Genomic DNA, 40,399 nt, shown 5'->3' on the forward strand with positions numbered 1-40,399 from the left:
AGGCTTCCTTTGGAAGATTTTATATCGATAAGGTAGCCTTTCTTGAAACCCATTACGGAAAGCTAATATTATGGTAGATTTATACTTCCCTATGGCGTATAAAAAAACCCGGATAATACCGGGTTAAAAGATTCTTATTAATATTGCTTATTCTGCTGTAAATGGCAACAAAGCAATATTTCTTGCCCTCTTTATGGCAACAGTTAACTGTCTTTGATGTTTTGCACAGTTGCCTGAAATTCTTCTTGGTATAATCTTACCTCTTTCGGTAATGTATCTGCGCAATCTATTTACATCTTTATAATCTATGCATTCAACTTTATCTACACAAAAGTTACAAACACGCTTCTTAGGTTTACGCATTTTACCACCACCTGAACTTCCCTGTTTATTCAAAGCTATTCCCTCCTATCCACGTTAAAATGGAAGATCATCTTCTTCATCTATAGGATGGAAGTCTTCTGTCTCAGTGCCAAAACTCATTTGTCCCATTTGGCTCTTAGAATCAGAGGCTCTATCCAAAAATCCAACCTCATCGGCGACTACCTCATATGAATAATGACGCTTGCCTTCCTGGTCATCCCAAGTTCTTGATTGAAGTCTTCCAGATACGGACACCAATCTGCCTTTTCCAATATACTTATGAACATTTTCTGCAACTTTACCAAACACCACTATGGGTAAGAAATCAGCACTTGGTTGTCCTTCTCTCTTATATACTCTATCAACTGCAATTGTAAACCTTGTAATTGCCATTTGACTGTCAGGAGTATATCTTATTTCGGGATCTCTAGTCAATCTACCAACGAGGGCAACTCTATTCATATTTATTACACCGCCTTCATTATTTCTCTAATTTTACAATCAGATGTCTGATTATGTCTTCAGTTATTCCAAAAACTCTATCCAACTCTTTTGGAACATGGCTTTCTGCTTTAAACTTCATATATACATAATAGCCCTCTGCATAATCGTCTATTTCATAAGCAAGCTTTCTCTTGCCCCATTCATCAATGGTATCAATCTCTCCAGCCCCTTCAACAAGAGCCTTGAATTTTTCAACCAAAGATTTTATAGCTTCTTCCTCTACATCAGGCTTTATGATATAAATAGTCTCATATAAGTTCATCTGTGTTCACCTCCTCCCCTCGGACTAACGGCCCTACTATCGCAGAGCGAGGAATTTACGCCATAATATTATAACACTTTAACCTTTTAACATCAACTATCTATTAAATATTTTCTTCTGATTCAACAGATTTTATTACTTTTTTTACAGATTTCTCAAATTTTACCCTGGGAAGCATTACTACTCTTCCACATCCCAGACATTTCATCTTAAAGTCAGCACCTACTCTGGTAACCTCCCATTCTTTACTACCACAGGGATGAACTTTTCTTGTTTCTACTATATCTCCGATATTAAACTTCTTTGGGTAGTACATAGCAGCCTCCTTATTCCTTTTCATTTAAGTTTATATTTACTCTTTTTGGATATGGTATTACCATACCTTCTCTATCAAAAGCTTCTTTTATATCCTTTCTGATTTCTCTTTCTACAGACCAGTGTTTTAAAGGCAATGTTCTTATTGTCATTCTAAGCTTAACATCGTAATCTCCAAAACCGGTTATTCCCAAAACTGACGGAAGATCTACCACTTTATCTTTATTTTTTTCGTAATATTTTTCTCCCACGTCCTTTAATATCTTTATAGCTTTGTTTATATCAGCCTCGTATGCAACAGATATGTCGATTATTGCCAGAGAATTACCTCTGCTATGGTTTATTACGGTTTTTACCTCCCCATTAGGGATTATGTGAAGATCTCCATTAAATGATCTGATTTTTGTGATTCTCAGGCCTATATCTTCCACATCCCCGGTAGCAGAACCAATGGTTACATAATCTCCTACCGCATATTGATCTTCAAATAAAATGAAAAACCCCGAGATAACATCCTTTACCAAATTCTGAGCTCCAAAGCCTATTGCTAATCCACCGAGTCCTGCCGCTGCCAATATGGATTCCGTTGGAATGTTTAAAACATTGAGTATGGATATGGCCATTATTATATAAATAGTATAACGTACTATGCTTTTCATCAATCCCGAAAGGGTATTGGATTTTTTCTCATTCATATGCAGCCTTGGAGACAATCTGAAAAACTTATCTATAAATTTGTTTAAAAGAATATTTACTATTCTCCAAAATACTATAATGAACAGTATTTTTAACCCAGTATATAAATATATATTCATCGAATCGGCCTTATCTACAAGTTCCGCCATTTGTGCTTCGAATCCATTCATTTTTTTCACCACTTATCATCAATATATAGTAATGTTTATATTAAATAATATCACAATCTTACCTATTGTTCCATCATAAAACCTCTATCCTATTAATTACTATAAAAGCCGATAGAATCAATCTATCGGCCATAAACTACCCAATATTTATTACCTTTGCTGCAGCGTGCATCTTTTCTACTATGGAATACATATTTCCTACTATTCCTACCTTAAGGCTTTCTTTTAGCCCATAAAAATCTAGGCATGTACCACAACTAATTATTTCGACACCGGCATCTGCTAACTTATTGAGATTTTCTAAAACCTCAGATCCCTCTGTAGTAAGCTTCACACCACCATTGAGAAACATCATAACCTTTGGCTTAGGAGATACCTCTGTCAAAGCATACAAATAGCTTTTCATGAGAACCTTGCCTAACTCATCATTTCCTGTTCCTAATTTATCATTTGTAATCATTATAACTATGTCGTCATTAGAAGCAAAATCACATTTTTGTCTGTCTTCCTTGAATTTATTTATTGAAATATAAAAACAACCTTCTTTTTCTTCTATATCATATGAAAGATTTAAATTTGAAGCCAAACGGCTTACGTTTTCTTTTGCAGTTATATTGTCAACTATTGACACTACAACACCTTCATCTATTTCTTCCAAAGCTTTCTTTGTTCTTATAACCGGTTCGGGACATTTCAAACCCCTGCAATCTATCTCTAACATCGTTTTCTCCTCCTTAAACCTATGCTTTTATTTTATAATAATACTTTTTCACTAATAGAAAAAACTCTATTGATATAATCAATAGAAACATTATTTACTATAGAATTATTCGATTATTAATTCTCATTTGATGCCCAATTGAAAAGCATATCCCTAAAAGTATTAAAATTTAATGTAATAATTAATTATTTTAAAAAATGATAAATATATAATTAAAAATATTAATTTTCATATTGACATTATTAAAATATGATGTAAAATTAAATGCAATAACATCCATATTTTAGTCAGGAGTTGTTTTCATGAAAAAAGAAGTACTAGGTAAATGCCCTGTCTGCTCCAGCAACCTGGAAGTAACAAAGCTTAAATGTAAAAACTGCGGTATTTCCATTGAAGGTGACTTTCAATTATGCAAGTTTTGCATGCTATCAAAGGAGCAAAAAGAGTTTGCAGAAATATTCATCAAAAATAGAGGCAACATCAAAGAAATAGAAAAAGAAATGGGAATTTCTTACCCCACGGTAAAGAATAAATTGGAAAGCCTCATAGAAGCTCTGGGCTACAAAAGTCAACCAAAAGAGGAAAACTACAAAAAAGAAGTTTTACAGCAGCTATACGATGGCAAAATATCTGCTGATGAAGCAATTAAATTAATCAATGATTAGGGGGGTAATTAAGAGTGGAAGAAAAAATCATGATTCTGAAAATGTTGGAGGAAGGAAAAATCACTTCAGAAGAAGCATTAAAACTTTTGGAATCTATCGAGAAGACTGGTATTAAAACAGATAAGGCAGACCAAATAAATTATGACGAAAATTTAAATGAAAAGTTTAATGAAAAAATAAATAAGTTCACCAAGAAGGCTGAGAAATTTGCAGACAAATTCGGCCCTGATTTTATTTCAAAAATTGAGAGTGTTAGCTCAGACTTTGCAGATGCAGCAGTAAAGTTTGCAGATAAAATGGTAAACTATATTAACTCTGGGTTTAGCAATTCAGATATTTACAAAACAGCAACAAAAAATTTCTGCTTTCCGATAAATGACAATGATATTGGTAAGTTGGTAATTAAAACCCAAAATCTATCCGTAACTACTGATTATACAGATAGCAATGAAATAACCATGGATATGAAAGTCAAATTGCTTTTTGAAGAAGAAAATGTTGATAAATTTATTTTCACAAAAACAGAAAATGGGGTTATATACTTATACACCGATTTTCCCATCAGAACATGGGGTAGCCTGGCGATAAGCCTCCCTAGAAGCATAGAAAACCTTGAAATCGAAACAAGCAATTCTAAATGTATTCTTGAGAACTTTAAAGGAAAAATTCTGCATTGCTCCACTTCAAACGGCAAAATAGAAATAAATGGCTGTCAGATTGAAGATCTTAATGCCATAACAAGCAACAGCAAAATCAATATATTTGATTCTAGTTCTCATAAGGCAAAAATACATACATCCAATAGCAATATTGAGATAAAAAATTCATTTTTTGATGACTTCATATCTTACACAAGCAACGGCAGCATAAACCTAAGCAATTTTGATTGTCTCTCCGGCGGAGAAGCCTCATACATGCTTCAAACTTCCAACGGAAAAATCAAAATACAACTTCCTAAAAATAATAGTTCCGGCTATAAGATAAAAGCCAGAACTTCTCTCGGCAATATTAATACATCCAACTTAGACTCATCTTTTATAATAAATAAAGGTCATGAGAATATCAAAGCTGAAGCTGACATAGTAAGTAACGGTTATGAATCTTTTTCAAAAAAATTATGCATTGAAGCATCTACATCTAACTCTTCAATAAACATTACTAAGGACTAATACCTCTTTCCGCTTATGGTTACCATCAATAATAATAGTCCAGCTACAATCATAATCAAAGGCCATAGAAAATCATAATATTTATATATTCTCCAGCTAATTATACCATAAGTAAATCCCAAAAATAGGATGCCCAGCAGATTCAATATTGTACCCAAAACCAGTGTCCAGCTGCTTTTTTCATAGAAGGCTATAAAATATATTAAGTAAAATGCAAAGCCCATTAATATAAAGTAGCTGGGCCACAATTTTTCTGAATTATATCTGCTTATCAAAAATACATATCCGGCAAGAGAAATCAATATCGCTCCTGGAAAAACAAATCCAAAAATCCCTTTTGAATAGTATAAATAAAGAAAAATTATGCCCAGTATTAAAAGCACCATCTCCAGTGACATCTTCAATCTAATTATGTTGTAGTAATCAAGTAGGGATATCAGTCCTGAAAATACACCAAAGCATCCTAATAAAAGCAATATATTATTTCTCTTTATATACCATAAATACATAAAAAAGATACCCACGAATATTACAAATGAATTGTCCGGCATTATTTTCAAATTCTTCAGCAATGCCGATAATCCTATGAGTATCAATACAACTCCTAGACCATAGCGCCTTCCGTTCATACAAATCACCTCTAACTAATAAATATGTTTAATGCCGTATTCAAAGCCCAGTTAAATATGAAATTATATTTATAAAAATACTTTGATAATAATGAACTTGTCATCGCCTCATGAATAAACAGAAATTTTTCCAAAGAGGCCAAGGGCATCAACATGGCATAAAAAAATATTAATATAAGTATTGCACGAGCAAAACCTAATAGAGCACCCAGACTATGGTTTATGTTGCTGAGTACAGGAAGTTTGAAAACTTCCTTAAGCAAAGCTTCCAACAATGAAATGCATATTCTTGCAGCAATGAATATTAGAAATATGGAAATACAGTTCATTATTACAAGTGTTATGTATTGATATATATTGCTAAGTCCTTTCTCTAAAGGCTCAATAGTGGAAAAAGCTTCGGTAATCTTGTTTTTCTCAATGAAACCCAGCAAAATATCATCAACCTTAGTCTTGTGAATCAAAAACTCTGCTAAGTTAACATAATATTTTCTTGCAATTATAATTGAAGCAGCAAAACCAATCATGCTAAACAACTCATATATAAATCCCCTTGCTGCTCCATATAGCACACTTATTATTATCACCGATAAGATTATATAATCTATCCAATTCACTCCATCACCTTCTTCAATAAGCGAGTCTCTGAAGCTTTCTGTTAGATACTATATATATGCTTGTATTATCACACATATATGCACTGTTTATATCTATATTTGATTCATATAATGCTATTATGCTCCCTTGCCTAGATAACATTGTCAAATTATCCTTATCATATATCAAAATATATTTATCACCTGCAAATATACCATGAGGCTTGGATTTCACAGCCGCTGTTCCAATTTGCTTTAAGTTTGAATCAAATATAAACACATCATAGAAATCTTTATTTTTTTGTACTGCTACTACTAATTCATTTCCCAAAGAAACCATTATCAATGGATTAAAAAATTCATCCTTCTTAATCAACTTTCCGTCTGCCCTAAACCTCATAATTGACTTATCTGTAACGGCTATCAAATCTCCTCTTAAATTATATTTTATACATGGTATAATAACATTTTCAAAATCTTGAGCCCATATTATTTCACCTTTATTGTTGTATGTGGCTAATCTGGTAACAATCTTTTCTGATGAGACATCTAACAGGGATATTGTAAAGTTTTTGTCACCGTTTCCATCAAAGGAAACTGCTTGGGCAGTATTTATACTTCCTTGACTGTACTTGACACCTTTCATATTAAAAATTTCAAAGTAATTATAGCCATTTTCCTTGTATTGTATCAAAATAAGCCCTTTGTCTGAACCATATATGTCAGACGCCGGAACCACCATTTCATATTGCCACAGCAGTTCTCCAGATTTTGATATGGTCGCAATACTCTTATTCTCCAAATTTATAACTATATCTTCACCACAACTTATAATACTGCTTACATTTCCATCAAGCTTCATGCTCCATAATATAGTACCTTCCATATTCTTTGCTCTGATATTAGGACCTTCTGCCTCCACCATAATATCATTACCATTGAAAATTATGCTATTGATTGACACAGGGACAAGCTCCTTGTCTATATGTAATCTCTTCACATCTCCCATTATAAACTTATCTCCTGCAATTATATCCTTATAAATCATCAAACCTGTAAATGCAAGAACCGTTAGGATCAGTATTAAATATGTCAGTTTTCTTTTTCTTACCATCAAATCGACCCCCACTATAATTGCAAAAGAAATCAGATTGCATTCCGTATATACTGATTATACCATTTTATGCTTCTTTTATCATTTTAATATTGTATTCATTTATAGTTTTTTGGAAATACTTTTAGAGAAATAAAGGTAAGGAGTACATGATATGAGTTTCTATGAAAAATCAGTAGATGTGTCTAAACCCTTCTCATTTATATATTTTTCTTCTTATTTTGAAGAAATTTTTAAAATCAAATACAATGACAGTTATTCTGATACTGTCATATTATGTATAGGTACAGACAGATCAACAGGAGACTGCCTCGGACCTCTTGTAGGTCACAAGTTAAAAGATTTAAAGCTGAAAAATGTACATATTTTTGGATCTTTGGACGAACCTGTACATGCAAAAAATCTTCAACTTTATATTGATAAATTAAAACTCTATGCAAATCCTTTTGTAATAGCAGTTGATGCATGTTTAGGAAAAGTAGACAGAATAGGCTTCATAAGTATAAAGGATGGGCCTCTTTCACCTGGTGCAGGTGTCAACAAGAAGCTTCCTTCTGTAGGTCATATAAGCATCACTGGCATAGTTAACGTAAGCGGATTTATGGAAATAGCGGTACTTCAGAATACCAGATTAAGTCTTGTCATGAATCTTGCCAATGTAATATCCGGAGGCTTAAGATATAGCTTATGGAAATATTTTGGTTCCAATACTTCTGTAGCCGCTGATTTGGAAAGAAAGATGGATAATAGGGTCAACATTATTAATTCAGGAGAGCCATAATTAACTAAAGTATTTTTTAGGCCTTTCCTGGTGTTATAACCAGTAAAGGCCTAAAATAAAGGACTATATGTTCTCCTGTTGAGTATATCCATTATTTCTTCTATGTTTTTACCTTGAGAATTTATAAGCAATGCTCCAATGCACTTAGTTCCTGTAGAATTTGATAAATTCAATATTGATGATTTGTTTACCTCAAAATAGGGATGATTATCCTTATCCTTGTATATGATTGCATCAGCAACTCCTTCTTCTCCAATATAGAAGCATTTATAGCCTCTGCTTTCTAACTGCTGCTTTATATTTTCCAGTCCTTTTTCTATTGCAATAATCATAATACCACCTCAAGGTTTATTATCCCTTCATAGAGGTGGTATTATACTATCTTTTACTTTTAAGACACCTGTTTAGAACCATTTCTTCTTCTACTGATAATGGGTACTTGGAACTTCCATTCTCAATGGGTTTTGCATATGTGACAGACTCATTTCTACCATATATTGACGTTATAATGACTCCATTATTATAGTTATCAAGTAATGCAATAGAATAACTTAAGTCAGATCCTGTATCAGAAAAAGCATTATATCTTGTTATACTTAACTTTTGAACACATCTATCTGTTTGCTCCTTTAAATGAATTACTTCCTCATTGAGAAGCTGTACCCTATCTATTGTTGATTCAATGCTAGCCATATAATCCGCTATCATCTGTTCCAAATTCTTGTTGGAACTACCCCTCATCATTTTTTTGTACTTTCCTTTGAGTCTTGTGAAACTGATAGATAATATTATATTCCACAAAACTAATAATATAATAGCTAACATAAAAATCAAATTAATAATTTCATTATTCTTTATCAACTCTAGTACACTCATTTTCCTACCCCATTTTCAAAATTTGTCCTGATGTTTCACATGAAACATCATCGCTTAGTTGTTTATTTTCAATATTTAGAGCTTTTTATGATTCCATCCCCCACTTTGAAGAAAATTTATGTTTCACGTGAAACAATTACATCCACTATTCTATTTATATGTATATTTTCCTTCAGTCTTTATTAATTTCTTTTCTAATATCTTTTCACTTCTATTTCACATTTTTCTTTACCTAACATACTTCTTTCATTTTATCAATTAAATATACATTTGAATTTTATTATTTATTTTCTCATCATATATCTTTTCATAAACCGTATAAATATTTTTTTAAAATCTTAATAAAATCATAATTCCTTTTAAAAATTAATTTTCATAAAATACCCTTTAAAGCTAATTTTTTTTGATTTAAGGCATTTTTTCACTTTATAGTGTTTTAGTATTGGCAACTAAAATAAATTGTCTCTAAAGTCAAATAAACAAGTCATTATTTTTCCAGTATATTTAAAATTTTATCCAAATCATCTATCCCATAATATTCTATTTCTATTTTCCCTTTCTTTTTACTGTGTGATATTGTTACCTTTGTTCCAAAAATATTCCTTAATCGTTCTTCTATCTCGCAAATTTCAGCTGATTTAGTTTTTGCTTTCTTATTTTTCTTTTTTTCTTGTGACAACTTTTCAACTTGTCTCACATTAAGGTTTTCATTTATTATTCTTTTGGCAATTTCTATCTTCTTTGCATCATCCTCAAATGCCAGTAGTGCCCTGGCATGTCCAGCTGTTAATTTTCCAGAAATCAGATGATCTATAATTTCCACCGGAAGATTTAAAAGTCTTAATGAATTGGTTATGGCAGACCTGCTTTTTCCTATTCTCCTTCCAATCTCCTCTTGAGATAAAGAATATTCTTCTATCAAAACCTTATAAGCATTGGCTTCTTCTATAGGATTTAAGTCTTCTCGTTGCAAATTCTCTATAAGTGCTATTTCTAATACTTGAGCATCAGTATAATCCTTTACTATAACAGGAACAACTTTTAAACCGGCAAGCCTTGCTGCTCTCCATCTTCGTTCTCCGGCAACAATCTGATATCCAGTTCCTTCTCTTCTTACTACTATTGGCTGTACAATGCCATGCTCTTTAATAGATTCGGCCAAACTTCTTAATGATTCTTCATCAAAATTTCTTCTTGGTTGGTTTTCATTTGCTTCTATATCAGTTATTTTTATTTCAATTACGCTGCTTTCGCTGCTATCTTTTATTTCCGTACTCTCAGGTATGAGTGCGCTTAATCCCTTGCCTAAAGCCTTTTTGCCCATCATATCACCTCCTCAGATAATTCTAAAAACTCTTGCGCCAACTCAAGATAAGCCTCTGCCCCTTTAGACTTAGGATCATAAGAAATTATTGAAAGACCATGGCTTGGTGCCTCGGCTAATCTAACATTTCTTGGTATCATTGTTCTATATACCTTACCTTTAAAAAATTTTTTCACTTCTTCCACTACTTGAATTGATAGATTAGTCCTGCCATCAAACATACTCAACACAACACCTTCTATTTCGAGCTTTTTATTTAAGCCCTTTTTAACCAATGAGTATGTATTCATTAATTGGCTTACTCCTTCCAAAGCATAGTACTCACATTGTATGGGAATCAAAACACTATCCACTGCAGACAAAGCATTTACAGACAGAAGCCCCAACGAAGGGGGGCAGTCTACAAATATATAATCAAAATCCTTCTTTATCTCTGTAATGCACTCTCTAAGCTTAAGCTCTCTTCCCTGAAATGAGGTGAGTTCTATTTCTGCACCTGCTAACTGCACACTGGCAGGAATTATATACAAACTTTCTTGTTGCGTAGCTTTTATACATTCTTTAGGATTAACATTATTGATCAATATATCGTATAATGTATATTCTAAACTGTTTTTATCAATACCGATTCCGCTTGTAGTATTGCCCTGGGGGTCAATATCTATCATTAAAACTCTTTTACCCAGGCTGGCAAGACATGCAGATAAGTTTATTACTGTAGTTGTTTTTCCTACTCCACCTTTTTGATTAAATACTGCAATTGATTTCGACAAAATCCACACCTCACCTTCTTATATATTATATTAATACAAAGTTATAATATATTAAAGTAAAAATGAATATTATTATACAAAGAATTGTAAAGGTGGTTTATATGTATAAAAAAATTTACTCAAAGTCTATTTGCATGGGATTTATTTGGGGTATCTTTTCTTGGATAAGCTTTTTTAAGCATAATGATATTCCTTCATTGATCAGTTCGGTACCAGTATTTTTATCTATAGGAATAGGAAAAGTCATAATAGACAAAAATTCAATGCTTTTTGATAAAAGCATTTTTATTCTGACTATATTATTGGGTGGCTTCATAGGATTCATCGTGGCTTCACTTATAAATCTCATAATATCTGCCATACAGGAGGACTAAAATGATTAAAGTAATCCTTTCTACTTTTATATTAGTTTTCATAGCTGAATTGGGAGATAAAACTCAACTTCAGACAATGCTTTTGACAGCAAAAAACAATTCTCCAGTTCCTGTATTTATAGGCGCATCCTTAGCTTTAGTATGTTCATCTATCTTAGGAGTATTTGCAGGTACATATATAACAAAACATGTTCCACCTAATTTTATTCAAAATGCAGCGGGAATTTTGTTTATCATAATGGGAATATTAATACTTCTGAATAAAATCTAGTGATTGGTTTTTTATTGATCAGTTTTTACACTCCAGAATTTTAAGAATTAATTAGACAAAAACAATACATCTTTGCTTCTATCAAGCAATCTGTATAAGATTGGCCTTTATTTCATCCTAGCTATTTTATCAATGACAAGAAAGACTTCATTTTTAAAAATTTATATTAATCAAGGAATCATCTATAACAATCTAGAAAACCTTTAACTTTTTTCCCATTGAATTAATTCCCTCAAAGTAATACAGATTATTTAGAAACCCGATTAATATTTCTATAATTCATTACCATTTCCTATATTAAAATTTCTCAATCAATACATTTATGGAAAATATAAATTTAACAAATATTTCTTTGCATTATAAAAACAGAGCTCGAGCTCTGTTTTATACTTTTGGTACTTTTATTTTTATTTCTATATAATCGCCTTTATCCTCTTGATCATACTCCATTTGAAAACCTGTCTTTAATATTTGCTTATATGTATTCTTTATTGTGTTTACATAGATATTGTAATTAATTTTACCTTTTATCCTTTTTTCAGTTGGCTTTTCCTTTGTCACAGCAATTTCATCCAAAAGCTTTTCAACAAGTTCTTCTGTCTTTTTTACATTAAGAGACTTCTTTACTATAGTTTTTATTGCTTTAAGTTGCAGCTTTTCATCAGGAAGCTTCAACAATGCTCTAGCATGTCTCTCTGTTAAATTATTCTTTAGCAGCTCATTCTTGATTTCAGTAGACAACCTCAACAACCTCAATTTATTTGCAATGGTTGACTGGTTCTTTCCTACTTTTTTGGATAATTCTTCCTGAGTTAAACCATGATCATGTATAAGGTTATAATATCCTTCTGCTTCATCAAGATAATTCAGATCTTCTCTTTGCAAATTTTCTATAAGGGCAATTACCGCAGAATCCTGTTCCACCACTTCTACCACTATTGCAGGTATTTCTTTCATGCCTGCAAGCTTTGCTGCCCTTAATCGCCTTTCTCCAGCAATCAGTTCATAGCCATTTTCTCCAATTTTCCTTACATTAATAGGTTGGAGCACTCCATACGATTTTATTGATTCCGAGAGTTCATCGAGAGAAAGATTATTAAAATTTTTACGAGGTTGGTATGGATTAGGCGCAATACTATCTATAGGAATATTTATTATTGATTTATTATCATTCAACTCTATCATCCCCCTCCACATTTGACACTGAACTCATCATCCCCATGTTCCTCTTATAAAGGCATGCATCAAAGGAAGGATTAGTTCAGCATGGATACGGCTATTACTTTGATTGCTTATCTATTTATTCGCCATCATTAATTCTGTTCCTTCTTGCGAAACCATACTTTTAATCTTCATATTACGCCAAACATCTATAAATTTTTACCAATCATTTACTATTTCAATGGATTTGATGATGGTTTACCTGGTTTTCTTGGATATTTTGTCGGAGTGTTTCTGACTTTTTTTATTATAATTATATAGTGTCTAATATCGCTAAAGGGCAGTAAATGCTCCTCTACTTTATCCAGTTCCCCTCCTAGTATTTCCATAGCTTTTCGTCCATCTTGCAATTCCTCCTGATAAGATGGGCCTTTTTGGCATATGAAGTATCCTCCTAACTTCACAAAAGGCATGCAATATTCCAATAGTACGTTTAAAGGAGCCACAGCCCTTGATACTGCTATATCAAATTCTTCTCTATATCCTTTTTTTGCACCATACTCTTCTGCTCTTCCATGAATTAATTCAACTTTATCCAAAGCAAGTTTATCTGTAGCTTCCTTCAAATATATGATCCTTTTGTTTAAGGAGTCCAACAAAGTCATATTAACATCTTCTTTTAAAATTTTTAGCACTAAGCCTGGAAATCCTGCTCCTGTACCTATATCAATTATTTTGTCACCCGATTTTATCAATCCTGTACTAAGGCATGTGGCTGAATCCATAAAATGTTTAATAAATATTTCTTCCTCATCTGTTATTGAAGTAAGATTTATCTTTTCGTTCCATTCCAACAAAATGTCTTTGAATTCCAAAAGCCTACTCAACTTTTCCTCATTAATATCTATATCAAGTTCTTTAAAACCATTTCTCAGCATATCCACATTATTCATACCAAACCTATCTCCTTCTTAGCTGTTCCAAATATACCAGCAACACAGATATATCAGCAGGAGACACTCCTGATATTCTTGATGCCTGACCTATGTTTGAAGGACGAATTTCCGAAAGCTTCTGTCTGGCTTCTGACGAAAGCCCCTTTATTTGATTGTATTCTATATCATCATGAAGTTTTCTGTTTTCTAATTTCTTAAATTGCTCAATTTGAGTAAGCTGCTTTTTAATATATCCCTCATATTTTATTAGTATTTCTACTTCTTCAGCTTCATCTGGACTTAACCCCGGCATCTCCTCGTCAATTTCTGCCAAAGAAGCATATGTTATCTCCGGTCTCTTTAGGAGTTCATATAAAGATACTCCGCTCTTTATGTCTGCACTATTATACTTTCTTAGATATTCTATTACTTTATCAACAGGACTTATAGATTTACATTTCAATCTTTCTATTTCATTTTCTATGTTTTCTTTTTTCTTTATAAAAGCATTATATCTTTCTTCTGTTACAAGTCCCACATCATAACCTTTCTGAGTAAGCCTCAAATCCGCATTGTCCTGCCTTAATACCAATCTATATTCAGCTCTAGACGTCATCATTCTATAGGGTTCATTGGTACCTTTCGTTACTAAATCATCTATAAGTACACCTATATATGCTTCCGATCTATCCAATATGAAAGGTTCTTTTCCCTTAAGTTTCAATGCAGCATTGATACCTGCCATAATTCCCTGTGCTGCAGCTTCTTCATAACCTGAACTTCCGTTAATCTGTCCTGCAAAATAAAGACCTTCTATGTGCTTAGATTCCAAGGTTAATTTAAGATCTTGCGGATTGATGCAGTCATAGTCTATAGCATATGCTGTTCTCATCATCTCACAGTTTTCCAAACCTTTTATGGATCTGAGCATATCTATCTGCACATCCTCAGGTAAACTTGATGACATTCCTTGAACATACATTTCCCTTGTATTAATACCTTCCGGTTCTATAAATATCTGATGGCTTTCCCTATCAGGAAAATTCACTATCTTTGTCTCAATAGACGGACAATACCTTGGTCCTACACCTTCAACACCACCTGTGAAAAGAGGTGATCTATGTATATTGTCCCTTATTATCTTATGTGTTGTTTCGTTTGTATAGGTTAAATAGCAACTATTCTGTTTTATGTTTATTTCCTTTGTCATAAAGGAAAATGCTTTCATGTTTTCGTCTCCGGGCTGCTCCATCATTTTGCTAAAATCAACGCTCTTTCCATCAATTCTGGCAGGGGTGCCCGTTTTGAACCTTCTCAATTCAAAGCCAAGTTTTTTTAGACTTTCTGATAATCCTTTAGCAGGGAAAAGGCCATTTGGTCCCCCTTCATAACTTACATCGCCGATTACAATTTTTCCATTCAAATAGACTCCTGTAGCCACTATTGCTGCTTTACAACTATACCTTGCACCTAAATTGGTTATGACTCCTGTTACTTTTCCTTCTTCTGTCAATATGTCTACCACTTCAGTCTGTTTCATATAAAGATTCTCCTGATTTTCCAGAACCCATTTCATCCTTTCGGAATACCTCTTCTTATCAACCTGAGCTCTAAACGCTCTTACCGCAGGTCCTTTTTTTGTATTGAGTGTCCTTATTTGAATCATCGTATGATCTGTATTTATACCCATTTCTCCGCCCAATGCATCGATTTCCCGCACCAGATTTCCTTTTGCAGGACCTCCTATGGACGGATTGCAGGCCATCATAGCAATGCTGTCCAGATTTATCGCTGTTACAAGAGTTTTCAAACCCATTCTAGAACATGCCAATGCAGCTTCGCACCCTGCATGACCGGCACCTATTACTATAACATCATATTCTCCTGCGTAATATTCCATGTTATCACCCACTTCTATTTGCCTATACAGAATCTACTGAATATCTCAGTAATAATGTCCTCTTCCACCGTATCTCCTGTTATTTCCCCTAAATATCTCCATGCATCTTTTATATCCACAGATATCAGATCAACAGGTATACCTTCATCTATTGCTTCCATAGCTTTCTCAATGCTATCTACAGCTTTATCAATCAAAGATTTGTGCCTTATATTTGATACAACGGCACTGGATTTGCTTTTCACATTTCCGCTGTATGCAGTATTATATATTGCTTCTTCCAATAGGTCTATACCTTTCTTATCCTTTACGGACATCTTTATTATATTATGTCCATCGAATATCTCTCCCAATGCTTCCAAATCAGCTTCAATACCTGCATCTATCTTATTTGCAGCCACTATAACCTTTTTTTGCTTTATCATGGACGCTATTGCCATATCTTCCTCAGTCAATTTTTTTGAAGCATCTACTATAAAAATAACCAAATCTGCTCTGTTTAAAGCTTCCTTTGTCTTCTCCACACCGATTTTTTCTACAACATCCTCTGTCTCTCTCAATCCGGCTGTATCTATGAGTTTTATAAGAACACCCTTCACATTAAGGTATTCTTCAATTATATCTCTTGTGGTACCTGGTATGTCAGTTACTATGGCTCTGTTTTCCCTAAGAAGTAAATTCAGCAATGAGGATTTCCCTACATTGGGCCTTCCTATTATGGCAGTGCTTAATCCTTCTCTTTGAATCTTTCCTTCATAATAAGTATCTTGAAGCTCTTTAAGTATGCCTAAGGCTTCATTACCTTGAGATTTTAGATTCTCCGATGTTACTTCTTCTATATCATGCTCAGGAAAGTCAATGGATGCTTCAATATGTGCCAACATAGACATCAGCTTATCCATTACTTCTTTTACTTTCAGTGATAACTCCCCTTGCAGCTGATTTACTGCGTTTTCAAGACCTTCATCGGTTTTGGCCGTTATTATATCGATTACTGCCTCTGACTGAGCCAGATCAATTCTTCCATTGAGGAAACCTCTCTTGGTAAACTCTCCTGCTTCTGCCAATCTGGCTCCCTTTTTCAATACAAGCTCCATAATTTTTCTTATGGATATGACACCTCCGTGGCAGTGTATCTCAACTACATCTTCGCCGGTGTAGGAATATGGTGCTCTCATGATTACAGCTAGAACTTCGTCAATTTTCTTTCCTTCCTCATCATATATAAAACCATAACTCATATATCTTGATGGCATTTCATTGACGTCTTTTGCCTTTTTTCCTCTAAATATCTGCCCTAATATATCTTGCGACCTCTTGCCGCTAAGCCTTATAATCCCTATACCTGCCTCTCCCGGAGCAGTACCAACGGCAGCAATAGTATCATCCAGCACCTTATCACCTCTTTCAAATATTATAAACCCAGTATTTTCATACTGGGTTACTTACATGCTATAATAACCTTCCTATTCGGCTCTTCCCCTTCGCTATATGTAAAAACATCAGGGTGATTTTGCAAAGTAGAATGTATTATTCTTCTCTCATATGGATTCATGGGCTCCAGCTCGACCTTCTTTCTTGTCTTAGCCACTCTGTCAGCAAGCCTGTTTGCAAGCCTTACGAGAGTCTCTTCCCTCTTTTTTCTGTAATTCTCAGTATCCAACACAACTCTTACATAATCATCTTTACCATTATTCTTATTGACAACAAGGCTTACTAAATATTGGAGAGAATCCAATGTCTGCCCTCTTTTTCCGATAACCATTCCCATTTTAGGACCGATAAGGTTTATATAAAGTCCTGCATCTGTATATTTTATCTTTATTTCTGATTTAATATCCATAGCATTGAGAACATCTCTCAGAAACTTATAGGCAACTTCTTTTTCTTCTTTCTTATCATCATGCTTTTTACTTATGGTAGTTGTTTTCTCTTGTGCAAGCGCTTCTTCTTTTACAGGAAATTCTTCTTTTTTCTCTTCCTTTACTGTAACCTTTACTTTAGCAAGCCTGCTCCCTAATATTCCAAACAATCCTTTGCTAGGTTGTTCCAATATTTCTATATCTACTTTATCCTTAGATATATTTAATTCCTGCAAAGCCAGCTCTACCGCTTCTTCAATAGTTTTTGCCGTCTTCTCTACCCATCTCATTTAATTTTCGCCTCCCTTATGACCAAAGGTCATCCTGGTCATAATATACTGCTGCACTATAGTAAATATGTTACCGATTACCCAATACAAAGCTATTCCAGAGGGGAACTTTAAAGTAAACCATCCAATCATCAGTGGCATTATAATACTCATGCTCTTCATTGAAGGATCTACATTACCTTTCGCTGACATCATAGTAGTTTGTAAATAAGTCGTAGCAGCTGATAATACAGGAAGAATATACAACTGGTCCGGTTTTCCTAAGTCTGCCAGCCACCAGAAGCTTTTAGCTATAGCATCAAATTCTTCGGGAGTAAACACAAACTTAGTAGGATTTTGCAGAACACCAAATAAAGCTATAATAATGGGAAACTGTATAAGAAGCGGTAAACAACCAGAAGCAGGATTATAATTATGCTCCTTATATAACTCCAATAGCTTTTCATTCATCTTCTCAGGATTATTTTTGTACTTATTTTGAATTTCTTTTATTTTTGGGTTAAGCTCATTCATTATCTTAGTTGATTGAGTTTGTTTGATATTGATAGGCAACAACAAAATTCTAGTTAGGATAGTAAATATTATTATGGCATAGCCATAGCTTCCTGTAAAATCGAATATGATCTTCAGTAGCGCACCAAATGGTCTGGATATTACATCTAACAAAACATCTCCCCCTATAATTAGACTAATACTATTTCAAAATGATATACCACTAGGACAACAGTCTTTAAGGCAAAATCCAATAAATTATGGTACAGGATCATATCCTCCCGGGTTAAATGGATGGCATTTCAATATTCTCTTTATTCCCAAAAATGTACCTTTTATACTCCCATATTTCTTCACTGCTTCAAGGGTATAATTGGAACATGTAGGTATAAATCGGCACTTTCCCGGGCTTATGGGGGATATAATCAATTGGTATGCTCTTATTAAAAATATAATTGCATGTTTCATTATTCAACATCTTCCTTAAAGAGCCTGGCCCTTTTCACAGCGTTTATCATTTCTCTTTCAATGTCATAATAACTTGCTTCACTGCTCTTCGGCCTTGCTGTAAATACAATGAGATATCCTGGTTTTATTTTATCACTTATTTTTCTAAAATTCTCTCTCATCAATCTCTTAACACGATTTCTTTTTACGCTATTTCCTATTTTTTTGCTAACTGAATATCCTACTTTATTAGTATCTTCATTATTTTTTAAAACATAAAGCACCAAGCAGCTCTCAGCATAATATTTCCCTTTTGAATAAACTTTTTTGAACAAGTAATTTTTCTTTATTTTTTCGGGGACTTTCATAGTGTTCCTCCACAATTGAGGCATGTAGAGAAAAAGGCCACAATAAGCGGCCTTATACTGTTAATCTCTTTCTACCTTTTCTTCTTCTTCTCTTTAAAACGTTTCTGCCATTCAAAGTACTCATTCTTTGTCTAAATCCATGAACTTTTTTTCGTTGTCTCTTCTTAGGTTGATAAGTTCTAAGCACTGCTACACCCCCCAACGATTATCTGTATATCAATATGCATATTAAGCATAATACGCCACCGTACACTAAAATTATATATATATTAATATTTACTGTCAAGAAATTTAAGATGAATCAAACACTCATCCATGTCAAATATATATTTACTTCCTGTGGATAACTTTCAAAATCCAATTGAATTCCCCTTTTTTATTTGCTAATATAAATCTATAATTGTGTATAACTTTTTGATTTAATTATTTTATTCACAACATGTGTATAAATCTGTGTATAACTAATATATTTTGTGTATTAATTTTTATAATTTAGTCTATAATCTAATGAAATCAATTTTAACCAACTAGTGGATTTTGTTAATATTTTTTTTGCCCAATTTGTGGACAAATAACATTTTAAATATTATATTAACATTTTATCAATATTTTATACACAATAGCTTTTGATAAGTTAGCATTGTTTTAATATACACTATGAGGAGGATGGAAATGAACCCCCAGAATTTTGAAATTTGGGATAAAACACTTGATATTATTAAAGTAGAACTGACAGAAGTGAGTTTCAATACTTGGCTAAAATCTATAACACCAATATTAATCAAAGACGATATGATTATTTTCCATGTCCCTGATGATTTTACAAAGGGAATCATTGAAACCAGATATGCTACTCTTATAAAAAATGCTCTAAAACAAGTAACTTCAAAAAATATTGACATCAAACTGACAGTAAATGAGACAGAAGCTGATATTCAAAATTATGACAATGCTACAGGTAAAAAAGAAACAGAAGAATTGGTAAATACTTCCCTAAATCCCAGATACACCTTTGATACCTTTGTCGTCGGAAACAGCAACAGGCTTGCTCATGCTGCCTCTGTTGCAGTAGCTGAATCTCCGGCAAAGGCTTATAATCCTCTATTTATATACGGCGGTGTTGGATTAGGGAAAACCCATCTCATGCATGCAATTGGCCATTATGCTTTAAATCAAAATAAAAAAACAAAAGTAGTGTATGTATCTTCCGAAACCTTTACAAATGAATTGATAAACTCAATCAGAGACGATAGGAATATTGAATTCAGAAACAAATACAGAAATATTGACATACTGCTGATTGACGATATTCAATTCATTGCGGGTAAAGAAAGAACTCAGGAAGAATTTTTCCATACATTTAATTCATTATATGAAGCAAACAAGCAAATAATCATATCCAGTGATAGACCTCCAAAGGAAATCCCAACTCTTGAGGACAGGCTTAGATCAAGATTTGAATGGGGGCTTATTGCAGATATTCAGCCTCCTGACTTAGAAACCAGAATTGCTATATTAAAGAAAAAAGCCAAGCTTGAAAATCTTGTAGTACCTGACGATGTGCTTCTATATATAGCTAAAAAGATTTTATCAAACATAAGAGAACTTGAGGGTGCATTGATCAGAATAGTTGCATATTCATCCCTTACCAACAGGGAAATAAATGAAGAGCTGGCAGCTGAAGCTTTAAAAGATATAATATCCAACTCGAAACCTAAATTTATTACTCCAACTTTGATAAAGGAAAAGGTGGCCGAGTACTTCAATATTAAAATAGAAGAATTTAATGCAAAAAAAAGAACAAAATCCATCGTATATCCCAGACAGATTGCAATGTATCTATGCCGTGAATTGACTGACCTTTCTCTTCCAAAGATTGGTGAAGAGTTTGGAAGGGACCACACCACTATAATGCATGCTTGCGATAAAATATCATCTGATATTGAAATAGACCCTGAACTAAAAAATATAATAAACGATCTTATAAAAAAGATCGAAAGTACTTAATAAGTTGTTGATAAACTGATTATAAGCTGTTGATATTTATATTCTCAAAAATATCTACAAAAAGATATGCCATAGATACTATTTACTTTTCAACAATCTATCAACAGCTAAAATTAAGTTATATACTTGTTTCCATTACTTTTTAACAAATTAACAACCCCTATTACTATTACTAGTAATATATTTTATATATTTAATAAATCAGAAAAAAACGGAGGTTATCCACAAATGAGAATAATAACAGACAAATCCACGTTGTTGGAAAGCATAAATATTGTTCAAAAAGCAGTGCCTTCTAAAACAACTCTTCCAATACTGGAAGGCATTTTATTTCAAGCAAAGAACGGAAAATTAACCCTTGTTTCAACAGATCTTGAAATGGGAATTGAAACCACATCAAATGTAGATGTTATAGAACAAGGAAGTATGGTAGTTTCATCAAAAATAGTTGGAGAAATAGTAAGAAAGCTCCCTGATTCAGATATAGAAATTGAAACCAGAGATAACTTTATCCACATAAAGAGTGAAAATTCTGAATTCAAAGTATTATCTCTGTCCACAGAAGAATTTCCTGAACTTCCTACTGTAAGCAGGGATAAGGGATTGAGCTTGACTAGTTCAATGCTTAAGGAAATGATAAAGCAAACCATCGTAGCTGTTTCCAATGATGAAATAAGGCCTATCTTGACGGGAGTCTTGATGGAAGTAAATGGAAATCAAGTAACCATGGTGGCCCTTGATGGATTTAGAATGGCTGTTAGGGTGGCAAGCGCTTTAAATGATGAGAACTTTAAGGCAGTAATCCCGGGAAAGACTTTGGTAGAAATAGGGAAAATATTAAATGATAATGAAGATCCGGTTAATATTTTTATTTCAAAAAATCAAATACTATTCCATATAGGAGATACAACCGTTACTTCAAGGCTTCTTGAAGGTGAGTTCATAAATTATAAGCAGTTGCTTCCTACTGAATACAAAACAAAAATAGTCTTAAAGAAGGATAGTCTATTGGATGCATGCGATAGAGCGGCATTGTTTGCTAAAGATTCCAATAACAGTATCAAGTTTGAGATATATGATGATGTTATGAACATTAAATCAAACAGCGATAACGGAGATGTTCATGAGCAATTGAACATATCCAAAACTGGTGATGATATTGAAATAGCTTTTAATCCAAAGTATTTAATGGATGCATTAAAGGTTATAAATAAAGAAGATATTGCAGTAGAGTTTACAACAAGCGTCAGCCCAAGTATAATCAAACCTCTTAATGATTCCGAGTTCTTATATTTAGTATTGCCTGTGCGAAGAAGATAAAAGAAGGTGAAAGATTTGTTGGAAATAAAAATAGAAACAGAATATATAAAACTTGACCAGTTTCTTAAATTTGCAGGATTGGTGAACACCGGTGGAGAAGCAAAGAATATCATAGCGGAAGGAAAGGTCATGGTTAATGGTGAAGTAGAAACAGCAAGAGGAAAAAAGCTGAGAATTGATGATGTAATTGAGATAGACGGGCGCAAATATAAGATAGTATAACTGTCAGGGAGTGCTTTTATTGAATATAGAGAGCATATACTTACTGAATTTCAGAAATTATAGTGAACAGTATATAGAATTGGATCCGGGTTTAAATATATTTTATGGTGAAAATGCTCAAGGCAAAACCAATATTGTAGAAGCAGTTTATTTGCTCACCATGGGTAAATCCCATAGAACCAATAAATATAATGAACTGGTTAAATGGGATGAAAATGATACTCGCATACGAATTCGATTCAAAAAAGAAGATTTCCAATATGATATCGATTATATGCTCAAGAGAAATCAAAAAAAGCAGATAAAAGTAAATGACATTAGATTGGATAAGTTGAGCGATATAATCGGTAAGCTAAATACTGTTATTTTTTCTCCTGATCATATGAAAATAATAAAGGAAGGGCCATCGGAAAGAAGAAAGTTTATTGATTCCATATTATCTCAGACAAAACCTAAATATTACTATAACCTTAGTCAGTATCTAAAGGTTTTAGCTCAAAGAAATATTTTATTGAGCAGTGATAAAAATAATTCAATAGAAAAATATTTGGACATATGGGATAATCAATTAGTAGACTATGGCTCTAAGATTATTTTAGAAAGGCAATTATTCATAAGTGAAATAGATAAGAAAGCATGGGAAATTAATAAGGAACTGTCAGGAGGCAGAGAAAACTTTCACTTAAGATATATGCCTTCTGTAGCTGAAAATAAACATGATATTAAAGATATAAAAGAAGCCTTTGAAAAAAAGATTACGGAATCAAGAGCTGTAGATATCAAGAGAGGTACCACTAATTATGGACCCCATAGAGATGAGCTTAATCTATATATTAATGATAAAGAAGTTAGAAACTATGGATCCCAAGGTCAGCAAAGATCTGCACTATTATCTTTGAAGATTTCAGAAATGGATTATATAAAAGATGAAATTGGATCTATGCCAATTTTACTGCTTGATGATGTTTTTTCTGAATTAGATAAAACCAGGCAGGGTTTTTTAATTTCATTCATAAAAAATGTGCAAGTAATTCTTACATGCACTGAATATGAAAATTTATATTTAGGGGACAAGTCTGGATATAAAGTTTTTTATGTAAAAAGTGGAAAAGTATACAGTGAGTAAATAAAAGGTTATAATAAGGGGAGGAACTGTTTATGTTTGTTCATCTCGGAGGGGATGTAGTAATTCCTATTAAGGATATAATAGCAATTATGGATATAGAGTCAAGTATTACTTCCAGCAATACAAAGGAATTTCTTAAAACAGCAGATGATGAAGGTTTTATAGTTAATATTTCAAATGATGCACCAAAATCATTTGTTCTATCTGAAAGAGATAATAAGACTATTATTTATTTATCTCCCATATCATCTGCTACTCTTCATAAGAGATCAGGTTTTTTTAATGATGTTTCATTAAAGTAGATAATACAGGGGGAATTTTAATGGCAGAAAAAAAGCAAAATCAGCAGTATGAAGCTGAACAGATACAAGTATTGGAAGGTCTTGAAGCGGTAAGAAAGAGACCTGGAATGTATATAGGAAGTACTGGAAGCAAGGGGCTTCATCACCTTGTATGGGAAGTTGTAGATAACAGCATTGACGAAGCTTTGGTAGGAGTTTGTAAAAATATTGAGGTTATAATCCATAAGGATAATTCTGTAACCAATATTGATGACGGTAGGGGTTTTCCCGTAGGAATACATCCAAAATTGAAAAAGCCTGCAGTAGAAGTGGCTTTGACGGTACTCCATGCGGGAAGCAAATTTGGCGGTGGAGGATACAAGGTATCAGGAGGTTTGCATGGTGTTGGCGTATCTGTAGTTAATGCTCTTTCTGAGTATCTTGAAGTAGAAGTAAAAAGAGAAGGAAAAATATTTTATCAAAGATATGAAAGAGGAAAAGCTGTAACAGAGCTTAAGGTTATAGGGGAAGCTGATTCAACAGGTACAAAGATTACATTTAAACCCGATGGACAGATATTTGATGAGTTGGAATACAATTTTGACATATTGGAACATAGGCTTAGAGAAATGGCTTTTCTCAACAAGGGGATAAAGATAACTCTGAAAGATGAAAGAACAGACACAGTAAGAGTTTATCAGTATGACGGAGGATTAGTTTCCTTTGTTCAGTTTTTGAACAAGAATAAAGAAGTTCTGTATCCGGAGCCCATATATGTTTCAGCCACCAAAGATGATATTATAGTAGAAGCAGCTATTCAATACAACGATAGTTACAATGAAAATATATATACTTTTGCTAACAATATAAATACTGTTGAAGGCGGTACCCATGCCATCGGATTAAAAAATGCTGTTACAAAGGCAATAAATGATTATGCAAGGAAATATAAGTTTCTTAAGGATAACGAATCAAATCTTCAAGGTGAGGATGCAAGAGAAGGCTTAACGGCAGTGTTAAGCGTAAAGATTCCAAACCCCCAATTTGAAGGGCAGACAAAAACAAAGCTAGGAAATCCTGAAGTAAGAGGAATAGTAGACAGCATTATATTCGAAGCATTAGAAGCATTTTTGGAAGAAAATCCATCTATTGCAAAGACCATTATAGAAAAGGCCATTACTGCATCCAGAGCAAGAGAAGCTGCGAGAAAAGCAAGAGAGCTTACAAGAAGAAAAACTGCTTTAGAGAGCACCACATTGCCGGGGAAGCTTGCAGATTGCTCTGAGAAGGATCCTTCCTTGTGTGAAATCTACATAGTAGAGGGAGATTCTGCGGGAGGTTCTGCAAAGCAAGGCAGAGACAGAAGATTCCAGGCTGTATTGCCTCTGAGAGGTAAAATATTGAACGTTGAAAAAGCAAGATTAGACAGAATTTTATCAAGCGAAATGATAAGAGCCATGATTACAGCCTTTGGTGCCGGCATAAGTGATGACTTCAATATCGAAAAAATGAGATATGGCAGAATAATTCTTATGACAGATGCGGACGTTGATGGTGCTCATATAAGAACATTATTGCTTACATTCTTCTACAGATATATGAGGCCTCTTTTGGAAGCAGGATATGTATATATAGCTCAGCCTCCGTTGTACAGGGTAAGAAAAACAGGTAAAGGCAAACCAAAGGATTATTACGCTTATAGCGATAAAGAACTGGAAAAGTTATTAAACCAGATAGGAAGAGATAACATAAGCATACAGAGATACAAAGGTCTTGGAGAAATGAATCCTGAGCAGCTTTGGGATACTACCATGAATCCTGAGACAAGAACTATGCTTAGGGTATCTTTGGAAGACGCAGTGGCAGCTGATGAAATATTTACTATTCTTATGGGTGATAAAGTAGAACCAAGAAGAGAGTTTATTGAAGAAAATGCCAAGTATGTAAGAAATTTAGATATATGATTTTAAGGTTTCTGAGATTTTGATATGCTCCCCTTGTGGTAGACAGTTTAAATAATAAAAACTGTGTACTACAAGTAGGAGTATATTTTTATGAGAGGAAAAAATAAATTTTCAACAAATGAGAAACTTAAATATGTTCTTAGATGTATAGAAGGAAAAGATTCCATTACGCATACTGTTTCTTTGATTGGAATAAGTAATACAGCTTTGAGACAATGGATTCGCAATTATCAATCCTTAGGTATTGAAGTACTAAATACTAAAAATAAGAATTCTAGTTATCCTGCAGAATTGAAAGAAAAAGCTGTAAAAGACTATCTGGCTGGCTATTGCTCTCAGTCAGATATATGTAAGAAATACGGATTGCGATCAAAATCAATGTTTCAAAAGAATAACTATGATGAGACAGCTCAGAAATATCAAGTATCTTACCAGCAGGTTTATACATGGACAAATAAGTATAAAAGCGGCGGTGTTGAAGCCCTGCAGGATAAAAGAGGAAAGAGAAAAAATGAGAATGAAATGTCCGAACAGGAGAAGCTAAGGGTACAAAACAAACTGCTTGAAGCTGAAAATCGTAGAAAGCAAATGGAAATAGATTTCCTAAAAAAACTCAACGAGGTAGAAAGGGGGCAGTACTAAGCCAGGTAATGTATGAAACTATTTATCTGACTATACAAGAACTTCATAATACTAAGGCATACCCAATCACAGAGTTATGTGATTTAGCAGGAATACAACGTTCATCATATTACAAATGGCTTAATAGAAAAGAAAGCAATAATGAACAATTTAATAAGATTCTACTACCTCTAATCAAAGATGCGTACTAAGAGAAAAATGGTATTTTGGGATATAGGCAGATGACAATCAAGTTGAACCGAGAAAACGATTTCCATGTAAACAACAAGAAAATCTATAGGCTTATGAGAATACTCAACTTAAAGTCTGTGTGTCGCAAAAAAAAGAAAGAGTTACATCAGATCAACACTTGAAATTACTGCAGAAAATATACTAAACAGAGAATTTTATGCAGATACATTCGGTAAGAAGTGGCTTACTGATGTGACTGAAATGAAATATGGTGTTAACAATAAAGCTTATCTTAGTGCAATACTGGATCTTGGTGATAAAAGCGTTGTATCCTTTGTGCTTGGGTACTCAAATAATAATGAACTGGTATTTAGGACATTTGATATTGCTCATGAGAAATATCAAAATGCAAAACCTATATTTCACAGTGACAGAGGCTTTCAATATACAACAAAAGCATTTAAGAAAAAGCTGGATGATGCAGGAATGATTCAGAGCATGTCACGTGTATCCCGCTGCATAGATAATGGGCCAATGAAGGCATTCTGGGGGATGCTGAAATCTGAAATGTACCATTTAAAAAGATTCAATTCTTACGATGAACTGGAAGCATCAGTCATCGATTACATAGATTATTACAATAACCATCGTTATCAGAGAAGATTAAATTGCATGACCCCAATGGAATACAGACAATATCTGATGAATCAGGCTGTATAAAAATGACGCCAACCAAAATTGTTGGTTGACGTCATAGTTAGTTTTTTATTTTTCCACTGTCTACTTGACAGGGAGCACTTCATTTTCAGAAACCTTTTTTATTTATTTTTTATATGAAATACTATAAACTAAACTTATATACATTTGAAAATAAATGGAGGTAGTATCATGGCATATGATAGTTCTGATGTGGCTAAGGCAGCTATAAATCTTGCCATATCTTCAAGGGCTTCAGAAGAAGCCATAATAAAGGAGCTTAAAAGCAGAAAAATATTGGGTGTTGCAGTAGATATAGGCGGTGATTTCAATTCTTCTATTCCTAAAATAATTGAGAGGGCAGTTGTAGCAGCTAAAAGAAGCGGCATAATAACGGAATGTCATGTCCATGAAGGAGCTGTTGCAGGGGCAACAAGGGAAGTTTTAGGGCAAATAAGCATGAAAGCAAACGGATATAGTATAGGCGGTAAAATAGGCATAGCCAGATCTGGAGAACATTTAAGCATATGCATATTTATGAGTATAGGTTTACTCTATTTAAACGATGTGGTTATAGCATTGGCCCATAGGGCTATACCTGAGCTTAAATAAACTTTATACATAATAAACTATTGACAATTTAATGGAATTCTTATAGAATCATATTCATATTTATTAATGTTATCAATGGACAGCATTATGGTTTTCTATTGGAAGCCATATCATCATATGGATTGTAGTTTGGTAGAATGGTAGTTTACAGTATGTTTTGTCTAAAAACTGATCTATCAGGATCAGTTTTTTAATACAACACAATAATTTAATCAAAAATATGGAGGATGGTAGCATGGTAGTAAAACAAAAATCTTCAGTTCTTTTTGTGATTCTTTTATTCATCATTTCATTATTGTCCGGATGTGTCAATACATCAGCAATCGGAAATAATCAGGAACGGGAATCCACAATTCAACCGAGCAATTTCATAGAAATTGGAATAATTCAAATAGTCGAGCACCCGGCTTTGGATTCAGCAAGACAAGGTTTTATTGATGCATTGGCTTCAAAGGGCTTTGAAGATGGTGAAAATATCAGGATAGATTTCCAAAATGCCCAAGGTGATTTTCCTACTGCTCAGACTATAGCTCAGAATTTTGCAAGCAATAAAAAAGATATGATATTTGCCATTGCAACTCCTGCAGCCCAAGCTGCTTTTAACGCTACTAAAGAAATACCTATACTTATAACAGCAGTAACAGATCCTGTAGATGCAGGATTGGCAAAATCATTGGGCAAACCGGAGACAAATGTGACAGGCACAAGCGATGCAGCTCCTATGGAAAGGCAGTTTGAACTATTAAAAAGATTGATACCTGATGCAAAAAACATAGGAATCATATACAATACCAGCGAAAGAAACTCTGAGATACAAGTTGATCTGGCAAAAAAGCTTTCAGATAAATTCGGTTTTGAAATAATAACCAAAGGTGTGACTAATACAAATGAAGTGCCTCAGGTGCTTGATTCTCTTGCAAGCAAAATTGATGTGCTTTATGTTCCTACAGATAATCTGGTAGCTTCAGCTATTGCAATAATATCTGAAAAATGTATGGAAAGGAAAGTACCTGTTGTAGGTTCGGAGAAGGGTCATGTTGAAGGCGGAGCCATTGCTACGGAAGGAATAGATTATTACAAGCTCGGTTTTCAGACTGGGTTGATGGCAGTTGAGGTTCTAAATGGATCTAAGACTCATGACATGCCTATAACAACGATAAAAGATACTACTCTTACCATAAATGCCATGACAGCAGAGAAACTTAACATATCAATACCTCAGGATTTGATGGAAAGAGCTGAGGTAATAAAAGGCGGTGGAGCAAGATGATAAGTTTCTTAATGGGAGTATTGGAACAAGGTCTTTTATTTTCCATAATGGCATTTGGGGTATATATAACATATAAAATATTGGATTTCCCAGATTTGTCTGTTGACGGTACATTTCCTTTAGGTGCATCAGTAACAGCGGTGCTCTTGATAAATGGTACCAGTCCAGTAGCAACATGCCTTCTTTCATTAGGAGCTGGTATGGCTGGAGGTTTTGTAACGGGAATGCTTCATGTAAAATTCCGTATAACAAATCTGTTATCCGGAATACTGGTAATGATTGGGTTATATTCAATAAACCTCAGAATAATGGGTAAATCAAATACGCCCTTTTATAACGAGAGGACTATTTTTTCTTACAATATTCCTTCCCTATTGGTTATATTGACATTGGTTGTCATAGTAAAAGTGATTCTTGAGCTTTTGTTTAGGACAAAATTTGGTTTTATATTAAAGGCTACCGGTGACAATCATAATATGGTCACATCCATGGGAGTGGATATAGGTAAGATAAAAATTATAGGAATAATGATTTCAAATGGTTTGGTGGCTTTATCAGGATCTGTTATGGCCCAGTACCAGCACTTTTCAGACATTGGCATGGGAAGCGGTGTAATAGTCATGGGCTTGGCTTCAATAATAATGGGCGAATCCATTTTGAAAGCATTACCTGTAAAATTAAGAACCGCATGTCCATTGTTAGGATCTTTATTGTACCAGGGCAGCATTGCGACAGCTTTGAGAATTGGTATGGATCCTAAGGATCTTAAACTTATTACATCTATGATAGTTATAGTTGCTTTGGCAGCTTATAATAGAGGATTGAACATGAAATTTAAGAATAATTTAAGGTTTGGAGGTGTGAAGACTGTTACACATTCAAAATCTGCATAAAACATTTAATAAAAACACCATAAATGAGAACAAAGTATTTGAGGGATTGCATCTTAGTGTAGAAAAAGGCGATTTCATAACCATTATAGGCAGTAACGGTGCGGGAAAGTCCACTCTTTTGAATATTATTTCAGGATCTATACCTTGTGATGAAGGTTCCATAATTCTGAATGGAGAAGAAATAACAAACATGCCAGAATACAAAATCAGCAGACTTGTAGGGAGGGTATTTCAAGACCCTAAGATGGGCACGGCGCCATCGATGACGGTTTTGGAAAATATAGCTTTAGCTCATAGCAAGAATAAAAGATATGGCTTATCTTGGGGAGTAGACAAGAAAAAAATACCTGATATAAAGGAAGCACTATCAAAATTAGGATTAGGTCTAGAAAATAAGTTGGATGTAAATGTTGGATTATTGTCGGGAGGACAGAGGCAAGCCATGGCTCTTCTTATGGCTACCATATCCAATCCATGCCTTTTAATGCTCGATGAACATATGGCAGCATTGGATCCTAAAACTTGTGAAACAATTTCTGAGTTAACTGATAAAATAGTGCTGGAAAAGAAGATAACAACACTTATGGTGACTCATAATTTAAAGCAGGCAATAGCTATGGGAAACAGGCTTATAATGATGCATAGAGGTAAAATTATATTGGATATAAAAGGAGACGAAAAGAAAGGCCTGACCCCGGAGAAGCTTATGGCATTATTTAGAGATAAAGAAAAGTCGGATATATTAAGCGATCGGTTGATGCTGGCTTAAACATTAAAAAAATTTCTATTGACATTATGGTATTGAGGTACTATACTTATAACTAAAATTAATATTGATTCTATCCAGAGAGGCGGAGGGACTGGCCCAATGAAGCCCGACAACCGGCATTCTCATTCGAATGCATCGGTGTCAATTCCAGCAGCATTAGCTGAAAGATAGAAAAGAATTTATTCTCTTCTGTTTTTCAGAAGAGTTTTTGTTTATTAAGAATTTAATAATATGCTCTTATCCAGAGAGGCGGAGGGACTGGCCCAATGAAGCCCGACAACCGGCATTCTCATTCGAATGCATCGGTGTTAATTCCAGCAGCGTTAGCTGAAAGATAAGAGAGGCGATATCCCTCTTTTATCTATTGAGGGATTTTTTATTTTCCAAATTAGAAACAGCTTGAGGAGGCAATAAGATGATCACTATAAAAGGCCTTTATAAAACATATTCGTGTAGTGACGGCAATACAGAGGCATTGAAGAATATTAATCTTAGAATTGAGAAGGGAGATATTTTCGGCATCATAGGTTTAAGCGGAGCAGGAAAATCCACTCTCATAAGATGTATAAATAGGCTGGAAGAGCCTACGGAAGGCAGTATTTTTATTGATAATAGGGATATTACAAAGCTTGATGAAAATGAGTTGAGAGACATGAGAAGAAATATAGGTATGATATTCCAGCACTTTAATCTGTTGAGCAGGAGAAATTGCAGGGATAATATAGCTTTTCCGCTAAAGATAATGAAATATGATGAGAGGCAAATTGAAGAAAGAGTAGATGAACTATTGGATCTTGTAGAGCTTAAGGATAAAAAATTTTCTTATCCAAGCCAATTGAGCGGAGGTCAAAAGCAAAGGGTAGCCATAGCCAGGGCATTGGCTACAAAGCCTGAAATACTTCTTTGTGATGAAGCTACTTCTGCCTTGGATCCAAACACCACAGCTTCAATACTTAAACTTTTGAAGAATATAAATGAAACTCTTGGAATTACAATTGTAATAATAACCCATCAGATGGAGGTTATCAAGGAAATATGCAATAAAGTAGCTGTAATATCCGATGGAAGAATAGTGGAAGAAGGAAATACCTATGATGTATTTTCCAATCCTTATCATAAAGTGACAAAAAGCTTTGTAAAGGATGTGTCCCTTAATATCGACAAAAATACTCTGGGTGACGCTGATGATATGGAAATAGTGAGAATTACGTTTTTAGATCACAAAGCAAAGGAACCTTTGATATATAAGATAATCAAAAAATTTGATGTGGAAGCAAATATACTTTCAGGGCAAATGAACAGAATACAAGGAAGAATTTATGGAAACCTTGTTGTAGGTCTTAGAGGAAATGTTGAAAAAGTGGATGATGCCATCAATTTTTTAAAAGGTGAAGGTTTAATTGTGGAGGAGTTGAAATATAATGGAAGTTCTGATTGAATCAATAAAAAAAGTAATACTTTTAATGCCTATACCTCTTTGTGAAACCCTCTATATGGTACTGGCATCCACATTTTTTTCTGTTATATTTGGAATGCCTTTGGGTATTATCACGGCTATATCTGAAGAAGGAAGCATATGGGAAAGGAAATACTTGAACAGGATACTAAATGGTCTGATAAATATAACCAGGTCTTTTCCATTTATAATATTGATGATTGCTGTATTCCCTCTAACAAAAATCATAGTTGGAAAGAGGATAGGTACCACAGCAGCCATTGTACCATTGACCATCGCGGCTATACCTTTTGTAGCAAGGCTTGTGGAAACAGCCATAAAGGAGATAAGCCCTGGAATAATTGAAGCAGCCCTATCCATGGGAGCTGATGTTAAGCAAATAGTGTTTAAGGTTATGATTCCGGAAGCTTTGCCTTCCATTGCATCAGGAATAACTCTTACCATAATAAATCTCATAGGTTATTCCGCCATGGCAGGAGTTATTGGAGGTGGAGGATTGGGAAATCTGGCCATAAGATATGGTTATCAGGGATTCCAAAAAGATGTGATGATAGGGACGGTAATTGTTTTAATTTTGATGGTTCAGGTAATCCAGGATATTGGAACAAGGATTTATAGAAAACTTTTAAGATAGATATAAAAAAGTCTGAAAATAATTATCGATAATTATTCATATATTTTCTTTCCTTTCAGCCCGGCCAACTGAAAGGGAAAAATAAACCGAAAAAAGAAAGGATGTTAATGATGAAAAGGATATTGTCATTAGCTTTAGCAGCTGTACTTAGTGTATTGTTTGTTGGCTGTTCGCCAAAAGAATCTGAATCTGTAGCGGTAGCTACAGGTGGAGAAGAGAAAGCAGAAGGAGTATTAAAAGTTGGAGCAACTCCTGTGCCTCACGCAGAAATACTGGAAGTTGTTAAACCCATATTGGAACAAAAAGGTATAAAACTAGAAATTGTTGTGTTTGATGATTATGTTCAGCCTAACACAGCCTTAGCAGATAAAGAAATAGATGCAAACTTCTTCCAACATCAACCCTATCTTGACAATTTCAATACAGAAAGAGGTTTAAATCTTGTATCATTAGCAAAAGTCCATGTAGAACCTTTAGGATTATATTCTAAGAAAATTAAAAACATAAGTGAATTGAAAGATGGAAGTACAATAGCAATTCCAAATGATGCAACAAATAATGCAAGGGCTTTGCTATTGCTTCAGGCCAATGGGATTATCAAGTTAAAGGATGGAGGATCAATTACTTCTTCAGAATTGGATGTAGTAGAAAATCCAAAAAATATTAAATTTGAAGCTGTTGAGGCTGCACAATTGCCAAGGGTTTTGGAAGATGTGGATGCTGCAATAATCAACACTAACTTTGCGATTCCTGCTGGTTTGAATCCAATTAGAGATGCATTGATAATAGAAGATGGAAGCTCCCCATATGCCAATATATTGGTCATAAGGCAGGGGGATGAAAGTAGGCAAGAACTGAAAGAGTTGGCTAAGGCTCTAAACAGTACTGAAGTTAAGAGTTTTATTCAAGAAAAATATGAGGGTGCAGTAATTCCTGCCTTTTAATGTTGAATAAATCCCATCAAATGAATGATGGACGGGACAAGAATTAATTTTTAATTTATAATATAGGTAACCCACCATAATTAAAGAGGTTGCCTATATTATTGTTTTAGATGATTTTTTGAAATGATTATGGGTAATAATATTAGGAATACATGGCTATAATCTTAATTGGACAAAAATCTTTCATAGATTTATAATTATAGTATTATGGTCAAAATTCATTTAATTGTAATATAACTGAAGGAGGTGTATATTTTGGAAAATAAAGAGGGAAATCTATTATACGTTAATATAGAAGATGAGATGAAAAATTCCTTTATAGATTATGCCATGAGTGTTATCGTACAAAGAGCTCTACCAGATGTAAGGGACGGACTGAAACCTGTACACAGACGTATTTTATATGCTATGCATTCCCTAGGATTCACTCCTGATAAACCTCACAGAAAATCAGCTACTACAGTTGGTGAAGTTTTAGGTAAATACCATCCCCATGGAGATGCTGCCGTATATGATACTATGGTTAGAATGGCACAGGATTTTAATTATAGATATACTCTTATTGACGGCCACGGAAACTTTGGATCCATAGATGGAGATAGTGCCGCAGCAATGCGTTATACGGAAGCAAGAATGTCCAAAATAGCTATGGAGATGCTTAAAGACATTAATAAAGAAACTGTAGACTTTGTTCCAAACTATGATGAAAGCTTGAAGGAACCTTCTGTGCTGCCTTCTAAATTTCCAAACCTGCTTGTCAATGGAAGCAATGGAATCGCTGTTGGTATGGCAACATCAATTCCTCCTCATAATTTAGGAGAAGTTATAGATGGAATTATTGCTACCATAGATAATCCGGATATAGAATTAGAAGAGTTGATGAAACACATAAAAGGTCCTGATTTTCCAACTGGTGCATTGATAATGGGAAAGGATGGAATAAGAAAGGCCTATGCTACCGGAAGAGGAAAGGTAGTAGTAAGAGCTAAAGCAGAGATTGAAAGCATGTTCGGCAACAGACAAAGAATAGTTGTCACTGAGATTCCATATCAGGTAAACAAGGCTAATCTTATTGAAAAGATTGCAGATCTTGTAAAAGAGAAAAAAATTGAAGGTATTTCTGATCTGAGGGATGAATCTGACAGAGAAGGAATGAGAATTGTAATTGAGTTAAAAAGAGATGCCAATGCCAATATAGTATTGAATCTATTATATAAACATACTCAAATGCAAAGCGCCTTCAGCATAATCATGCTGGCTTTGGATAATGGTCAACCAAAGGTTATGAACCTGAAGGAAATGATTCAAAAATATATCGATCATCAGAGACAAATAATAATTAGAAGAACCCAGTATGATTTAAGAAAAGCAGAGGAAAGAGCTCATATATTAGAGGGTTTGAAAATTGCTCTGGACCATATAGATGAAATCATCAATATCATAAGAAGTTCAAAAACAGTAAATGAAGCCAGAGAAAGAATGATGGCAAGATTTGGATTATCTGAGGAACAAGCCACTGCCATTGCAGAAATGAGATTAAAGAGCCTCACAGGTTTGGAAAGAGAAAAGATTGAAGAAGAGTATCTTGGTTTGATAAAGGACATTGAATACTATAAATCCATATTAGCCAGTGAGCTTATGGTTTCCAATATAATAAAAGAGGAACTTTTGGAAATAAAGAAAACATATGCGGATAAGAGAAGAAGCAAGATAACTCATTCTGTTGAAGAGGTTAATGAAGAAGATCTCATCGAGGAGGAAGAGGTTGCAGTAACGCTTACCCACTTTGGCTATATAAAGAGGCTTCCAGCAGATACCTATAAGAGCCAAAGAAGGGGAGGAAAAGGAATCACCGCTCTTCAGACAAGAGAGGATGATTTTGTTGAACATCTGTTTATTACATCAACACATAATCAGTTGTTATTCTTTACCAATAAGGGTAGAATGTTTAGGCTGAAAGCATATGAAATTCCTGAGGCAGGAAGACAGGCTAAAGGAACTGCATTGGTAAATCTCCTTCAATTGGATAAGAATGAAGCAGTAAATGCTGTAATACCCATAAAGGAGTTTGAAGATGAAGGGTATCTTATATTCATGACTAAAAACGGCATAATAAAGAAAACAGAGCTTAAGCAGTATTCATCACATAGAGCTACAGGGCTTAATGCAATCACTCTAAAGGATGAAGATGAACTTATTTCTGTTAAGCTGACAAGAGGTACATCTGAGCTTATAGCCATTACAAGACAAGGTTTGGCCATAAGATTCCCTGAGAAAGATGTTAGGGATATGGGTCGCACGGCTATGGGTGTAAAGGGAGTTACCTTGAATCCTGGTGATAGCGTTATAGCTTTGGATATTGTGGAAGAGGGTGCAGATCTTCTTGTAATAAGCGAAAGAGGATTTGGAAAGAGAACTCCATTATCTGAATACAGAGTACAAAGCCGTGGAGGTAAAGGTATTAAGACATCTAATATAACAGCCAAAACCGGTTATTTGGTTGGAGCAAAGGTAGTGAAGGATGACTGCGAAGTTATGCTCATCAGCGCCGAAGGTGTAATAATACGATTGCACATAAACGATATATCAGTGATGGGTAGAAGCACCCAAGGTGTCACATTGATGAAACTTGCTGAACATGATAGTGTGGTTGCTTTAGCTAAAATAGTTCCAGATGAAGAATGATGGTAAAAGGGGCTGTTGCACAACTAACAAATAGTTAGTTGTGTGGCAACCCCTCTTAATTTACCCAAAAACGAAAAATACAAGTCCCGAAGGACCCGTAAATTCGGCACAATTAAGTTATGCTACCCACAAAACTATACAATAAAAATTATACAGAATTTAATGGATGTTATCAATTGGTTTTACCATTAGATTCTGAAGTGCTAATTCCTGTTTTAATAATACTTGGGAAAGTATAAATTAAGGAGATTTATACTTTCCCAAGTATTTCAAGAAGGATTCCTTGATTGTTATAAATGCTTTCAAAGGAAGTCTTTCTTATGCTTGCCATTTGATCATAACTTTTGTCATCCATTTTTTTATATCAATTTTATAAACTTCTTCAAGTGATTTATTAGAAAGAATATCTTTTATTGCGCCATATTGAAATTTTTCTCCATTATTTAATAAAATAACTTTATCTGCATATTCCTGAACAAGGTTTAGATCATGCAGAACTGTAACTACAGCCCTTTCTTTCTTTTTTTTCCATTGCTTAATATATTCCAGCAGTTCTATCTGATATCTCAAATCAAGATGGTTAGTGGGTTCATCCAGCAAAATGATCTTAGGATCTTGAGCAAAAATTTTAGCCAGAAAGACTCGCTGAAGCTGACTGCCTGAAAGTTGGTTTATCTTGGCATTTCTTATACTTAGTAAACCTACCTTTTCCATGGAGTCGTAGATTATATCTTTGTCAAGAGATGATAATCGTGGCAACATGCCGTCCATATGACAATATCTTCCCAAAGAAACTGTTTCATATACAGTATAGGGAAAGTGTATAGAATTTATCTGTGTCATTAAAGCAATATTCTTAGCTAAATCTTTTCTTTTCGTTTCTGAGATTTCTGTTTCACCAATTTTAATGCTGCCTCTATAAGGTATAATATGGGCTATAGCCTTAAGCAAAGTTGACTTGCCACAACCATTTGGCCCTATTATGGATAAATTGCAGCCAGCTTCTACATCAAATGATATGTCTTTTATGATATCTTGATTGTTATAACCACAAAATATATGGTTAACACTAAGCATGGAAATCACCTGCTTTTTAAAATATATGTATGCAAAAACGGGGCGCCAATGAGAGTTGTAACAGCTCCTACAGGAAACTCTGAAGGTGATATTATGGTTCTTGCTATTATATCTGAAAAAATCACCAGTGCCCCTCTGAACATAGCCGATGTTGGCAGGGTATAAATATGTTTTGAACCGAAAGATCTTCTGGCAACATGAGGTGCCATGAGATCCACAAATCCTATGGTGCCGCTTAAGGCTATCGCACTGCTGGTTAAAATGAATAAAAACCAAGAGTTTTTTCTTTGCTTTAGTTGTTATAAATGTTTATAGCAGCGTACCTTTCTTAAAAGCTATTAATCAATACTTTTAAACTTATAATTTCTGCTTATGAAATCGATTTCTTCTAAATTTTTTTGGGCATTAAGTTTTAGAGCCAATAAGAAGAAATAATCAGATAATAGATTTGCAAAATCATAAAGAATAGGATCTACTTTATTTCCCTTTGCTTCATATCTGTGCATTAATCTGGCTAGTTTCAAGCATTTATTTCGAATTACATGGGAAAGTGATGCAGGAATAGTGCCTTGAGGCAATACAAATCGCAAGTAATTATGATTGGTTTCTTCATGATATTTGAGGCTGATTTCATGAAGCCAATTTAATTCATCTCTAGTTACAGCAGTCTTAACCCTCAGAGAACTGTTCATATGGTAAACAAGGGTTTCAACTTTTATTAATTCATCTTTTAGGCCATCGTCCGTTATGTAAGCTTTCAGCAAACCAATATTACATGCAATTTCATCGGTGCAAAATTCATAATCGGTTTTTAGATCCTCTGGATCATCGTACATAAATGAGTAAGCGCAAAAAACAGTACCTTCTTTCATTTTCATCTTTATCATCCTTTTCAATGTATTTGAGGGGTTTAAAGAGAATCAAAAAGCGCACCGCAAGGGTGCGCTTAATGAATTGCAGTGTATATGAGATAAGCCATATATGCAAAACGTATAACTTATAGCCTTCACATCCCACCCTCAGAGGATATTGGCCAACCAGACTTAGGCAGGTCTCCCGGCTCCACTTCATCCTACTTTCTTACCTTCCCGCTTGCGCAGTGGCATAATCAGATTTCGTCAGTGATACGGTTACTGGGGTAGCTCGGTTTATCCGATTCCCTATTAAGTAAAAACACCCAAGCCCTATTCAATTTAATTATATTTTTACAGTATTTTTTTGTCAACTTGCTTCAGATTTGTTTCTTTAAAACATCTTCGAAACTTTCTCCCGATATGGTCAAACCATTTTCAGTGTTTTTTAATTTAAAGAAATCTACTAATAATATGTCCTCATGTTTTTCAACACTGCCGCTTATACCGGGTATGATAATGATTTCTACGTCATCCTTAGTTTCTTCTGCAAGTTTGTCCAAGTTCAATTTTTTTATAGCATCAATTGTAGGCTGAACCTCATCTATATACTCTAATATCATAAGGTTATTGGAGTAATATTTTCTTTCTGTCTTGTTGCCTGAGAAAGGTTCCTTGTTATTGAGAGCGCTTAAAATTCTACGAAGGGATTCATTGTTAAAATCTTCGTTATATATGTATGAGAATTCTCTCATGGAACAAAGATCATTTAAAAAGCCTTCATTGACCTTTTCCTTGGACATAACTGAATTCCAAAAAAACAGCATTACTTCTAAACCGTTTAGATTTGTTTTAATATTTGCCATGATATACCTCCTGTTTATATTTAGATAATATGTTAAAACAACATATTGTTTCAGTATTATTATAACACTTTCTAATCATTTATCATTTTAGAACATATACAATATAAAAACTTTTGCCTATAGAAAAATAAAATAATATTTTTTGATTTGTTAATAATACTAAAGAAGATACTTATATGTGAAAATATATAAGCAAAGATTACCTTTTGACACTTAGAATAAAACATGATAATATAAAATTCCTGTCGCAAACAAGACATAAAAAATGGCTATATAAGCTGACAGGATTTAATAAAGAATCAACAAAGAAAATATCAAATAAATGACGCATTGACATGCTTTGACGGACTAGATTCGCTTGCTAAATAACGATAAATGAAGAAATAACCAATGAATTATATATTGACAGAGTGATCTAAACATGATAAGATGTAATTCCTGCTTCGGTGGGAAACGAGTCACAGCAATGAAATAAAAATGTCGAAAAGATGTTGACAACAAAATGGAGCTGTGGTAAGATATGAAAGTCGGCGCGATGAGCTGACGAAGAGAGAGAAATGGACTTTGAAAACTAAACAGTACTAGATGAAAGTAATTCTTTTGAGTAGGATTGAACAAAGAAGAGTTAATTTAGGTAGAAGCTATGACGGAAGTCGTAGGTTAAATAGAATTAACATGAGAGTTTGATCCTGGCTCAGGACGAACGCTGGCGGCGTGCCTAACACATGCAAGTCGAACGGAGATGGTGGGATAGCTTGCTATTTTATCATCTTAGTGGCGGACGGGTGAGTAACACGTGGGCAACCTGCCCTAAAGAGGGGGATAACACCGAGAAATCGGTGCTAATACCGCATG

At 34.0% G+C, this 40,399-nt stretch carries 48 protein-coding genes, 1 rRNA gene and 3 riboswitches; of the genes, 23 read left to right on the forward strand and 26 right to left on the reverse strand.

The features are described from left to right. Positions 1 to 147 precede the first annotated feature (147 nt). The 6 genes from rpsR to yedF form a co-directional block, all read right to left on the reverse strand. Positions 148 to 363, reverse strand: a complete 216-nt coding sequence (gene rpsR, locus BUB48_RS14575; protein WP_073027159.1) for a 30S ribosomal protein S18 — start codon at positions 361 to 363, stop codon at positions 148 to 150. 54 nt (positions 364 to 417) lie between these two features. Then, positions 418 to 825 carry a single-stranded DNA-binding protein gene (locus tag BUB48_RS14580; protein ID WP_073027070.1) on the reverse strand — a complete coding sequence of 136 codons (408 nt, stop codon included), beginning with the start codon at positions 823 to 825 and terminating at the stop codon, positions 418 to 420. A 19-nt stretch (positions 826 to 844) separates the two neighbouring features. After that, positions 845 to 1,129 (reverse strand): 30S ribosomal protein S6, encoded by a 285-nt coding sequence (rpsF, locus tag BUB48_RS14585; protein ID WP_073027072.1) that lies wholly within the window; start codon positions 1,127 to 1,129, stop codon positions 845 to 847. 103 nt (positions 1,130 to 1,232) lie between these two features. Continuing rightward, on the reverse strand, positions 1,233 to 1,445 hold the full coding sequence (locus BUB48_RS14590; RefSeq protein ID WP_073027074.1) for a DUF951 domain-containing protein: 213 nt from the start codon (positions 1,443 to 1,445) through the stop codon (positions 1,233 to 1,235). A 10-nt stretch (positions 1,446 to 1,455) separates the two neighbouring features. Further along, on the reverse strand, positions 1,456 to 2,310 hold the full coding sequence (locus BUB48_RS14595) for a mechanosensitive ion channel family protein (protein ID WP_084524683.1): 855 nt from the start codon (positions 2,308 to 2,310) through the stop codon (positions 1,456 to 1,458). Positions 2,311 to 2,446: 136 nt separating this feature from the next. Further along, the gene (yedF, locus tag BUB48_RS14600; RefSeq protein ID WP_073027077.1) at positions 2,447 to 3,031 is read right to left on the reverse strand and encodes a sulfurtransferase-like selenium metabolism protein YedF; all 585 of its coding nucleotides are present in this window, start codon (positions 3,029 to 3,031) and stop codon (positions 2,447 to 2,449) included. A 302-nt stretch (positions 3,032 to 3,333) separates the two neighbouring features. Here yedF and BUB48_RS14605 point away from each other — a divergent pair, with 302 nt between their 5' ends. Then, on the forward strand, positions 3,334 to 3,696 hold the full coding sequence (locus tag BUB48_RS14605; protein ID WP_073027079.1) for a DUF2089 domain-containing protein: 363 nt from the start codon (positions 3,334 to 3,336) through the stop codon (positions 3,694 to 3,696). 14 nt (positions 3,697 to 3,710) lie between these two features. Beyond that, positions 3,711 to 4,865, forward strand: coding sequence for a DUF4097 family beta strand repeat-containing protein (locus tag BUB48_RS14610; protein ID WP_073027081.1), 1,155 nt, complete (start codon positions 3,711 to 3,713; stop codon positions 4,863 to 4,865). Here BUB48_RS14610 and BUB48_RS14615 read toward each other — a convergent pair. Genes BUB48_RS14615 through BUB48_RS14625 form a run of 3 tightly spaced genes read right to left on the reverse strand, consistent with a single transcriptional unit; the run spans position 4,862 to position 7,204 of the window. Beyond that, a complete protein-coding gene (locus tag BUB48_RS14615) occupies positions 4,862 to 5,494 on the reverse strand; it encodes a LiaI-LiaF-like domain-containing protein (RefSeq protein ID WP_073027083.1) in 633 nt (210 codons plus the stop codon). The genes BUB48_RS14610 and BUB48_RS14615 overlap by 4 nt on opposite strands. 11 nt (positions 5,495 to 5,505) lie before the next feature. Continuing rightward, a complete protein-coding gene (locus tag BUB48_RS14620) occupies positions 5,506 to 6,111 on the reverse strand; it encodes a CvpA family protein (RefSeq protein WP_073027085.1) in 606 nt (201 codons plus the stop codon). A gap of 13 nt (positions 6,112 to 6,124) precedes the next feature. Further along, positions 6,125 to 7,204: a DUF5711 family protein gene (locus BUB48_RS14625; protein WP_073027087.1), complete on the reverse strand. Its 1,080-nt coding sequence runs from the start codon at positions 7,202 to 7,204 to the stop codon at positions 6,125 to 6,127. Positions 7,205 to 7,358: 154 nt separating this feature from the next. Here BUB48_RS14625 and yyaC point away from each other — a divergent pair, with 154 nt between their 5' ends. Then, a complete protein-coding gene (gene yyaC / locus BUB48_RS14630) occupies positions 7,359 to 7,985 on the forward strand; it encodes a spore protease YyaC (RefSeq protein ID WP_073027089.1) in 627 nt (208 codons plus the stop codon). 50 nt (positions 7,986 to 8,035) lie between these two features. Here yyaC and BUB48_RS14635 read toward each other — a convergent pair whose 3' ends face one another. The 4 genes from BUB48_RS14635 to BUB48_RS14650 form a co-directional block, all read right to left on the reverse strand. Then, positions 8,036 to 8,317, reverse strand: coding sequence for a YkuS family protein (locus BUB48_RS14635; RefSeq protein ID WP_073027091.1), 282 nt, complete (start codon positions 8,315 to 8,317; stop codon positions 8,036 to 8,038). A gap of 46 nt (positions 8,318 to 8,363) precedes the next feature. Then, positions 8,364 to 8,861 carry a DUF4446 family protein gene (locus tag BUB48_RS14640; protein WP_073027093.1) on the reverse strand — a complete coding sequence of 166 codons (498 nt, stop codon included), beginning with the start codon at positions 8,859 to 8,861 and terminating at the stop codon, positions 8,364 to 8,366. A gap of 487 nt (positions 8,862 to 9,348) precedes the next feature. Then, a complete protein-coding gene (locus BUB48_RS14645) occupies positions 9,349 to 10,188 on the reverse strand; it encodes a ParB/RepB/Spo0J family partition protein (RefSeq protein WP_073027095.1) in 840 nt (279 codons plus the stop codon). Beyond that, positions 10,185 to 10,958 (reverse strand): ParA family protein, encoded by a 774-nt coding sequence (locus BUB48_RS14650; RefSeq protein WP_073027097.1) that lies wholly within the window; start codon positions 10,956 to 10,958, stop codon positions 10,185 to 10,187. The genes BUB48_RS14645 and BUB48_RS14650 overlap by 4 nt, the downstream gene beginning before the upstream one ends. Positions 10,959 to 11,059: 101 nt before the next feature. Here BUB48_RS14650 and BUB48_RS18345 point away from each other — a divergent pair, with 101 nt between their 5' ends. Continuing rightward, positions 11,060 to 11,332, forward strand: coding sequence for a hypothetical protein (locus BUB48_RS18345; protein ID WP_073027099.1), 273 nt, complete (start codon positions 11,060 to 11,062; stop codon positions 11,330 to 11,332). Position 11,333: 1 nt separating this feature from the next. Further along, a complete protein-coding gene (locus BUB48_RS14660; RefSeq protein ID WP_073027101.1) occupies positions 11,334 to 11,603 on the forward strand; it encodes a TMEM165/GDT1 family protein in 270 nt (89 codons plus the stop codon). A 384-nt stretch (positions 11,604 to 11,987) separates the two neighbouring features. On the opposite strand, the gene noc is transcribed toward BUB48_RS14660, so the two are convergent. The 9 genes from noc to rpmH all read right to left on the reverse strand — a co-directional run bounded on the left by noc (position 11,988) and on the right by rpmH (position 19,245). Then, on the reverse strand, positions 11,988 to 12,788 hold the full coding sequence (gene noc / locus BUB48_RS14665; protein ID WP_242944237.1) for a nucleoid occlusion protein: 801 nt from the start codon (positions 12,786 to 12,788) through the stop codon (positions 11,988 to 11,990). Positions 12,789 to 12,997: 209 nt separating this feature from the next. After that, positions 12,998 to 13,717 carry a 16S rRNA (guanine(527)-N(7))-methyltransferase RsmG gene (gene rsmG / locus BUB48_RS14670; RefSeq protein ID WP_073027105.1) on the reverse strand — a complete coding sequence of 240 codons (720 nt, stop codon included), beginning with the start codon at positions 13,715 to 13,717 and terminating at the stop codon, positions 12,998 to 13,000. A 7-nt stretch (positions 13,718 to 13,724) separates the two neighbouring features. Further along, on the reverse strand, positions 13,725 to 15,599 hold the full coding sequence (mnmG, locus tag BUB48_RS14675) for a tRNA uridine-5-carboxymethylaminomethyl(34) synthesis enzyme MnmG (RefSeq protein WP_073027107.1): 1,875 nt from the start codon (positions 15,597 to 15,599) through the stop codon (positions 13,725 to 13,727). Between the two features lie 14 nt (positions 15,600 to 15,613). Next, positions 15,614 to 16,993, reverse strand: coding sequence for a tRNA uridine-5-carboxymethylaminomethyl(34) synthesis GTPase MnmE (gene mnmE / locus BUB48_RS14680; RefSeq protein ID WP_073027109.1), 1,380 nt, complete (start codon positions 16,991 to 16,993; stop codon positions 15,614 to 15,616). A gap of 47 nt (positions 16,994 to 17,040) precedes the next feature. After that, the gene (jag, locus tag BUB48_RS14685; protein WP_073027111.1) at positions 17,041 to 17,751 is read right to left on the reverse strand and encodes an RNA-binding cell elongation regulator Jag/EloR; all 711 of its coding nucleotides are present in this window, start codon (positions 17,749 to 17,751) and stop codon (positions 17,041 to 17,043) included. After that, a complete protein-coding gene (locus tag BUB48_RS14690; protein WP_207648349.1) occupies positions 17,752 to 18,417 on the reverse strand; it encodes a YidC/Oxa1 family membrane protein insertase in 666 nt (221 codons plus the stop codon). It lies immediately after the preceding gene. Positions 18,418 to 18,501: 84 nt separating this feature from the next. Further along, positions 18,502 to 18,711: a membrane protein insertion efficiency factor YidD gene (gene yidD, locus BUB48_RS14695; protein ID WP_073027113.1), complete on the reverse strand. Its 210-nt coding sequence runs from the start codon at positions 18,709 to 18,711 to the stop codon at positions 18,502 to 18,504. Continuing rightward, a complete protein-coding gene (gene rnpA, locus BUB48_RS14700) occupies positions 18,711 to 19,058 on the reverse strand; it encodes a ribonuclease P protein component (RefSeq protein WP_073027115.1) in 348 nt (115 codons plus the stop codon). The genes yidD and rnpA overlap by 1 nt, the downstream gene beginning before the upstream one ends. A gap of 52 nt (positions 19,059 to 19,110) precedes the next feature. Further along, positions 19,111 to 19,245: a 50S ribosomal protein L34 gene (rpmH, locus tag BUB48_RS14705; protein WP_073027117.1), complete on the reverse strand. Its 135-nt coding sequence runs from the start codon at positions 19,243 to 19,245 to the stop codon at positions 19,111 to 19,113. Between the two features lie 485 nt (positions 19,246 to 19,730). Between rpmH and dnaA the strand changes: the two genes are divergently transcribed. The 17 genes from dnaA to gyrA all read left to right on the forward strand — a co-directional run bounded on the left by dnaA (position 19,731) and on the right by gyrA (position 36,750). Further along, a complete protein-coding gene (gene dnaA, locus BUB48_RS14710) occupies positions 19,731 to 21,065 on the forward strand; it encodes a chromosomal replication initiator protein DnaA (protein WP_073027119.1) in 1,335 nt (444 codons plus the stop codon). A 228-nt stretch (positions 21,066 to 21,293) separates the two neighbouring features. Next, positions 21,294 to 22,385: a DNA polymerase III subunit beta gene (dnaN, locus tag BUB48_RS14715; RefSeq protein ID WP_073027121.1), complete on the forward strand. Its 1,092-nt coding sequence runs from the start codon at positions 21,294 to 21,296 to the stop codon at positions 22,383 to 22,385. A 15-nt stretch (positions 22,386 to 22,400) separates the two neighbouring features. Then, positions 22,401 to 22,607 carry a S4 domain-containing protein YaaA gene (gene yaaA, locus BUB48_RS14720; protein WP_073027124.1) on the forward strand — a complete coding sequence of 69 codons (207 nt, stop codon included), beginning with the start codon at positions 22,401 to 22,403 and terminating at the stop codon, positions 22,605 to 22,607. 19 nt (positions 22,608 to 22,626) lie between these two features. Further along, the gene (gene recF / locus BUB48_RS14725; RefSeq protein ID WP_073027127.1) at positions 22,627 to 23,733 is read left to right on the forward strand and encodes a DNA replication/repair protein RecF; all 1,107 of its coding nucleotides are present in this window, start codon (positions 22,627 to 22,629) and stop codon (positions 23,731 to 23,733) included. 32 nt (positions 23,734 to 23,765) lie between these two features. Then, positions 23,766 to 24,035 (forward strand): extracellular matrix regulator RemB, encoded by a 270-nt coding sequence (gene remB, locus BUB48_RS14730; RefSeq protein ID WP_073027129.1) that lies wholly within the window; start codon positions 23,766 to 23,768, stop codon positions 24,033 to 24,035. Positions 24,036 to 24,055: 20 nt separating this feature from the next. Beyond that, on the forward strand, positions 24,056 to 25,978 hold the full coding sequence (gene gyrB, locus BUB48_RS14735) for a DNA topoisomerase (ATP-hydrolyzing) subunit B (RefSeq protein ID WP_073027131.1): 1,923 nt from the start codon (positions 24,056 to 24,058) through the stop codon (positions 25,976 to 25,978). Positions 25,979 to 26,068: 90 nt separating this feature from the next. Next, on the forward strand, positions 26,069 to 26,620 hold the full coding sequence (locus BUB48_RS14740) for a helix-turn-helix domain-containing protein (protein WP_073027133.1): 552 nt from the start codon (positions 26,069 to 26,071) through the stop codon (positions 26,618 to 26,620). A 206-nt stretch (positions 26,621 to 26,826) separates the two neighbouring features. Then, on the forward strand, positions 26,827 to 26,973 hold the full coding sequence (locus tag BUB48_RS19205; RefSeq protein WP_408631053.1) for a transposase: 147 nt from the start codon (positions 26,827 to 26,829) through the stop codon (positions 26,971 to 26,973). Further along, complete coding sequence (locus BUB48_RS14750) at positions 26,927 to 27,511, forward strand: IS3 family transposase (RefSeq protein WP_139250004.1); 585 nt, start codon at positions 26,927 to 26,929, stop codon at positions 27,509 to 27,511. Before BUB48_RS19205 ends, BUB48_RS14750 begins: the two co-directional genes overlap by 47 nt. Before the next feature lie 168 nt (positions 27,512 to 27,679). Then, entirely contained in the window at positions 27,680 to 28,099 is a 420-nt protein-coding gene (locus tag BUB48_RS14755) for a HutP family protein (protein WP_073027137.1), read from the forward strand. Between the two features lie 235 nt (positions 28,100 to 28,334). After that, on the forward strand, positions 28,335 to 29,369 hold the full coding sequence (locus tag BUB48_RS14760) for an ABC transporter substrate-binding protein (RefSeq protein WP_073027139.1): 1,035 nt from the start codon (positions 28,335 to 28,337) through the stop codon (positions 29,367 to 29,369). Next, positions 29,369 to 30,262 carry an ABC transporter permease gene (locus tag BUB48_RS14765; RefSeq protein ID WP_408631054.1) on the forward strand — a complete coding sequence of 298 codons (894 nt, stop codon included), beginning with the start codon at positions 29,369 to 29,371 and terminating at the stop codon, positions 30,260 to 30,262. Before BUB48_RS14760 ends, BUB48_RS14765 begins: the two co-directional genes overlap by 1 nt. Then, positions 30,237 to 31,031 carry an ABC transporter ATP-binding protein gene (locus BUB48_RS14770; protein WP_073027143.1) on the forward strand — a complete coding sequence of 265 codons (795 nt, stop codon included), beginning with the start codon at positions 30,237 to 30,239 and terminating at the stop codon, positions 31,029 to 31,031. Before BUB48_RS14765 ends, BUB48_RS14770 begins: the two co-directional genes overlap by 26 nt. 67 nt (positions 31,032 to 31,098) lie before the next feature. After that, a riboswitch (SAM riboswitch) is annotated at positions 31,099 to 31,205 on the forward strand. A 60-nt stretch (positions 31,206 to 31,265) separates the two neighbouring features. Then, positions 31,266 to 31,372: riboswitch (SAM riboswitch) on the forward strand. Between the two features lie 74 nt (positions 31,373 to 31,446). After that, positions 31,447 to 32,469: a methionine ABC transporter ATP-binding protein gene (locus tag BUB48_RS14775; RefSeq protein WP_073027145.1), complete on the forward strand. Its 1,023-nt coding sequence runs from the start codon at positions 31,447 to 31,449 to the stop codon at positions 32,467 to 32,469. Beyond that, a complete protein-coding gene (locus BUB48_RS14780; protein ID WP_073027147.1) occupies positions 32,453 to 33,121 on the forward strand; it encodes a methionine ABC transporter permease in 669 nt (222 codons plus the stop codon). Before BUB48_RS14775 ends, BUB48_RS14780 begins: the two co-directional genes overlap by 17 nt. Before the next feature lie 110 nt (positions 33,122 to 33,231). Beyond that, positions 33,232 to 34,065, forward strand: a complete 834-nt coding sequence (locus BUB48_RS14785) for a MetQ/NlpA family ABC transporter substrate-binding protein (RefSeq protein WP_073027149.1) — start codon at positions 33,232 to 33,234, stop codon at positions 34,063 to 34,065. A gap of 255 nt (positions 34,066 to 34,320) precedes the next feature. Then, on the forward strand, positions 34,321 to 36,750 hold the full coding sequence (gene gyrA, locus BUB48_RS14790) for a DNA gyrase subunit A (RefSeq protein WP_333782622.1): 2,430 nt from the start codon (positions 34,321 to 34,323) through the stop codon (positions 36,748 to 36,750). A gap of 318 nt (positions 36,751 to 37,068) precedes the next feature. Here gyrA and BUB48_RS14795 read toward each other — a convergent pair whose 3' ends face one another. The 4 genes from BUB48_RS14795 to BUB48_RS14810 all read right to left on the reverse strand — a co-directional run bounded on the left by BUB48_RS14795 (position 37,069) and on the right by BUB48_RS14810 (position 39,544). Continuing rightward, entirely contained in the window at positions 37,069 to 37,827 is a 759-nt protein-coding gene (locus tag BUB48_RS14795) for an ABC transporter ATP-binding protein (protein WP_073027151.1), read from the reverse strand. A 5-nt stretch (positions 37,828 to 37,832) separates the two neighbouring features. Next, positions 37,833 to 38,036, reverse strand: coding sequence for an iron chelate uptake ABC transporter family permease subunit (locus tag BUB48_RS19210; RefSeq protein WP_084524692.1), 204 nt, complete (start codon positions 38,034 to 38,036; stop codon positions 37,833 to 37,835). A gap of 129 nt (positions 38,037 to 38,165) precedes the next feature. Next, positions 38,166 to 38,705 carry an ATP:cob(I)alamin adenosyltransferase gene (locus BUB48_RS14805; protein WP_073027155.1) on the reverse strand — a complete coding sequence of 180 codons (540 nt, stop codon included), beginning with the start codon at positions 38,703 to 38,705 and terminating at the stop codon, positions 38,166 to 38,168. A 151-nt stretch (positions 38,706 to 38,856) separates the two neighbouring features. Further along, positions 38,857 to 39,023, reverse strand: a riboswitch (cobalamin riboswitch). A gap of 35 nt (positions 39,024 to 39,058) precedes the next feature. Continuing rightward, entirely contained in the window at positions 39,059 to 39,544 is a 486-nt protein-coding gene (locus BUB48_RS14810) for a TDE2712 family protein (protein ID WP_073027157.1), read from the reverse strand. 671 nt (positions 39,545 to 40,215) lie between these two features. Between BUB48_RS14810 and BUB48_RS14815 the strand changes: the two genes are divergently transcribed. Continuing rightward, a 16S ribosomal RNA gene (locus BUB48_RS14815) occupies positions 40,216 to 40,399 on the forward strand; the annotation flags it as partial.

This window comes from Lutispora thermophila DSM 19022 (assembly GCF_900142105.1).
Lineage (GTDB): Bacteria > Bacillota > Clostridia > Lutisporales > Lutisporaceae > Lutispora > Lutispora thermophila.

Coding starts and splice junctions, on each gene's coding strand:
- BUB48_RS14580 (WP_073027070.1), bottom strand. CDS start 825: ATGAATAGAGTTGCCCTCGTTGGTAGATTGACTAGAGATCCCGAAATA.
- BUB48_RS14780 (WP_073027147.1), top strand. CDS start 32,453: ATGGAAGTTCTGATTGAATCAATAAAAAAAGTAATACTTTTAATGCCT.
- yidD (WP_073027113.1), bottom strand. CDS start 18,711: ATGAAACATGCAATTATATTTTTAATAAGAGCATACCAATTGATTATA.
- BUB48_RS14785 (WP_073027149.1), top strand. CDS start 33,232: ATGAAAAGGATATTGTCATTAGCTTTAGCAGCTGTACTTAGTGTATTG.
- BUB48_RS19210 (WP_084524692.1), bottom strand. CDS start 38,036: ATGGCACCTCATGTTGCCAGAAGATCTTTCGGTTCAAAACATATTTAT.
- BUB48_RS14590 (WP_073027074.1), bottom strand. CDS start 1,445: ATGTACTACCCAAAGAAGTTTAATATCGGAGATATAGTAGAAACAAGA.
- yyaC (WP_073027089.1), top strand. CDS start 7,359: ATGAGTTTCTATGAAAAATCAGTAGATGTGTCTAAACCCTTCTCATTT.
- dnaA (WP_073027119.1), top strand. CDS start 19,731: ATGAACCCCCAGAATTTTGAAATTTGGGATAAAACACTTGATATTATT.
- BUB48_RS14605 (WP_073027079.1), top strand. CDS start 3,334: ATGAAAAAAGAAGTACTAGGTAAATGCCCTGTCTGCTCCAGCAACCTG.
- BUB48_RS14760 (WP_073027139.1), top strand. CDS start 28,335: ATGGTAGTAAAACAAAAATCTTCAGTTCTTTTTGTGATTCTTTTATTC.
- BUB48_RS18345 (WP_073027099.1), top strand. CDS start 11,060: ATGTATAAAAAAATTTACTCAAAGTCTATTTGCATGGGATTTATTTGG.
- noc (WP_242944237.1), bottom strand. CDS start 12,788: ATGATAGAGTTGAATGATAATAAATCAATAATAAATATTCCTATAGAT.
- yedF (WP_073027077.1), bottom strand. CDS start 3,031: ATGTTAGAGATAGATTGCAGGGGTTTGAAATGTCCCGAACCGGTTATA.
- BUB48_RS14755 (WP_073027137.1), top strand. CDS start 27,680: ATGGCATATGATAGTTCTGATGTGGCTAAGGCAGCTATAAATCTTGCC.
- BUB48_RS14660 (WP_073027101.1), top strand. CDS start 11,334: ATGATTAAAGTAATCCTTTCTACTTTTATATTAGTTTTCATAGCTGAA.
- mnmG (WP_073027107.1), bottom strand. CDS start 15,599: ATGGAATATTACGCAGGAGAATATGATGTTATAGTAATAGGTGCCGGT.
- BUB48_RS14640 (WP_073027093.1), bottom strand. CDS start 8,861: ATGAGTGTACTAGAGTTGATAAAGAATAATGAAATTATTAATTTGATT.
- BUB48_RS14595 (WP_084524683.1), bottom strand. CDS start 2,310: ATGAATGGATTCGAAGCACAAATGGCGGAACTTGTAGATAAGGCCGAT.
- BUB48_RS14635 (WP_073027091.1), bottom strand. CDS start 8,317: ATGATTATTGCAATAGAAAAAGGACTGGAAAATATAAAGCAGCAGTTA.
- gyrB (WP_073027131.1), top strand. CDS start 24,056: ATGGCAGAAAAAAAGCAAAATCAGCAGTATGAAGCTGAACAGATACAA.
- rpsF (WP_073027072.1), bottom strand. CDS start 1,129: ATGAACTTATATGAGACTATTTATATCATAAAGCCTGATGTAGAGGAA.
- rnpA (WP_073027115.1), bottom strand. CDS start 19,058: ATGAAAGTCCCCGAAAAAATAAAGAAAAATTACTTGTTCAAAAAAGTT.
- BUB48_RS14740 (WP_073027133.1), top strand. CDS start 26,069: ATGAGAGGAAAAAATAAATTTTCAACAAATGAGAAACTTAAATATGTT.
- remB (WP_073027129.1), top strand. CDS start 23,766: ATGTTTGTTCATCTCGGAGGGGATGTAGTAATTCCTATTAAGGATATA.
- rsmG (WP_073027105.1), bottom strand. CDS start 13,717: ATGAATAATGTGGATATGCTGAGAAATGGTTTTAAAGAACTTGATATA.
- jag (WP_073027111.1), bottom strand. CDS start 17,751: ATGAGATGGGTAGAGAAGACGGCAAAAACTATTGAAGAAGCGGTAGAG.
- BUB48_RS14645 (WP_073027095.1), bottom strand. CDS start 10,188: ATGATGGGCAAAAAGGCTTTAGGCAAGGGATTAAGCGCACTCATACCT.
- dnaN (WP_073027121.1), top strand. CDS start 21,294: ATGAGAATAATAACAGACAAATCCACGTTGTTGGAAAGCATAAATATT.
- rpsR (WP_073027159.1), bottom strand. CDS start 363: ATGCGTAAACCTAAGAAGCGTGTTTGTAACTTTTGTGTAGATAAAGTT.
- BUB48_RS14810 (WP_073027157.1), bottom strand. CDS start 39,544: ATGGCAAATATTAAAACAAATCTAAACGGTTTAGAAGTAATGCTGTTT.
- BUB48_RS14775 (WP_073027145.1), top strand. CDS start 31,447: ATGATCACTATAAAAGGCCTTTATAAAACATATTCGTGTAGTGACGGC.
- BUB48_RS14615 (WP_073027083.1), bottom strand. CDS start 5,494: ATGAACGGAAGGCGCTATGGTCTAGGAGTTGTATTGATACTCATAGGA.
- BUB48_RS14805 (WP_073027155.1), bottom strand. CDS start 38,705: ATGAAAATGAAAGAAGGTACTGTTTTTTGCGCTTACTCATTTATGTAC.
- BUB48_RS14795 (WP_073027151.1), bottom strand. CDS start 37,827: ATGCTTAGTGTTAACCATATATTTTGTGGTTATAACAATCAAGATATC.
- BUB48_RS14625 (WP_073027087.1), bottom strand. CDS start 7,204: ATGGTAAGAAAAAGAAAACTGACATATTTAATACTGATCCTAACGGTT.